The organism is Olivibacter sp. XZL3, from assembly GCF_004368405.1.
GTDB lineage: Bacteria > Bacteroidota > Bacteroidia > Sphingobacteriales > Sphingobacteriaceae > Olivibacter.
In genome coordinates, this window is the sequence record NZ_SBJH01000008.1 from 171,880 (window position 1) to 229,550 (window position 57,671).

The 57,671-nt window shown below is 43.3% G+C and carries 51 protein-coding genes and 1 tRNA gene (2 of these 52 only partly in view); 30 read left to right on the forward strand and 22 right to left on the reverse strand.

The features are described from left to right. On the forward strand, positions 1-473 hold the end of the coding sequence (locus tag EPX21_RS03180) for a putative sensor domain DACNV-containing protein (protein ID WP_134088237.1). The gene continues 652 nt to the left of window position 1, outside the view; only the last 473 of its 1,125 coding nucleotides appear in the window; its start codon lies off the left edge, out of view; it ends in the stop codon at positions 471-473. Between the two features lie 70 nt (positions 474-543). On the opposite strand, the gene EPX21_RS03185 is transcribed toward EPX21_RS03180, so the two are convergent. Further along, positions 544-1,299: a Ku protein gene (locus tag EPX21_RS03185; RefSeq protein ID WP_134088238.1), complete on the reverse strand. Its 756-nt coding sequence runs from the start codon at positions 1,297-1,299 to the stop codon at positions 544-546. A 223-nt stretch (positions 1,300-1,522) separates the two neighbouring features. Here EPX21_RS03185 and EPX21_RS03190 point away from each other — a divergent pair, with 223 nt between their 5' ends. After that, a complete protein-coding gene (locus EPX21_RS03190) occupies positions 1,523-1,744 on the forward strand; it encodes a DUF2795 domain-containing protein (protein WP_013666684.1) in 222 nt (73 codons plus the stop codon). 148 nt (positions 1,745-1,892) lie between these two features. On the opposite strand, the gene EPX21_RS03195 is transcribed toward EPX21_RS03190, so the two are convergent. Together EPX21_RS03195 and EPX21_RS03200 are read right to left on the reverse strand one after the other, a co-directional pair. Then, positions 1,893-3,269, reverse strand: a complete 1,377-nt coding sequence (locus EPX21_RS03195) for an exonuclease domain-containing protein (RefSeq protein WP_134088239.1) — start codon at positions 3,267-3,269, stop codon at positions 1,893-1,895. Positions 3,270-3,368: 99 nt separating this feature from the next. Beyond that, entirely contained in the window at positions 3,369-3,584 is a 216-nt protein-coding gene (locus EPX21_RS03200) for a helix-turn-helix transcriptional regulator (RefSeq protein WP_134088240.1), read from the reverse strand. Between the two features lie 278 nt (positions 3,585-3,862). Between EPX21_RS03200 and EPX21_RS03205 the strand changes: the two genes are divergently transcribed. Next, positions 3,863-4,222: a hypothetical protein gene (locus EPX21_RS03205; RefSeq protein ID WP_134088241.1), complete on the forward strand. Its 360-nt coding sequence runs from the start codon at positions 3,863-3,865 to the stop codon at positions 4,220-4,222. A gap of 28 nt (positions 4,223-4,250) precedes the next feature. Here the strand turns inward: EPX21_RS03205 and EPX21_RS03210 are convergent, their stop codons facing one another. After that, positions 4,251-5,513, reverse strand: coding sequence for an ectonucleotide pyrophosphatase/phosphodiesterase (locus EPX21_RS03210; RefSeq protein ID WP_206105988.1), 1,263 nt, complete (start codon positions 5,511-5,513; stop codon positions 4,251-4,253). A 178-nt stretch (positions 5,514-5,691) separates the two neighbouring features. On the opposite strand from EPX21_RS03210, the gene EPX21_RS03215 reads away from it, so the two are divergent. Then, on the forward strand, positions 5,692-6,309 hold the full coding sequence (locus EPX21_RS03215; RefSeq protein ID WP_134088242.1) for a hypothetical protein: 618 nt from the start codon (positions 5,692-5,694) through the stop codon (positions 6,307-6,309). Positions 6,310-6,404: 95 nt separating this feature from the next. On the opposite strand, the gene EPX21_RS03220 is transcribed toward EPX21_RS03215, so the two are convergent. Beyond that, complete coding sequence (locus EPX21_RS03220; protein WP_134088243.1) at positions 6,405-9,785, reverse strand: TonB-dependent receptor; 3,381 nt, start codon at positions 9,783-9,785, stop codon at positions 6,405-6,407. A gap of 857 nt (positions 9,786-10,642) precedes the next feature. Between EPX21_RS03220 and lpdA the strand changes: the two genes are divergently transcribed. The 4 genes from lpdA (at position 10,643) to coaA (ending at position 15,119) form a co-directional block, all read left to right on the forward strand. Continuing rightward, positions 10,643-12,031 (forward strand): dihydrolipoyl dehydrogenase, encoded by a 1,389-nt coding sequence (gene lpdA / locus EPX21_RS03225; RefSeq protein WP_134088244.1) that lies wholly within the window; start codon positions 10,643-10,645, stop codon positions 12,029-12,031. Between the two features lie 176 nt (positions 12,032-12,207). Further along, positions 12,208-13,440, forward strand: coding sequence for a nucleoside recognition domain-containing protein (locus tag EPX21_RS03230; RefSeq protein WP_134088245.1), 1,233 nt, complete (start codon positions 12,208-12,210; stop codon positions 13,438-13,440). A gap of 130 nt (positions 13,441-13,570) precedes the next feature. Beyond that, positions 13,571-13,978: an OsmC family protein gene (locus EPX21_RS03235; protein WP_134088246.1), complete on the forward strand. Its 408-nt coding sequence runs from the start codon at positions 13,571-13,573 to the stop codon at positions 13,976-13,978. Between the two features lie 184 nt (positions 13,979-14,162). Continuing rightward, positions 14,163-15,119, forward strand: a complete 957-nt coding sequence (gene coaA / locus EPX21_RS03240; RefSeq protein WP_134088247.1) for a type I pantothenate kinase — start codon at positions 14,163-14,165, stop codon at positions 15,117-15,119. A 145-nt stretch (positions 15,120-15,264) separates the two neighbouring features. Here coaA and EPX21_RS03245 read toward each other — a convergent pair whose 3' ends face one another. Beyond that, positions 15,265-16,146, reverse strand: a complete 882-nt coding sequence (locus tag EPX21_RS03245) for a mechanosensitive ion channel family protein (RefSeq protein ID WP_134088248.1) — start codon at positions 16,144-16,146, stop codon at positions 15,265-15,267. Between the two features lie 6 nt (positions 16,147-16,152). Next, complete coding sequence (locus EPX21_RS03250) at positions 16,153-17,016, reverse strand: helix-turn-helix domain-containing protein (protein ID WP_134088249.1); 864 nt, start codon at positions 17,014-17,016, stop codon at positions 16,153-16,155. A 246-nt stretch (positions 17,017-17,262) separates the two neighbouring features. On the opposite strand from EPX21_RS03250, the gene EPX21_RS03255 reads away from it, so the two are divergent. Further along, entirely contained in the window at positions 17,263-19,365 is a 2,103-nt protein-coding gene (locus EPX21_RS03255; RefSeq protein WP_134088250.1) for a cation-translocating P-type ATPase, read from the forward strand. 77 nt (positions 19,366-19,442) lie between these two features. Here the strand turns inward: EPX21_RS03255 and EPX21_RS03260 are convergent, their stop codons facing one another. Together EPX21_RS03260 and EPX21_RS03265 are read right to left on the reverse strand one after the other, a co-directional pair. After that, a complete protein-coding gene (locus EPX21_RS03260; RefSeq protein ID WP_134088251.1) occupies positions 19,443-19,673 on the reverse strand; it encodes a hypothetical protein in 231 nt (76 codons plus the stop codon). Between the two features lie 135 nt (positions 19,674-19,808). Further along, positions 19,809-20,693 (reverse strand): fructosamine kinase family protein, encoded by an 885-nt coding sequence (locus tag EPX21_RS03265; protein WP_134088252.1) that lies wholly within the window; start codon positions 20,691-20,693, stop codon positions 19,809-19,811. A gap of 110 nt (positions 20,694-20,803) precedes the next feature. Here EPX21_RS03265 and lepA point away from each other — a divergent pair, with 110 nt between their 5' ends. The 3 genes from lepA to EPX21_RS03280 all read left to right on the forward strand — a co-directional run bounded on the left by lepA (position 20,804) and on the right by EPX21_RS03280 (position 24,246). Continuing rightward, a complete protein-coding gene (gene lepA, locus EPX21_RS03270) occupies positions 20,804-22,591 on the forward strand; it encodes a translation elongation factor 4 (protein ID WP_134088253.1) in 1,788 nt (595 codons plus the stop codon). Positions 22,592-22,675: 84 nt separating this feature from the next. Then, positions 22,676-23,557 carry a bifunctional 5,10-methylenetetrahydrofolate dehydrogenase/5,10-methenyltetrahydrofolate cyclohydrolase gene (locus EPX21_RS03275; RefSeq protein ID WP_134088254.1) on the forward strand — a complete coding sequence of 294 codons (882 nt, stop codon included), beginning with the start codon at positions 22,676-22,678 and terminating at the stop codon, positions 23,555-23,557. Positions 23,558-23,850: 293 nt separating this feature from the next. After that, positions 23,851-24,246 (forward strand): hypothetical protein, encoded by a 396-nt coding sequence (locus tag EPX21_RS03280; RefSeq protein WP_134088255.1) that lies wholly within the window; start codon positions 23,851-23,853, stop codon positions 24,244-24,246. A gap of 77 nt (positions 24,247-24,323) precedes the next feature. On the opposite strand, the gene EPX21_RS03285 is transcribed toward EPX21_RS03280, so the two are convergent. The 4 genes from EPX21_RS03285 to EPX21_RS03300 all read right to left on the reverse strand — a co-directional run bounded on the left by EPX21_RS03285 (position 24,324) and on the right by EPX21_RS03300 (position 28,834). Further along, on the reverse strand, positions 24,324-25,247 hold the full coding sequence (locus EPX21_RS03285; protein WP_134088256.1) for a hydroxypyruvate isomerase family protein: 924 nt from the start codon (positions 25,245-25,247) through the stop codon (positions 24,324-24,326). 218 nt (positions 25,248-25,465) lie between these two features. After that, positions 25,466-26,503: an FAD:protein FMN transferase gene (locus tag EPX21_RS03290; RefSeq protein WP_134088257.1), complete on the reverse strand. Its 1,038-nt coding sequence runs from the start codon at positions 26,501-26,503 to the stop codon at positions 25,466-25,468. Positions 26,504-26,514: 11 nt separating this feature from the next. Beyond that, the gene (locus tag EPX21_RS03295; protein ID WP_134088258.1) at positions 26,515-27,837 is read right to left on the reverse strand and encodes a Gfo/Idh/MocA family protein; all 1,323 of its coding nucleotides are present in this window, start codon (positions 27,835-27,837) and stop codon (positions 26,515-26,517) included. Between the two features lie 37 nt (positions 27,838-27,874). Continuing rightward, positions 27,875-28,834 carry an SUMF1/EgtB/PvdO family nonheme iron enzyme gene (locus tag EPX21_RS03300; protein ID WP_134088259.1) on the reverse strand — a complete coding sequence of 320 codons (960 nt, stop codon included), beginning with the start codon at positions 28,832-28,834 and terminating at the stop codon, positions 27,875-27,877. Positions 28,835-29,354: 520 nt separating this feature from the next. Here EPX21_RS03300 and EPX21_RS03305 point away from each other — a divergent pair. From EPX21_RS03305 to EPX21_RS03315, 3 genes are all read left to right on the forward strand, one after another. Beyond that, a tRNA-Arg gene (locus EPX21_RS03305) sits at positions 29,355-29,428 on the forward strand. A 951-nt stretch (positions 29,429-30,379) separates the two neighbouring features. Then, positions 30,380-31,588 (forward strand): phosphoadenosine phosphosulfate reductase, encoded by a 1,209-nt coding sequence (locus tag EPX21_RS03310; RefSeq protein WP_134088260.1) that lies wholly within the window; start codon positions 30,380-30,382, stop codon positions 31,586-31,588. After that, positions 31,581-32,216 (forward strand): ParB/RepB/Spo0J family partition protein, encoded by a 636-nt coding sequence (locus tag EPX21_RS03315; RefSeq protein ID WP_134088261.1) that lies wholly within the window; start codon positions 31,581-31,583, stop codon positions 32,214-32,216. Before EPX21_RS03310 ends, EPX21_RS03315 begins: the two co-directional genes overlap by 8 nt. A gap of 247 nt (positions 32,217-32,463) precedes the next feature. Here EPX21_RS03315 and EPX21_RS03320 read toward each other — a convergent pair whose 3' ends face one another. From EPX21_RS03320 to EPX21_RS03335, 4 genes are all read right to left on the reverse strand, one after another. Further along, positions 32,464-32,955, reverse strand: a complete 492-nt coding sequence (locus EPX21_RS03320; RefSeq protein WP_134088262.1) for a hypothetical protein — start codon at positions 32,953-32,955, stop codon at positions 32,464-32,466. Positions 32,956-33,043: 88 nt separating this feature from the next. Then, a complete protein-coding gene (locus EPX21_RS03325) occupies positions 33,044-34,603 on the reverse strand; it encodes a RagB/SusD family nutrient uptake outer membrane protein (protein WP_166670669.1) in 1,560 nt (519 codons plus the stop codon). Between the two features lie 11 nt (positions 34,604-34,614). Next, positions 34,615-35,094 carry a hypothetical protein gene (locus tag EPX21_RS03330; RefSeq protein ID WP_134088264.1) on the reverse strand — a complete coding sequence of 160 codons (480 nt, stop codon included), beginning with the start codon at positions 35,092-35,094 and terminating at the stop codon, positions 34,615-34,617. A 104-nt stretch (positions 35,095-35,198) separates the two neighbouring features. Beyond that, positions 35,199-37,652: a SusC/RagA family TonB-linked outer membrane protein gene (locus tag EPX21_RS03335; RefSeq protein ID WP_134088265.1), complete on the reverse strand. Its 2,454-nt coding sequence runs from the start codon at positions 37,650-37,652 to the stop codon at positions 35,199-35,201. 460 nt (positions 37,653-38,112) lie between these two features. Between EPX21_RS03335 and EPX21_RS03340 the strand changes: the two genes are divergently transcribed. Further along, positions 38,113-38,565 carry a PH domain-containing protein gene (locus EPX21_RS03340; RefSeq protein WP_134088266.1) on the forward strand — a complete coding sequence of 151 codons (453 nt, stop codon included), beginning with the start codon at positions 38,113-38,115 and terminating at the stop codon, positions 38,563-38,565. Next, the gene (locus EPX21_RS03345) at positions 38,555-39,202 is read left to right on the forward strand and encodes a hypothetical protein (protein ID WP_134088267.1); all 648 of its coding nucleotides are present in this window, start codon (positions 38,555-38,557) and stop codon (positions 39,200-39,202) included. Before EPX21_RS03340 ends, EPX21_RS03345 begins: the two co-directional genes overlap by 11 nt. 100 nt (positions 39,203-39,302) lie before the next feature. Here the strand turns inward: EPX21_RS03345 and EPX21_RS03350 are convergent, their stop codons facing one another. Continuing rightward, entirely contained in the window at positions 39,303-39,521 is a 219-nt protein-coding gene (locus EPX21_RS03350) for a hypothetical protein (protein WP_134088268.1), read from the reverse strand. A gap of 233 nt (positions 39,522-39,754) precedes the next feature. On the opposite strand from EPX21_RS03350, the gene trpS reads away from it, so the two are divergent. From trpS to EPX21_RS03370, 4 genes are all read left to right on the forward strand, one after another. Then, the gene (gene trpS, locus EPX21_RS03355) at positions 39,755-40,750 is read left to right on the forward strand and encodes a tryptophan--tRNA ligase (RefSeq protein WP_134088269.1); all 996 of its coding nucleotides are present in this window, start codon (positions 39,755-39,757) and stop codon (positions 40,748-40,750) included. A gap of 134 nt (positions 40,751-40,884) precedes the next feature. Further along, entirely contained in the window at positions 40,885-41,499 is a 615-nt protein-coding gene (locus EPX21_RS03360; protein WP_134088270.1) for a deoxynucleoside kinase, read from the forward strand. Between the two features lie 130 nt (positions 41,500-41,629). Beyond that, positions 41,630-42,385 (forward strand): 3-deoxy-manno-octulosonate cytidylyltransferase, encoded by a 756-nt coding sequence (gene kdsB / locus EPX21_RS03365; RefSeq protein WP_134088271.1) that lies wholly within the window; start codon positions 41,630-41,632, stop codon positions 42,383-42,385. Further along, on the forward strand, positions 42,378-43,316 hold the full coding sequence (locus tag EPX21_RS03370; RefSeq protein ID WP_134088272.1) for a serine hydrolase: 939 nt from the start codon (positions 42,378-42,380) through the stop codon (positions 43,314-43,316). The genes kdsB and EPX21_RS03370 overlap by 8 nt, the downstream gene beginning before the upstream one ends. A 17-nt stretch (positions 43,317-43,333) precedes the next feature. Here EPX21_RS03370 and EPX21_RS03375 read toward each other — a convergent pair whose 3' ends face one another. The 4 genes from EPX21_RS03375 to EPX21_RS03390 all read right to left on the reverse strand — a co-directional run bounded on the left by EPX21_RS03375 (position 43,334) and on the right by EPX21_RS03390 (position 46,795). Further along, positions 43,334-43,879, reverse strand: coding sequence for a cob(I)yrinic acid a,c-diamide adenosyltransferase (locus EPX21_RS03375; RefSeq protein WP_134088273.1), 546 nt, complete (start codon positions 43,877-43,879; stop codon positions 43,334-43,336). A 95-nt stretch (positions 43,880-43,974) separates the two neighbouring features. Next, positions 43,975-44,730 carry an ABC transporter ATP-binding protein gene (locus tag EPX21_RS03380; protein WP_134088274.1) on the reverse strand — a complete coding sequence of 252 codons (756 nt, stop codon included), beginning with the start codon at positions 44,728-44,730 and terminating at the stop codon, positions 43,975-43,977. A gap of 35 nt (positions 44,731-44,765) precedes the next feature. After that, complete coding sequence (locus EPX21_RS03385; protein ID WP_134088275.1) at positions 44,766-45,515, reverse strand: 1-acyl-sn-glycerol-3-phosphate acyltransferase; 750 nt, start codon at positions 45,513-45,515, stop codon at positions 44,766-44,768. 20 nt (positions 45,516-45,535) lie between these two features. Further along, positions 45,536-46,795, reverse strand: coding sequence for a DEAD/DEAH box helicase (locus tag EPX21_RS03390; protein WP_134088276.1), 1,260 nt, complete (start codon positions 46,793-46,795; stop codon positions 45,536-45,538). Between the two features lie 228 nt (positions 46,796-47,023). Here EPX21_RS03390 and EPX21_RS03395 point away from each other — a divergent pair, with 228 nt between their 5' ends. The 9 genes from EPX21_RS03395 to ccoN form a co-directional block, all read left to right on the forward strand. Beyond that, positions 47,024-48,634 carry a CTP synthase gene (locus tag EPX21_RS03395; RefSeq protein ID WP_134088277.1) on the forward strand — a complete coding sequence of 537 codons (1,611 nt, stop codon included), beginning with the start codon at positions 47,024-47,026 and terminating at the stop codon, positions 48,632-48,634. Between the two features lie 68 nt (positions 48,635-48,702). Next, on the forward strand, positions 48,703-50,529 hold the full coding sequence (gene yidC, locus EPX21_RS03400) for a membrane protein insertase YidC (protein WP_134088278.1): 1,827 nt from the start codon (positions 48,703-48,705) through the stop codon (positions 50,527-50,529). Positions 50,530-50,661: 132 nt separating this feature from the next. Then, positions 50,662-51,849 (forward strand): PAS domain-containing sensor histidine kinase, encoded by a 1,188-nt coding sequence (locus tag EPX21_RS03405; RefSeq protein ID WP_134088279.1) that lies wholly within the window; start codon positions 50,662-50,664, stop codon positions 51,847-51,849. Between the two features lie 83 nt (positions 51,850-51,932). Further along, on the forward strand, positions 51,933-52,976 hold the full coding sequence (locus EPX21_RS03410; RefSeq protein ID WP_134088280.1) for a response regulator: 1,044 nt from the start codon (positions 51,933-51,935) through the stop codon (positions 52,974-52,976). A 179-nt stretch (positions 52,977-53,155) separates the two neighbouring features. Beyond that, positions 53,156-53,587: a lactate dehydrogenase gene (locus EPX21_RS03415; RefSeq protein ID WP_134088281.1), complete on the forward strand. Its 432-nt coding sequence runs from the start codon at positions 53,156-53,158 to the stop codon at positions 53,585-53,587. 9 nt (positions 53,588-53,596) lie between these two features. Then, on the forward strand, positions 53,597-54,949 hold the full coding sequence (gene hemN, locus EPX21_RS03420; protein WP_134088282.1) for an oxygen-independent coproporphyrinogen III oxidase: 1,353 nt from the start codon (positions 53,597-53,599) through the stop codon (positions 54,947-54,949). Between the two features lie 2 nt (positions 54,950-54,951). Next, the gene (locus tag EPX21_RS03425; protein WP_134088283.1) at positions 54,952-57,345 is read left to right on the forward strand and encodes a heavy metal translocating P-type ATPase metal-binding domain-containing protein; all 2,394 of its coding nucleotides are present in this window, start codon (positions 54,952-54,954) and stop codon (positions 57,343-57,345) included. Further along, on the forward strand, positions 57,345-57,542 hold the full coding sequence (gene ccoS / locus EPX21_RS03430; RefSeq protein WP_134088284.1) for a cbb3-type cytochrome oxidase assembly protein CcoS: 198 nt from the start codon (positions 57,345-57,347) through the stop codon (positions 57,540-57,542). The genes EPX21_RS03425 and ccoS overlap by 1 nt, the downstream gene beginning before the upstream one ends. An 83-nt stretch (positions 57,543-57,625) precedes the next feature. After that, positions 57,626-57,671, forward strand: partial view of a cytochrome-c oxidase, cbb3-type subunit I gene (gene ccoN / locus EPX21_RS03435; RefSeq protein ID WP_134088285.1) — the start only. Its footprint extends 2,066 nt past the window's final position; the window shows 46 of its 2,112 coding nt (coding positions 1-46); the start codon lies at positions 57,626-57,628; the stop codon falls past the right edge of the window.

Here is a 57,671-nt window from a genome sequence, read left to right on the forward strand (position 1 = left end):
TTCCATCCAATCAGGACGTATGGAAGGAGTCCATCGTACAACCTATTGGGTACTCTATTAATCCGGTATACCGTGTGCTGGCTGATTTAGTAGCAAAAAATCAGGAAGATACCTTACGGGAAGATATTTTGAAAAGCATCGATGTGATAGGCGGATTTACCGCAATAGACGGGGCTACTATCCTTAATACCAACTACGAATTATTGGCTTTTGGCGCTAAAGTGGCACGCAGGGCTAGCCATGCGCCCGTACCGAAGGTATTGATCACAGAGCCGGTAGTAGGACAGGAAGCGGAGCTAGTTGATCCGGTAAAAATCGGCGGGACACGCCATTTGGCTGCTGCGCAGTTTGTGCACGACCAAAAGGAAGCAACCGCTTTAGTAGCCTCGCAAGACGGATTGTTTACCGTTTTTAGCTGGTCCGAGTCCCTACAAATGGTTCAAGCGCATCGCATTGATGCCTTACTGTTGTAGGTGTTAAGTTATAGGTTGTACGTATTAAGTTTTATGTTTATTCCCCGCTCAATTAGTTAAGCGTTCTGCGTCACCCTAAACTTGCTTTCAGCTTTTCTAGCAAGTCGTTAGTTTGCGTAGCTTTAACCTTCATCTTACGTACTTTTGGCCGTTTACCTTTCGCTCGCTCTTTAATGATTTTTAGCAATTCATTTGTGTATTCGTCTTTATATGCAGACACATCAAAGGAACTACTATGTCGATTTACGAGCTCCAAAGCCATATCAATTTCCGCTTTGGTGAGTTTGATGTTGTCAGGTATGTTCAATTCTTCGGGCGATCGAATTTCCTGTTCGAAGCGAAGCTTGTTCAGAATAAGTAAGTTACCCTTCGCGCGGATCATGCAAAGGTTCTCTCCTGCACGCATGACGAAAGTAGCCAAGCCTACCATACCTGCTTTTTCTAATGCTTTTACTAATAAATGATACGCTTTTTGTCCACCCTTTTGTGGTTCTATGTAATAGGGTGCTTCAAAATACATGCTGTCCACCTCTTTTTCTTTTACGAATGACTGGATATTGATCATCTTGTTTTTTTCGGGACTGGCCTCTTCAAAGTCGGTATCTTCCAATATCACGTAATTGTCGTTCAACATATATCCCTTTACAATATTGTCCCAAGGAACCTCTTTGCCCGTATTTTCGTTAACCCGCTGGTAGCGGACTCGCGAATGGTCCTTACGATCCAACATGTCAAAGTCCAAGCGACTTTGTTCCGTTGCACTAAATAATTTAACCGGTATATTAACCAGTCCGAAACCGATAGCGCCCGTCCAAATAGCTCTCATATGCTCGTTTATTACAATCTTATTACACGGGAATAACAGCCGAAATTGTGTTAAGTTTGTTAGTAATAAAGCTTTTAAAATTGTATCCAAAATCTTATATTCGGGCCAATATTTTTGAGGTATGTCAGAAAAAACGCATTTAGGTCTCGTTTGGTTCAGTTTTTGTTTAGTGCGTTTTGATTTTATGACAAAATTTTTTGTATAAAAGAATTAAGGAAGAATTATGTATTGGACATTAGAATTGGCTTCGCATCTAGAAGATGCACCATGGCCAGCAACAAAGGATGAATTAATTGATTACGCTATTCGTTCCGGTGCACCAGAAGGCGTGTTGGAGAATCTGAATGAGATGGAAGACGATGGTGAGGCCTACGAAAGTATCGAGGAGGTATGGCCTGATTATCCTACTAAAGACGATTTCCTTTTCAATGAAGATGAATACTAAGGTTTTATAAGGCGCCGAATTCAACAATGATCTCGGCGCCTCTTATTTTTTCGGCCATTCTGTCAGTGTCAATCACATGAACCTTGTGCCAACCTAACATAGTAATTTCTGCAAACTGATTTATTGAATATATAGGAACGACGCCTTGTTAAGGCCTTGAACTAAACCAATGCACCCTTTGAGGGTAGTCGCTGGCATGGTGCATAATCAGTTGCATCATGTAATCGTTGGCCGGGTAGCGCGTTAAGGTGCCTTTGGCCTCCTTCAAGGTGATATTGCTTTCGTAGGCAATATATCCCATGCCATACAACTTTCCTTTCTCTACCCAAATACAACTTTGTTCATCATCCGATCTGCCTTTATCAACAAGAGCGAAGGAAGGGAGCTCCTGTTCCAGATTAGCCAGGGCCGCTCCCACCCGTTTGTTATAAGTATCCTTATCCTCTTCGCCTACACAGGCTCCCGAGCAATTGTCATTTGTATAGTATAAGCAAGCCCCTTTCACCCTTTGTATCGCACACAGCTTGGGGCACAGTCGATGTTCACGGATCAATTTGTTTAGATGGAGATGAGCTTCACTCAAATTTCCGAAGCTGCACACAGCCGCTTGGAACCGTTGATGCTTATTGATAGCCAAACGGATATAACCTTTTTGATCTTCGTAAGTATATAGTCCGTATTTAGGTTCAAAACGTTTGAGGGCGCGGTTATTTTCTGGCCACAACCTTTTGATTTCTATAGCTTCCAATAATAAAGCCATTAATTCCGTTCCGCAAGCAGTAAAATCAATACTATAAATGCTCCGCATAAAGTTTTGACGCTGTGGATTGGGATTCTGACCTGAAAAATGCGCCGCGACTCGCTTTTTAATGTGTTTCGCTTTGCCGACATAGATAACTTTTCCCTTTTGATCTTTAAAGTAATAAACTCCAGGTATAGCCGGTAGCTGCTCAAAGTTCTCTTTTGGTAAGTTTGGCGGTAAAGTCTGCTCCTTTGATGTCTTTCGAAGCATTGTTTGCACCACCTCACTTCCCTTTTCAAGCAACATAGAAAATAAAGTGGAAGTAGCATGCGCATCCCCGCCCGCGCGGTGCCTGTTCTCTATCACTATGTTTAGTTGCTGACAAAGTTTGCCCAAGCTGTAAGAAGGGAATCCAGGCAGAATTTTACGACTCAATCTGACAGTGCATAGCTTAGGCGCATTCCAAGTATAGCCGCAAATGGCTAAGTGATGTTTAATAAACGAATAATCAAAATTGACATTATGCGCAACAAATATACGGTCCTCCAGTAATTGGTAAATTGTAGGAGCGATCTCTTCAAAAGTGGGTGCGCTTTCTACCATTTCGTTGCTGATGCCCGTTAAAGCAGTGATGTGGACAGGAATATGCGCTTTGGGGTTCACCAAAGTCTCATAGACCGGGTGAATCTGCACGCCGTCATGCAGCCAAATTGCAATTTCAGTAATTGCGTTTCCGGCCGCATGGCCACCTGTAGTCTCGATATCAACAATTGCATACTCCATTATAACAAAGGTACTAAAAAAGTTAGCATGTAGTGAAGCAAAAATTGGCTAATAAGGAGCGGAAAAGGACTAAAAAGAAATTTTATAGGACGGTTAGTGCTAGTTTTTGAGCTTAATATGTTGACATAATTCTTCGAACATGTCTCCGGGCTTAACGCCGATAGCCAATGCGATCAAGTAGAGTTCTTCGACGCGCACATGTGATTTAGGGTTTATGGAAAGCTGACTAAGTCGGTATGTACTCAACCCCGTTTTTCTGGACACCTCTGCCTTATTAATCGACCGCTTCGCTAAATATAAACCCAGTTCTGTCAAGTTTGATGTTCTCCTTTGGCCATAAAATTAATTCAAGAACGGATAGCTAGTTTATTTATTTGCAAATGGTTGCTTTTTGTCTATTTTTGTAGAGAAAAAGCAAATGTTCACATGTCGATCTACCAGCTTAGCCGACGTACACCGGTAATTGTGAGCTGTGACGGATTGTGACGGAGATGAATGGAACCTTTGTTTCGTGAAAATTGATTGCTAAAGGGCCTGCGGCTGCCCTAGGTACTACCTTCATGCGAAGCCGACCGTTGACCAAAACTGAACATATGGAATTACATCAGAAACTAAGATTCTTGCGTTATGCCAACGACTACAGCAGCGCTTATGTGGCGTATAAACTAAACATCACAAAAAAAGAATACGAACAATTGGAGTCGGGAGAAAAGACGCTGTCTATTCGCCAAGCCAAACAGATCGGTGCGCTTTATGCCATGAATGCTGAAGATTTAGCGGGAATGCATTTGGAACTGGATCAGGACGTTGCTTGGCAAGGTCTTATGACCAAAGATACAGAGCTTTCCGACGAAGGAATCTCACCCGTTATCGAGCAGCTTAAGGACGAATTGAACAGCATTAAAGGACTGCTTCAAATTTTAGTCGATAAACTCGTGGAAGAAGATAAATGACCCGAAAGTTTGCAGCCTATGCATACCGCTACTTCAAAACTTCCTTAGCTATCTTGCTATCTCCGTCAATTGCATGTTTGTAAGGTAGCTTCAATATCTTGGCCAATAGCGCGTAGATATGTATGTTTTCAAAGGCGCCTATTTTGATTCCCTCTTTAAACGCCGGGCCCCAAGCGATAAAAGTGGCTTGCATCTCGGGCGTTTCATAAGGATCGAAGCCGTGTGCGCCGGGGTTTGGCTTTCTAGTTGAAAAATAGTAGGGAGCATTTGCAAACAACAGGATGTCTCCTATTCGATTATATTTGTCGTCTTTTTTTCCATAGTGGTACTTGGCAGGCACCTCATCGCATAGATAAGCTTTGAATTTGTCTGATTTCGGAATCGATTCGTAAATGGATCTCGTCTTCTTTTTGTCCTTTACGTGTATGTTGACAAGCGTTCCATTAGACACGACGGTCATCTCAGCGGTGTCGACGGGAAAAGGCAATGAAAGCGGCTCATTTCGATTAATGGTTTTCATGCCGTGATCGGAAACGAAAATGAAGTTTACCGGAAGTCCGGTCTGCTGTACGGCCAGGTTAAGCGCATTGATGGCAGAATCTACAAAATGTACCGCTTTTTCTGTTTCGGGTGCATCGGGTCCATAAAGATGGCCGGCGTGATCGACCTCTGGGAGATAGAAGTTAATCAGATGTGGCCGTTTGTCCGCAGGCAAGGACAGCCAATTTACGACAGTTTGTATGCGCCTTTCAATCGGAATCTTTTCGTTGTACGCGTAATAATACGAAGGAAGCATTCCTCCTATGGGCGCTTCCGAACCTGGCCAATAAAAGGAGGCACTTAACAAACGCTGCTGTTCAGCAAGCGTCCAGATTGGAATGCCTCCGTACCATACTGGATTTTTTACCGCTTTCGCGTTCGACATACTATATCGTTCGTTCAGCTTCGGGTCATATATGTTGTTTCCAACCAAACCATGATGTGCCGGATACATGCCCGTTACAAGGGTATAATGATTGGGGAACGTAATAGAAGGAAAAGAAGGGATTAAGGCATCGGCGCTTACTCCTTTTGACGCCAGCGTTTGCAGGTTTTCCGCTCGATATTTTTCGGCATAATCATACCGAAAGCCGTCTGCAGATATCAATATAACGTAGGGTTTATTCTGTTGTTTTGGCGCGTTCTGACGGTTCGGAACGACCTTTTGTGTGGTATCCTGAGCTTGTGCAGGTAAAGCCAAAAGTACAGCTAACGCGATAGAAAGCAAAGAAGAAAAAACTCGTGTTATCATGCTGCGATATTAGGGATTTTACTTGACTTTAATGTAAGGTATAGGTTATTTTAGTTTTCATTGTTGACTGTTAGTTATTCGTCGGTGACCTTGTTGTAGTTTGCTTTTTGTCGGCAATTTTCCATGTAGCTATTTTAGGTTTCGTCACGTTCTATAATAACTATATAAACGCTTTATTATGGAAAGAAAGATTTACCTTTTTGGCTTTTTGGTGTCCTTCCTTTGCTTCGCTTGTACAAAGAGCGATATGGAATATGAAAATGACTACGAGAAAAGTTACAAAGCTTGGAGGAGTTTTAAAAAATCGAGTAATAACTCCTATCGATATGTGGTAAGTGGAGCGACATGGGCAGGTGCTGCTTGGGAAACGGCTATCACCGTAAGCCGTGGAGAAGTGACTGGACGAAATTTTAGCTATACGGTATTTGGTGATATTCCAATGCCTGCAGTCGGTTGGAGTTTAGAAACTGCTCAATCAATACTTGATAGTTTATCGAAGAGATATCAAGGAGATATCGGGCATTTACCTAGTGCAGATAGCCTTTTGAAAGTATTAACATGGAGGGAGCAGAAGCCTTACTTGAACGACCCGAAACATCGTGGTGGTGCTCCGATTTGGACACTTGATCAAGTATATGAAGAAGCAAAGAATAACTGGTTAAAAAAACGCGATAACGCAGATACATTTTTTAAAGTAGATAATAAAGGGATGATCTCCTCCTGTGGTTACTGGGAACATGGCTGTATGGACGACTGTTTTAGAGGGATAAGTATTAAAAAAATTGAAGCCCTGTAAACAGAGGGTCGTGTCTTTCATGGCCTCTAATTAGGCATAAAAAAGGGACGGCCATTTAAACCGTCCCTTTTACATATCAGTTATTTGCTTATTCGTTAAAATATATAACGGAAGCCTAATTGCATCCTCCAAGTGGTGCTGTATGTACTAGCATTTTGGAATGGGCTGCTTACTAATTGGGTTTCTCCGTCTACACTGGTGGTATTCATAGTAAACGAAGGTACACCTTCCGGCGACACGCTAGCAACCCGTAGTAAATTGGTGGCAGGCGTTAACGTTTCGGCAATTCCCCAATTCTTATTTAACAAGTTACCTACATTAAAGATATCTACGCTGAATTGTAGGGTATGTCTACGTGGACCGATATCGGTAAAAATGTCTTGTAATACCCGTAAGTCAAAACGATTTAACCAAGGCATGGTGAAATCATTGCGCTTTAAATATTCTCCGCGATATTTTTCCAATCCGTTATTCGCAACATATTGGTCGAAAGCAGCGCGTTGTTCTTCTGGCGTCGCAGTCAATAGCACAGCTCCGCTATTGCTGGTCACGGTTAAAGGAACAAAGTTCAAATCGTTCGAATTACGCGGTAGATAAATCAGGTCTGCACCCGATAAACCATCATTGTTAATGTCTCCGTTATACGTATAGGAGAAGCGACCTTGACTGGAACCATCGTAGAATAAGGACACAGTAGTCGCTAGATGTTTAACATATTCCGCACGATACGAGATACTACCTACTACACGATGAGGAACAGCAAAGTCGGAGTTATAAAGCAGTTGTTCGTTCGGACTGTTGATGGAAGGACTTCCTCCCCATGCGGATGAAGCACTTGATCCTGGATTTCCGGAAACTTCTTTGGCTTCCGAATAGGTATAATAGATAGATCCGAAGAAGCCTTTACGCGCCGGTAAAGAAACACCCATTGTAGCGCTAAAAGCATGTCCTCTCACGGATGTGTTGGTAAGGATAGTACCGGCGTTGGCTCCGAATTGAGGGTTGTAAGCGCGGTCTGCGGATGTTGGGAAATAATAACGGGTATCTCCATAATCTCCGGCTTCTCCTGAAGAACCATAATTCAATCGTGTGGTTGGAATAGCTCGGTTAGCGCCATATTGGTATGCGGCGTTGATATCTTTAGTGTACAAGATGTCGGCAGTAGCCACTAAAGGAGTATTTGGAATACTGTAATCAGCGCCTAAACTGGTACGCCAAACTTTTGGCATCTTAAAATCTCGATCTACTAAAGCGAAAGAGCCCGGAGCGCCTTCATTAGGAGTTCCGATAAATACGTCTTCTCCGCCGGCAGGAGGGTTATTCACCCAGTAATATTTATCAGGGTTAAACCGCACGTTTCCGATCCAGCCTGCTACATCTTCATAGCTACCCGGTTCCACATTATTCTGGATAACACCTGAATTGGTCGGCATATTGGTTAACCATACGAAAGGTACACGACCGGTAAATAAGCCGGTTCCTCCACGGATCACTAAGGAGCGATCGCCATTTACGTCATAGTTAAAGCCAATACGCGGTGAGAGCATAATTCTCGATTTAGGCCAAGAGCCACTATCGTAGTTTTTAGGCAGACCGTACTGATCCAATAAAGTTAAAGCATTGATCGAAGGGTTTGGCGTCAATTTGTTCATGTAAATCGGTAGCTCTGCTCTCAACCCAAAAGTTACATCCAAGTTGTCAGCAACCGAGAAACGGTCTTGCGCATATAAAGAAGCCAAACCATAATTGATTCTAGAATAAGGATCCTGTCCCTCGTAAGGATAAGTGACGCCGAACATGATAGGAGCTACTTCATTCGGTGTACCAGTGGTTAAGAAATCGGCTACAGAGTTATAACGGTAATACGAAGTACCTAAACGAACATAACTGTTGCCGAATTTTTGGATTTCAAAAGCTGCGCCCGCTGTAATGGTGTGCTTACCAGCATTAATGGTCAAGTTGTCGACAAAAGAGTAGTTGTCGTTAACCACATCATTGTTATAGCTAAAAAGCTCATAGCCTAAACTCATATAGGTGTTAAATGAGCTGGGGTATCCAGTACCGTCTCCGATATCGACAAACGGAAATTCTGCACTTGGGGATTCCCGTTTAGATTGAATGCGGCTATAGGTAGCCAAAAACTGATTGGAAATGGTGGAATTAAAGGTACTGTTCAATTCTCCGGTGATTGATCTAACAATATCTTTCGTAGAATAGTTCGCATTTTCAAAAGAAATAGAGTTTTGCCCTACACGTTGATAAGCCGATCCAGCTCTAGGATAAGGGCCTGAATTACCATTGGTAAGCGAGTTGGCTTCGGCGATCATTTGGTTATAGCGAACGGCCATTTTATGCTTATCGCTTATATTCCAGTCTAAGCGCGCCAAGAATTTAGTGCTAGGTTGACTAGCTTCGTTCGCATATCCTTGGTAACGACCCGGATCGTAGCCCCAAGTATTAATTAAGTGATTTCTAACCGCCTCCAAATCCGCAATGGTAGTTCTAGCGATGTTGTTAGTCGGATCAGCGACCCCGTTTTCGGAAGGCCTCCATAAGTTGGCCCCCGATGCGTTAGCCCCTTTATCTACCTGGCGCTCGAAGTTTCCAAAGAAAAACAATTTGTTTTTGATGATCGGCCCACCCAATCTAACTCCGAAATTTTTGGTAGAAGCATCTTGTGGCTCGGCTAATTCTACATCGCCTATTTTACGTCCTTGGAAACTTTGGTTGTTAAAGAAATAATAAGCAGACCCGGTGAATTGGTTGGTTCCGCTACGGGTTACCGCATTAATACCGGCACCTGTGAAACCACTTTGACGTACATCGAAAGGCGCAATATTTACTTGAATTTCCTCGACAGCGTCTAATGAAATGGGTTGAGATCTTCCTCCTCCTGGTAAAGCATTGTCATTTAAACCAAAGCCATTATTAAAATTCGAACCGTCAATTTGCAAATTGTTATAACGACCGTCTCTCCCACCGAATGAGTTTCCGCTTGCCTGAGGTGTTAAGCGGGTAAAATCGGTAATGGAACGATCAATCGTAGGTAACTGAGTTAACTGTTGGGTATTGATATTTGTACCAGCGCCGGTCTTATCTGCATTTAAGGTAGAGGCCGTTGCCGAGATAACCACCTCCTCTAAGGCCAAACCGTCTGTGAGTTGCGCATTTAATACGTAAGGCTGACCCAGCTGCAATATAATGTTTTCGTACTTAGCAGGTTGGCTACCGATATAAGTGATTTCCACTGTATAAGGCCCCCCAATCCGCATGTTGGCTAAATTAAAGCGTCCATTTTCATTAGTTGAGCCGCCATAGACGGTACCGCTAGGTACGTGTGTCGCCTTTACTGACGCGCCTATAGAGGCCTGTCCGTCAGACTGAAGCACGGTACCCGTCATACTACTGGTTGTCACTTGCGCATGGACAAAGATTGCCCCAAGTAACAGAATAAAAGAAAGTAAAAACTTCTTCATGTGCATTGAATTGATTGAGTGATTTGTTTGTTTTTTCCGATGCAAAATTAAATAGCATAGAAGGAATAATTAGCAAGTATTGTGTTAATTTAATATTAAGTAAATGTTACGTGATACAAGGGTGTTAATAATTCGGGACGAGCTTTTAAATGTCGATATTGATTCGATAAGTTATCAGAAAAAATGTATCAACCATCAACTGCTTTTGTTTCTTTATGGTTAATTTTTGTTCTATATCTAAAGTCCGGCTGTGGATAACTTTTTTTTCCTACTGACCAAAATAAAGTCAAGGACATCGATTTTTGCAATTCATTGTAACAAAATTGGATATAGTTGATGTCTTTGGTGTCGTATTCGGGCAATATGGGAGAAACGGACGTTTGTTTCTTGATCTTTTGAACTATTTATACATCTTTCTGTGTGAATACTTTGTGTCCAGATACGTAATTAAGTGTTTTTTTGGGCTGGCCCCACTTATAATCGTTCGCGTTTTGACTTTTGTCTTCATTTTTAGGCTGTTTTAGTTTTTTTTTAATGCTATTGGCAGCTATTAGTTCAAGTTTTTACGGTGAGTTCCGGTCTGCTAAGGCCTTTTTGAAAAGGTGCACTGATTTATCCTCGCTATTGCACTTCTTGTTTTGTCTTCCACTCACATGGTCGCCACTTTTGCATTAACAGCGTTCCGTTCTGCTCGTTTTCACGCCTAAGTAAAAAATAGCCTCTAGCCTTTGGAAATCTTCCAATTCTAAGAATTTTTATTAGGTTTGCGGAAGTAATACTTGTTTAACAAACAGGTTCTTGGCTTGTTAATGGGTATGCGCTAATTGTACTATCGAAACGAATTAATTTTTATAAGAATGAATTACGACATCATTGTAATTGGAAGTGGCCCAGGAGGCTATGTTGCAGCTATTAGAGCGTCACAATTGGGTTTCAAGACTGCTATTGTTGAGCGAGAATCTCTTGGCGGTATTTGCCTTAACTGGGGATGTATCCCGACAAAAGCTTTACTGAAGAGTGCGCAAGTTTTCGAATATTTGAATCATGCGGCCGACTACGGTATAAAGGTAGAGGGTGGTGAGGCTGATTTCGGCGCCATTATTAAAAGAAGTCGCGGCGTTGCCGACGGTATGAGCAAAGGGATCCAGTTCTTGATGAAAAAGAATAAAATCGATGTTATCATGGGAACCGCCAAAATTAAAAAAGGCGGTAAGATAGAGGTAAAAGGGGGCGACGGTTCTACAAAAGAATATACGGCCAAACATACTATCTTAGCAACAGGTGCCCGCTCCCGCGAGTTGCCAAATCTGAAGCAAGATGGTAAAAAGATCATCGGTTACCGTCAGGCGATGAACCTGGAGAAACAACCTAAGTCATTAGTGGTTGTGGGTTCCGGAGCGATAGGTGTTGAGTTTGCTTATTTTTATAACGCGATCGGCACGAAGGTGACCGTTGTGGAGTATTTGGATCGTATTGTCCCTGTTGAAGACGAGGAAATTTCAAAACAACTGGAGCGCAGCCTTAAAAAGAGCGGTATCAACATTCTAACCGGTGCAGAGGTTACAGCCGTAGACACAAGTGCTTCGCCAAGCAAGGTAAAAATAAAAACAGCTAAAGGCGAAGAGGTTATTGAAGCAGAGGTCGTGTTATCTGCTGTTGGTATTACGCCAAACATTGAGAACCTAGGCTTAGAAGAAGTAGGCGTGAAGACCGAAAAAGGACGCGTCGTGGTCGACGATTTTTATAAAACGAATGTAGAAGGCGTATACGCAATTGGTGATATTGTAAAAGGACAGGCCTTAGCGCACGTTGCTTCTGCCGAGGGTATCACCTGTGTGGAAAAAATCAAAGGCCTGCATGTTGAGCCAATCGACTATAATAATATTCCCGGTTGTACCTACTGCTCGCCTGAAATCGCATCCGTAGGCTATACGGAAAAAGCAGCGAAAGAGGCAGGCTACGAAATCAAAGTAGGCAAGTTTCCTTTCTCAGCTTCGGGCAAGGCAAGTGCAGCAGGCGCTAAAGATGGCTTTGTAAAGGTGATTTTTGACGCCAAATATGGCGAATTTTTGGGCGCCCATATGATTGGTGCCAACGTTACAGAAATCATCGCAGAAGTAGTTGCTGCCCGGAAACTGGAAACAACGGGTCATGAAATCATTAAGACCATACATCCGCACCCAACAATGAGTGAGGCTGTTATGGAAGCTACAGCGGACGCTTACGGAGAAGTGATACATCTGTAAGACTTTCGCTCCTAAGTTAACTCGTTGGGTAGGTCGTAATGTTCTTCCCACCTACTCAACGAATTATTTCAATAAACAGACCAGCCTCACCTCATCAACACGCATTTGCTTACTTAACCGATATATCATCACCGTATTGACAAACGCGGGCTTATCAACGAAAAACAAAAAAATTAATGGCTTTAAATTACGTCTGGATTGCGTTTTTTTTAATCGCCTTTGGGGTTGCACTTTTTAAGTTGGTGTTTCTTGGCGATCAGGAAGTTTTTCAGACAATTGTCAATGGTACCTTCGATACTGCAAAAACCGGTGCAGAGATTTCCCTCGGCCTAGTGGGCTTGATGTCTTTTTGGCTAGGGATTATGAAAATCGGCGAAAAGGGAGGCATGATCCATATTTTTGCCCGGTTGGTAGGACCTTTCTTTAATAAACTTTTTCCGGAGATTCCGAAAAATCATCCGGCACTCGGTTCAATTTTAATGAATTTCTCGGCCAATATGCTGGGACTCGATAATGCCGCCACCCCTGTCGGTCTAAAGGCGATGAAGGAATTGCAGGAGCTAAATCCAAACAAGGATACGGCAAGCAATGCCCAAATTATGTTTCTGGTGCTAAACGCATCTAGTCTAACCCTGCTTCCTATTACGATCATGGCTTATCGCAAGGAAGCGGGCGCAGCGGACCCTTCGGATGTGTTCATCCCCATCTTGTTGGCTACCTTTTTTTCGACCTTGGTCGGTTTAATAATTACAGCCATTTATCAGCGCATTAATCTGTTCAATCGGATAATTATAAGCTATATAGGAGGCCTGACGCTGTTGATTGGCGGACTACTGTATTACTTTTCGACACTTGATCAGGAGCAGATCAATGTGGTATCGCAAGTGGCAAGCAACGTGATCCTTTTTACAATCATTGTCTCGTTTATTGCCTTGGCCTTTTACAGGAAGGTCAACGTTTTTGAGTCTTTTATTGAAGGTGCAAAGGAGGGCTTTGACGTAGCCGTCAAAATCATTCCTTATTTGGTTGGTATCTTAGTTGCGGTGGGCGTTTTTCGCGCTTCGGGCGCTATGGATTACCTAGTGCAAGGCGTAAGCGCTGTGATAAGCTGGATGGGTTTCGATACACGCTTTGTGGAAGCCTTGCCTGTTGCTTTTATGAAGCCTATGAGCGGAAGCGGTGCACGTGGCTTGATGGTCGATTTAATGCATATTAAAGGGGCTGATGATTTTGCCTCACGCGTCGCCTGCGTTATTCAGGGAAGCACAGAGACCACTTTTTATGTGCTGGCTGTATATTTTGGATCCGTAGCAATTAAGAAAACCCGTCATGCGCTGCCCGCTGCCTTATTAGCCGAGCTTGCCGGCGTGATAGCCGCTATTCTTATTGCTTATGTCTTTTTTGGATAGGTGATAAATTCAAAAGTAAAAAGTGAAAATTCAAAAGTAAAAAGCTTGCCTCCCGCAGGGACGGTAGAAACTCCGAAGGGCTCATCATAATAAGACAGGAACAATTAATAACTAACAACGAATAACGAAGATGGCTGAATTAAATGTAACGGTTACTATTGGCAAAGAACGATATAAAACAGAGATAAGCAATGGACGGAATGTCCTGTTAGCTGACGAACCGGAATCTTTAGGCGGCACTGATCAGGGCTTGGGGCCGAAGGAGTTGTTGCTTTCCAGTTTAGGTTCGTGTACTGCTATTACCCTGCGCATGTATGCAGACCGGAAACAGTGGGATCTACAAGAAGTTATTATTTCGGTGAAAATGGAGGTCGTGCCCAGCAGTCATCAACAGACCACCTATATAAAGAACCATATCAAGTTAATCGGAGACCTAGATGACAGCCAACGGCAGCGCCTGCTTCAGATTGCCGAACTTTGTCCAGTGCACAAGGTTTTGTCTAATCCTATTGTGGTTGATAGTAATTTAGTTCCGTAGGTAATAGTTGACATCATGGAGGGATACGGGCAGTTAGCAAACGGTCACTGATCAATAACAAGTTGTTCATTGTGGAAAGAAGAAAGCTTACCGCCTAGTGCCTATTGCTTAGAGCTGCTTAAAAGTAATTGCAAACATAAATGATTTATAGTAGGTTTGCGCGTGCAACCTTAAACAGGAATATATGACTGATACGGCAATGAAAGAACAGTATTCTCCATATGTAAGCATTACGCGTGAGGAATGGAAATTACTGAACGGTGCATTGAGTTTTTCTCTCTCCAATGAAGATATCGGTACGCTGCATGCCTTAAACGAACCTTTGAATTTGGAAGAAATCCAAGAAGTTTACTTTCCCTTATGCCATCTTTTGAATATCCATATCGATTATGCCAATAAGCTCTATGAAGCGGAAAATGCTTATTTGAATAGCGACCGGAAGCGCTCCCCTTTTATCATCGGCATTGCCGGTAGCGTGGCTGCAGGAAAAAGCACCACCGCGAGGGTACTGCAAAAAGTATTATCCTTATGGCCCAATAAGCCGACCGTTGCCTTAGTAACTACGGATGGTTTCTTGTACCCTAATAAAATATTGGAGCAGCGTGGTATTATGAACAGAAAGGGATTTCCGGAAAGCTACGATACCAAGCGATTAATCAATTTTTTAGCGGATGTAAAAGCCGGTAAAGAAAGTCTTGAAGTGCCGATTTATTCCCATTTGGCATATGATGTGATTCCAGACCAAGTACAGGAGATATCCAATCCGGACATCGTTATTGTAGAGGGGATCAATGTATTGCAAGTTAACCTGAACGAACGGCACAAAGGGCCTCAGGTATTCGTGTCTGATTTCTTCGATTACTCCATCTATGTACACGCCAACGAAAGAAACCTGCTACAGTGGTATGTATCCCGCTTCAGGCAGTTGCAAAGGACGGCCTTTCAGAATCCAGGCTCCTATTTCCATCGTTATGCCAGTCTTTCCGAAGAAGAAGCGACAGCGCTGGCGAACAGCATCTGGGACCTGATCAATAAACCGAATCTTATCAAAAATATATTACCTACCCGTTTCCGAGCCAACCTCATTTTGGAAAAAGGAAGTCACCATTTCGTGAAGGGTGTGAAATTAAGGAAAGTGTAGTCGATAGCTTTAGGCTTTAAGCAATACGCTGTAGCCTTTATGTCGCCCGGTTTCAGAAAATAGTGCTTTTATAAAAAGTATCGCTAATAGCTTAGCGTTTTAATAAACTATTAACTAATAACCACTGCCTACTCACTAACAACAACTAATAACCTATCTTCAGCACCTCATTAAGCACAATGTTTTTGATGAATTGTGACTGCGTTTTTCCGAGGTTTGTTAATGTAAACTGAACTTTATATTTGACAACGTCTTTTTGCACCGCTAAAACTTTTAACTTCATACTATTTTCGAGCACTTCGTTGCTATGCTTGTTAAGCAGATCATTAAGTCGTTTTTTAAGATCTTCGCGGTCCATTGTGTGGTTGATGGCTAGTTCAAATTCGACACTGACTTTTCTGGAATTCTGAAACGATTGATTTACGATATTGCTCGTAAAAACGAAATTATTAGGCACCATGACGATGTCATCATCATCGTTATTGATTACGATGTTGACCAGGGTTATGTCGATAATTTGTCCCTGATATTCCCCTATCTTCACGTAGTCGCCCAAAGTCAGCTGATCTGAGAACATAATGATTAAACCGCTGATCATATTAGTGATGTAGTCTTTAAAGATCAGCGCGATGGCCGCCGCGACAATGGTAATGCTTGTTAAAAATTCCTTGGGATCGATGTCAAATGCGAGCATAATACTAAATATGACAACAATGGAATTAAGCACCGAAGCAATGCGGTTAATACCTAAAACAAAGCTCCCTCTCGAACTGGTATGAAAGTATAGCGAACGTCGTTTATATAAAGACAGGAATAAAATGCGGGCGCCGGATATGATGATGTTGCTTGAAAGAAAGACATTCAATGCATAGACTAATCGACGCAAAATCTCCTTATCACTATAATAAGACTTGTATTCTACCAATGTATAAGTTATTGGGATGAATATCAGAAGTTTGATTACCAATATCAGTAAATCGTTCTTTAAACGGATGCTACGTTGTATATATTCTTGCTGGCTGTTCATATTTCATCAATGATGTAACTTTTTTTGTAAGTCGCGTTGGAAACTTGCCGGTAATTTGCCGGTATGCTTTTTAAAGAAACGAGTAAAATAAGCCGGATCCTCAAAACCGATCTTCCATCCCACTTCTCTAATAGGAAGCTGTGTCCAGAACAGAAGACGTTTGGCCTCCAATATTCTCCGGTCGTCGATCACGGTCTTTGCATTTGTCCCTGTCATTTCTTTAACGACATCATTGAGATGACCCGGAGAAATAAACAACTTAGACGCATAGTCGGCCACCTTGGTATCCGTTAAAAAATGTTTCTCTACCAAAGCCATAAATTGATGCATGAGGTTGCTGTAGCGTTTTCTTCCCGTTATGTGTATATGGGAACTGACGTAGCTTTCGATCTTTTCCAATAAAGCCAAGAGAAGTTGCGCTACGACTGCCTTATTCTGCTTAAAAGCAGTATATTCTTCTTGGATTAACGATAAAAACGGTAAAATTCGCGCTAATTCGCTGGCTTTTAAGGATAACAAATTGCTGCTAAATTGTTGCTCCCAATGGTTGTCTGCCGAGTAAGAAAACAGAAAATCTGCTTTGAAAGTAATGAGGTACATCCGCGCGTTACCCGGGTCTACCTCATAATGAACCTGCCCCGGACGCATAAATATAATCGCGGCATCTCTTGCTTCGTATTCTTTGAAGTCTATAAACTGACGCGTTGTGCCCTCGCATAAAATGATAAGCGTGTAATGGTCATGTCGATGCGGATGCTTGGTGTTCTCATAACGATCGTGGCCGTAACTTAACTTTAGGATATTAAATTCATCCATGTAGCCTTCAGTAACGCTCGAAACATTATATGTTGGAATATTCTGCTTTAACATGTATCAGCTATTTTATCGTACGAAGTTATAAAAATCCATGATAAGTACCATTATTACCTTGTTTTGTTATGGATGCCTTTACTTCCTACTCTTACTTTTGTAGGAGAAAGAATGTGTTATTTAAAAGCAGCGCCCGGTTGGCCTTCTCTCTCTGATAGGGAGGTTGCTAAGATAGGCGCTCCAAGGCGTTGCTTAAGAAAAGAGCTTTTTAGATAAGCTCGTTTTGGTTATCAATAAGACAAAAAGATGCAAGAAGAAAATCAACTAGTCGAATTACATGTAACGGGTATGCATTGCAACAATTGCGCGCTTTCTGTACATAAAATGCTAGAGAAAAAAGGATACCAGAATGTCTTCGTAAGCTTTGCCAATGAGGAGGTTAAGTTTACGTCCGACAAAGGAATGGACCTATCAAATGTAGTACACGATATCGAAGGCTTGGGTTTCAAAGTGCAGCAGGAGGAGTCAGCGCCAAGTAAAGAAGGCTTTTTAGGCAAAGTCGAACATAAATTCATTTTCAGCTTGGTGTTTACGTTGCCTCTCTTCCTGCACATGTTTCTGCCGTTTCACTGGCTGCACAATCCCTACGTTCAACTAGGTCTATGTCTTCCCGTGTTTGTCTTGGGTTGTGCTTACTTTGGGAAAAGTGCTATTAATTCTATCCGGGGAGGAGTGCCTAACATGGATGTTCTCATCTTTGTGGGCTCCACGTCTGCCTTTATTTATAGTCTGATAGGTACCTTATTGGCACTGGGCCCAAATTATCTGTTCTACGAAACGACAGCAACCATTATTACCTTGGTTTTGCTTGGAAATGTATTTGAAAAAAGATCCGTTACGCAAACAACTTCGGCGGTGAAGGATTTAATGAAGATTCAGGTCAGTAAGGCTGTTCGGGTGTTGGACGGAAGTACGGAGGTGGTCGATGTAAAAGACCTTGCCGTGGGCGATACGCTGTTGGTAAACGAGGGCGACAAAATTCCTACCGATGGCGATATAGTTTGGGGCGAAGCTTCTGTTAATGAGTCCATGCTAACAGGCGAAAGTGTGCCGGTAGAAAAAGGAAAGTACGATGCTGTTATTGGTGGCACCCTTGTCGAACGGGGTAGCGTCCGTATGCTGGTAACCAAAGTCGGTAATAAAACGGTATTAGCGCAGATAATTGATTTAATGAAAAGGGCGCAGGCTGCGAAGCCTCCGATACAACGTTTAGGGGATAAGGTTGCAGCCATTTTCGTTCCGGTAGTAATTGGTATCGCCGTACTGACCTTTATTTTGGCCTATTTTGCCTTTGACATAGGCTTTCGGCAGTCCTTGCTAAACGCCATTGCGGTTATGGTCATTTCCTGTCCCTGTGCCATGGGCTTGGCGACGCCAACAGCGGTGATGGTCGGTTTAGGGAGAAGTGCCAAACATGGCGTGCTTATAAAAGGTGGTGACACCGTAGAAGAAATGACCAATTTAAAATATATGGTTTTCGACAAGACCGGTACTTTAACCACCGGAAGCTTTAAGATACAGGCAATAGAGAGCCAATTAAGTGATGTAGAGACGGCCACATTGATTCATGGATTGGAGAGTTATTCGAATCATCCGATCGCCAAGTCGCTTGTAAGTGCTTTTGAAGAAAGAGAAAGGCGGAAGATCGTCTTTACACAGGTTAAAGAAGAAAAAGGACTGGGAATAAAGGCTGTAGATAGCGAAGGCCATACGTACCAAATAGGCTCCAAACAGCTTATAGAGAAAGAAGAGGAATGGGCTACTTTCGATGTATTCTTATTAAAGGACGATAAGGTGGTCGTTAAACTAGCAATCACAGACGATGTTAAGCCAGGGGCCGAGCAGCTTATTAAAACATTGAAGGAACAGCAAATTACGCCAGTTTTATTGAGTGGTGACCGAAAAGAGAAATGTGAGGCCCTTGCAGCCGCTGTTGGAATAACCGACGTATATGCGGAAAAACTGCCTCAAGAGAAATTAGCAATTATCGAATCCTTAAGGAAAACGGGTAAAGTTGCAATGGTGGGAGATGGAATCAATGATGGCCCTGCGCTTACGACGGCAGACGTCGGGATTTCCTTAGGAAATGCGAGCCAAGTTGCCATCCAGTCGGCTAAAGTCGTCTTGTTGAACAACGATCTACAGTCGATTACTACCCTCCTTAAGATCGGTAATCATACCTTATTAACGATTAAACAAAATTTATTTTGGGCGTTTTTCTATAATGTTTTCGCAATCCCGCTGGCAGCTCTTGGCTTTTTAAGTCCGATGTTGGCCGCCTTGGCCATGGCCTGTTCGGACGTGGTAGTCATCGGTAATTCGATACGATTAAAGTATAAGAGGCTGTAAAACGCTATATGCCTTAGGCGGTAAGTCGTACGCTATACAGGGAGGCACCACGGTTAACATGCATCAGGTGGCTCCCTTTAGTTAAATATTCCTTTAACTTTATTGATCATATTGTCTTCTCCTTCCCCACCGCTATTCCCTAGCAGCGATTTTACGTCCAGATTTCCGTTCAGCAGGCTTTCGGCCTTACCCTTCAATGCGTCCGGCAAATTGTTGTTTACGTAGTTCAATACCACCGAGGTCGCTTTCTGCGCCGACTCCGGAGAAAGTCCGGCTTTCTGAATCAGCTCGTTTACTAATTTTTCCATGATCTTTACCTTAATACTGTCAATAGTGGTATTAAAACAGCTGAATTTCTTAATTGTTTGACAGATTGCCACTTATAAGTATTTGTATCAAGTGGGTTATATGGGTATTCTGTGCTGCGGAATCTACTGCGTTTGTTAAATAAATTTATTAACTATCTGGATTACCTGCTTCAAATAACTGCCACCAAATACGTTAGCATGGAATAATAGTATATAAAGGTTCCATAGGTCAGTCCTTTTCTTCCAATTTTTTTCTAAGGGAAAAACCTCCTGATATGCATCATAAAAAGCCTCATCAAAACCGCCAAAGAGTTGGGTTAAGGCAAGGTCCATCTCGCGATGCCCATAGTATACCGCAGGATCAATCAGAAAAGGAATGCCTTCACGACTGATCATGTAATTGCCTTTCCAAAGATCTCCATGTAATAGAGCGGGCGGCTCTATCGGGAAAAGCGAGGGTATTAGATCAAAAAGCCGCTCGAATTTTCGGCGTAGGGATGTGTCAATCACTCCCACTGATTCACCATGCGTAAGCTGCTTTTTTAGTCGCTCTTCGATGAAAAAATCCGACCATGAGGCTCGCGGCTGATTGTACTGAGGAAGGGTGCCGATATAATTATCATATTCGAGACCATAGAAATCGTTTGTGTTTTTGTGAACAGAAGCCAGCATGCGGCCTAAATTTGCCTGAGCGGCTACGGAGTTTTCTCCCTCTTCAATCCATGACATCAATAAGAAAGCATCGCTGTTAAACTGGCCGGCTACCAGCAGGTCGGGTACAACGGCATGACCGACTTTCTTTAACAGCTTTAATCCTTCGCGTTCGAACACAAAAATATTTGGCAAGGCATCGGCATCATTCATCTTGATGAAAAAAGATTCTACGCTTCCATGTATCCGGTAGCTTTTGTGCATGTCGCCTCCAGAAACCGGTAACATATTAATGATTTTAAATCGCGAGCCAATCAGTTTGCTCAGAACCTCCTCTATATTCTTTATAAAATCTGCAGATAAAAACATCTTTCAGGCGTATCCGATAAATGTATGCAAAAAGTGAGAAAAAGTAAAAGAGATGGTAAATATTCTCGCTAATAATTTATCTTTGCCGTTTAATACGCATTACTGCCTACATGAAGCACATTCGCAATTTTTGTATCATTGCACACATCGACCACGGTAAGAGTACCTTGGCGGATCGTCTATTAGAATATACAAATACCATCACCCAAAGAGAGGCGCAGGCACAACTCTTGGACGACATGGATTTGGAACGGGAACGTGGGATCACGATCAAAAGCCACGCTATTCAAATGAACTACAATTACGACGGACAGGATTATGTGCTCAATCTGATTGACACACCGGGCCACGTCGATTTTTCGTATGAAGTATCACGTTCGATCGCTGCATGTGAAGGAGCCTTATTGATTGTCGATGCCTCTCAGGGAATCCAGGCACAAACCATCTCCAACTTGTATCTTGCATTGGAGCACGATCTGGAAATCATTCCTGTATTGAATAAAATGGACTTGCCGGGGGCGATGCCCGAAGAGGTAAAAGACCAGATTATTGAACTGATAGGCGGAAAACGGGAAGATATCATTCCGGCATCTGGAAAGACAGGGATGGGTGTTCCCGATATCCTTAAAGCAATTGTTGAGCGGGTTCCTGCACCGGTAGGTGATCCGGAAGCCCCCCTGCAGGCTTTAATTTTTGACTCTGTTTACAATTCGTTCCGCGGAATTATGGCTTATTTCAAGGTCGAGAATGGAGAGATCAGGAAGAACGATAAAGTTAAGTTTATCGCTACAGGAAAAGAGTATATAGCCGATGAAATCGGGACGCTGAAATTAACACAAACACCCAAAGATGTTATTCGTACTGGCGATGTGGGCTATATTATATCCGGTATAAAAGAGGCGCGAGAGGTGAAAGTTGGAGACACCATTACGCATGTGGCTCGACCTAGCAAAACGGCCATTAAAGGTTTTGAAGAGGTTAAACCGATGGTATTCGCCGGGATTTATCCGGTGGATACAGAAGACTTTGAGGAACTGCGGGAAAGTATGCACCGCTTGCAATTAAACGACGCTTCTTTAGTCTTTGAGCCAGAATCGTCTGCCGCCCTGGGTTTCGGTTTCAGATGCGGCTTTTTGGGAATGCTCCATATGGAGATTATCCAGGAGCGCTTGGAACGGGAATTCGATATGACCGTTATTACAACGGTTCCTAACGTTTCTTACATCGCTCATACCACCAAGGACGGAGAGATCAAAGTCAACAATCCTTCCGATTTGCCGGACCCCAGTAAATTAGAGTTTGTAGAGGAACCCTTTATCAAAGCAAATATTATTACAAAGGCTGAATTTGTAGGCCCGGTGATGTCTTTATGTATCCAGAAAAGAGGTGTTATCATCAACCAAAGTTATTTAACCGCCGATCGTGTAGAGTTGGTGTTTGAAATGCCAATGGGTGAGATTGTGTTTGACTTTTATGATAAGTTGAAAACCATTTCGAAAGGATACGCTTCTTTTGATTATCACCAAATAGGTTATAAGCAGTCTGACTTGGTCAGGTTGGATATTCGTTTAAACGGCGAACCTGTAGACGCGCTTTCTTCGCTCATTCATCGTAGCAATGCCTATGAGTTCGGAAAGAAAATATGTGAAAAGTTAAAAGAGCTCTTGCCGAGGCAACAGTTCGAAATAGCAATTCAAGCATCTATCGGTGCAAAAGTGATCGCCCGCGAGAATGTGCGTGCCCTTCGTAAGGATGTAACCGCAAAATGTTATGGAGGAGATATCTCGCGTAAGCGTAAGCTTTTGGAAAAACAGAAAAAAGGTAAAAAGAGAATGCGCCAAGTTGGAAATGTGGAGATCCCACAATCGGCCTTTATGGCGGTGTTGAAATTAGATTAATTAAGTTGCTTTACGCTGTAAGCTATAAGCGATAGGCTCCCGTCTACGTATATAGCCTAAAGCTTAAAGCCTAAAGCTATCAATATGCAATTACTCGACGGTAAGCTCGTATCGGAAAAGATCAAACAAGATATTGCCCAGGAAGCGGCGGCGTTTTTGACTGCGACAGGAAGAAAGCCTCATTTGGTTGCCATTTTGGTTGGCCACGATGGGGGAAGTGAGACTTATGTTGCCAGTAAGATGAGGAACTGCCAGCAAGTGGGTTTCGATTCTACAAATGTTCGATATGAAGACGATGTTACACAAGCGGAGCTTATCGAGAAGATAAAGGAATTGAACAGCGATGATACAGTCGACGGAATTATCGTACAACTTCCTTTGCCGCTGCATATTGATCCGGAAGTGATAACAGAAGCCATTGATTATCGTAAAGATGTTGATGGTTTTCATCCAGTTAATTTGGGAAGAATGCAACGGAATCTAGCCTGTTTCATTCCTGCAACCCCTTACGGTATTATGTTAATGTTAGACCATTATGGTGTGCAGACCGCCGGTATGCACGCGGTTATAGTTGGCAGAAGTAATATCGTTGGTAGTCCGATGAGTATTCTTTTGGCACGGAATGCGCAGCCTGGAAATTGCACGGTTACGCTTACCCATAGTAGAACGAAAAATTTAAAGGAAGAGGTGCTACGTGCCGACCTGATTGTAGCTGCCATTGGCAAGAAAAATTTCATTACAGCCGATATGGTGAAAGAAGGCGCAGTTGTTATAGACGTGGGCATTAATAGAGAAGCAAGCACTTTAACTAAATCAGGATATAAATTGTTCGGCGATGTAGATTTCGATAACGTAGCGCCAAAAGCTTCGTATATTACCCCTGTACCGGGGGGAGTTGGTTTGATGACCATTATCGGTTTGTTAAAAAACACCTTGGCTGCTGCTAAAAAAGAAGTTTATAATTAATTATTCGTTGTCGGTTGATAGTTGCCCGCTAAAACGCCAAGCTGTTAGTGACAGCTTTATAAAGCAGCACGTTATGAGAGACGTGCGGCGAATCCGTTATTATTCCTGTTAGCATTTTCTTTGTAAGTGCGTATCGCTTCGTTACAAACAAATTAGCATTTTCATTGTTCCTTTCTGAAACTGTTTAACAAATAAAATATTCAGACGAAGGCCTGCATGAGCTACCGATAAAAAAGATATACCGTAATCCGCTCAGGCAAGCTTTATTGCATTTATAAAAAATAGTTATTCCCATGAAAAAATTGAGTTTATTAGCAATCGTTGCAGCGGCATTTTCGTTTTCGGCCTGCAATAATTCTTCCAACACAACGGAAGGAAGCTCTGATACGATTATTGCGGATACGACTACGTTAGGGGAGCATATTGACAATGGCATCGACACGATGAGGGCGACTGGGGAAGCTGCCGAGAGTGACGTAAATGCTGCGGCAAAGGAGGTAAAGGCAGACGCTAAAACCACAGGCGAAAACATTAAAGGTGATCTGAACGCTGCTAAAGAAGACGTTGGCGATGCGGCAAAAGCGGCGGGAAGAGATATTAAAAATGCAGCGGATAAAGTCGCCGATAAAACGAAAGAAGGCTACAACGATGTGAAAAAGAGCCTGAAAAAGGATTCCACCCGAAACTAAGAGTCCTGTTTATAACCAATCATAGAGGTGTTTCCTACATTTGCTAGCAACAAACATAGGAGACAACCTCTTTTTTATTACATGAAAGCATCGACTTCCCTATACGCGGCTATCAGTCGCTGCTCCCCCTCCTTCCCACTGCCAGAAATGCCATGCTCCATGCCAACTACGCCCTTATATCCTTTTTGGTGCAGGTATTTGAATATATTTTTATAGTTTATTTCCCCCGTTGTAGGCTCCTTCCTTCCTGGATTATCTCCGGTTTGAATGTAGGCTATTTCGCTCCAAGTCCGCTCCATATTGGCGATTAAATCGCCTTCGTTCCTTTGCATGTGATAGATATCGTATAATATTTTGCAGGAAGGGCTATTAACGCCTCTACAAATTAGATAGGTTTGGTTGGATGTCCGTAAGAACAAGTCTGGCGTATCGCTTAAGGGCTCTAATACCATAACAATACCATGGGGCTCCAGAATCTCTGCTCCCCTCCTTAAAGCGTCAATAACATTTGCCGTTTGAATATCCAAAGATAAATTTCGGGCGAAATCACCCGGTACCACAGTGGTAAATTTCCCTCCGCAGCGCTTCGATATCTCTACGGCTTCGTGGCAGCCTTTTAAAAAGATGTCAAGGTGCTCTTTTTTGCCGGCGGCTAGGGTATTCGCTCCGTTTCCGCCTTTGTTTAATACAAAAACGCCCATAGCCATGCCCAACTTTGCCAATAAATCACCTATCTTTTCTTGTTCCTGGGCCGATCTACCCGACATGCCATTGTCTTCAATTCCACGGAATCCCTGGTCGTACATAAACTGAATCTGATCTAAGAAGTTGCTTCCGGCCATGTTTTTAAACATGCCGTCGTGCGGCCCATAATTCAAATTAAAGGTTTGAGCTGCCTTTGTCGTCTGTTTTTCTGAAGACGCATTGGCGATAAGTGGACTGCCCGCAACCAAGGCTCCTGTGGCCATTAAACCTTTTTGTAAAAATTCGCTTCTTTTCATATTTCTTTTTTGGTGTTAAGTATCAAGTAATAAGTATCAAGTAACAGGTACGATGCATCTTTTTTATCTCACTTTGCTATGTCTTATATCTTTTGTTTTATCAATCAATAACCGCTTAAATTTGCATCAATTATTGGGTGTCAGGTATCAAGACTTCCTATCCTATGTCTTATATCAGTGTCCTGTATCTTATGTCCTGCATCCGCATTTCAAACCTGTTATCTACCATCGACCAATAATTGCTTAAATCCGTTTGTCATTGTATCCAGCACATTTCCTTGCTTATCCTGGTAAATGATATATGCCTCCAGTGCAGGGCGAGCCGATACGAAATGCAGTGCATCTTCCAAGTTCATTGCCATGATGGCATTGTCATAGCCATCCGCCGTCGTAGCATCTGGCGCATACAGGGTAACGCTTATAAGCTCGTTATCTAAGGGAAAGCCGGTACGTGGATCAATGAGGTGTGAAATCTTCTGTGATCCATTCTTTTTAAATTTACGATAATTCCCGGAAGTGGTAATAGCCCCCTGATTGAGCGCCACAATATGCCTGATGGCAGGTTCTTCCTCGTTTCCGGAAGGCCCTTCGATGCCGATTTTCATGGCACTGCCATCTTCTTTCTCGCCTTGAATACGCAACTCTCCCCCTATTTCTACGATGAAAGATTCTACGCCCCTGTTTTCTAAATAGGCCGCCACCTTGTCTACACTATATCCTTGCGCAATTCCGTTGACATCTACTTGTATACAAGGTTTCGCTTTGTGAAGAAAATTATCCCTTAATTCCAATTGCTTAAAGCCCACACACTGCTTTATCGAAGCAATCTCCGAGCTATCGGGATAATGGGCAATAGCCGTATGACCGAAGCCCCAAGCTTCTACGAGCGGGGCGACAGTCACATCAAAGAGTCCGCCCGTTTCTTCCGATATTTGTAGTGCCTTTTTCATAACAGCACAAAAATCGGCATCAAGTGCCAGTCCCTCTTCGCTCTTGTTGAACTGACTGATAAGGGAATAAGGCTTGTAGATAGACATAGAACTATCGATAACCGCCAACAGACTATCGACGCTACTTTTTTGGATAAGCGCAGAAGGACTAAAGTAGGTGATTTGGTAAGTGGTTCCTTGGGCGTATCCTGTTATCTGATGTTTATTTTCTCTGGCCGACCGTTGGGAAAACGAAGAAAACAAGCATCCTACGGCTACGATGAATAAAAGCATTTGCCGATTGCTGATGATGCTTGTTTTGTGCATACTATTTAATGTTAGGCTTTATCCCAATGAAACAATCCCGGCTGTGCTACCGGATAAAGACCGTTTTCGTTCGGTAAAATTTTCGGTTTGGCATCCCAGGCCAAGGTTTCCGGCATAAGCGAATTGTCGGCATTTAGCGCATCATCCCACTTTATTACTTGACCCGAATAAGTGGCATAGCGTCCGATTATGCCGGTTAGTGTGCTTTTTGCGCCATATTCCGCGTCCCAATGTTTATACTCACCTTTACTGATGGTTTCGAATAGTTCATCATGTTCCGTTTGGTAAGGGTTAGCTTGGCCTTTTGTGGGATGGTTAAAAAGCAAGTTTCCTTGGTGATCCCAAAGTTTACCCGTATTGTTAGCAGATAAATAAGCCTTGCCTTTTGTGCCAAAGAAAGTCTCGTCTACCCTATTCTGTGTTCCTTCAAAATGGCGGCATTGACTATAGATAACCGATCCATCGGCATAAGTAAGCTCAATTGAATGGTTGTCGTAAATTTCACCATAGTCTTTTCCTGTGCGCCAAGCTCGACTTCCCGTGCCCTGTACCGAGACCGGGTATCCACCTTTAACCCAATTGGCAATATCGATATTATGAACGTGCTGCTCCACAATATGATCGCCACAGAGCCAATTAAAGTAAAACCAGTTACGCATCTGATATTCCATCTCTGTTTGCTCCGGCTTACGTGGCCGTACCCATACGCCGCCGCTATTCCAGTAAACCTGACCGCCTACAATATCCCCTATTTCACCGTCCTGTATGCGTTTAATCGTTTCTCTATAATTTTTCTGATACCTGCGCTGTAAGCCCACAACGACGTTGAGCTTCTTCTTTTTAGCTTCTTCGGCTGCTGCCAATACCTTCCGTATGCCCGGTGCGTCTACGGCCACTGGTTTTTCCATAAATACATGCTTACCTTGTTTAACGGCTTCTTCGAAATGCGTTGGCCTGAAACCCGGTGAAGTAGCAAGAATAACGACGTCGGCCAAAGCGATTGCTTTTGCATAGGCATCGAAACCAACAAACTTTTGATCTTCCGGTACGTTCACTTTTTCTTTGAATTTCTCCGAGAGGTCTTTAAAGCTATTATCCAGCTGATCTTTGAAGGCGTCCGCCATAGCTACGAGCTGAATATTGAACTTCGTAGAAAGTGCTTGTGATGCAGCGCCGGTACCGCGTCCGCCACAGCCTACCAGGGCAATTTTAATAGTATCATTTACGGAAGAATGGCCCATGAAGGGAATGCTGCTTAGCATGCTACTCCCAGCGATCACGGCGGAAGTTTTTAGGAAATCCCGTCGTTGTTGTTGAAGATTCGACTTGTTCATTTCGGTTTTTATTGTTTGTTTACGATATCTGTTAACACTACTTGTCGGGTATAGGCGCCTGGTTATAATAAGCGTCAATTTCCGCTTTGTCGGGTTGAATGGCCGGTCTAACTAAGCGGAAACCAACGAAAGGGGCCTCTGGAAACCACCAATTACTTTTTGGTATTTGTGGGTCCAGTTGTTTCCAAGCGGGATCAGAGGCTAAGCGTACCGACGAACGCAAAGCCGATGCTTCATCGTCGTAAGCTCCTCCCCTCACGCTATGAGGATATAATTTGGTGGGCTTATTAATGGGGTTGTCGGCGGGCGATGAAGCGTAATATTGCGGGTCGTATTGATCATAAGTCCATTCGGAAACATTGCCGTGCATGTCATAAAGGCCCCACGCGTTGGGCTTTTTTTCTCCGACTTTATGTGTTGTGCCATCACTATTATCCAAAAACCAGGCATATTCAGTTAATTGGCTTTCGTCGTCTCCGAAGCTATATTTCCCGGTGGCGCCTGCTCTGCAGGCATATTCCCATTCTGCTTCAGTGGGCAGGCGATAAAATACACCGGTTCTTTCATAAAGCCATTTACAGAACTGTATCGCATTGTAATGCGTCATGGCGATAGCCGGATGTCCTTCCTTTCCCATGCCGAATGTCATGTCCAGATAAGGCTTTGTAGGCCGTGTCACGGCGTCTACGTTAGCCGGTACTTTACCCTCGATGCTCTGTGTCACCTCGTAGTCTTTATACAAAAAAGGCTCGAAGAGATCCCATGTGACCTCATAGCAACCCATCCAGAATGCGTCCAAATTTACCGTATGCACAGGCTTTTCGTCGGGATTCCCGGTTTCACTTCCCATGTTGAAACTACCTTTAGGAATGGCCTTCATCGGAAAGCTAAGCTTTGTTCCATTGATCGTTTGTGTGTAGTCTGCTGTCGCTTCTTGGGCCGAAAGAATGAAATTGGAAAATATTAAAATAGCAAAAATGGAAAGTCGTCGATTCATTTGTTGTTTTAAATTGGCTCTACTAATTCGTTCTCGTATCGATTAGTGTACTAAATAAACTATATTTTGGAAGATATACAAGGGATATATAAAATAATTGTGTGTTGTGAACACTTTCAAGAGCACGCAATCGATTGTTTCGACCTTTAATGGCATGAGCTTTCCTATCGTCTGTACGCCGAGCATTGCGGTCATCAAAGGTTGAAAGGAAACGCCCAACTTCATGGCCGGACAAGGGCCTGGCTTGTTCGGTCGAACCGAAGAGTATTATCATCAAGATAGAGAAATGAGGTCAGTTAAGCGGGAAGTTTTTGGAGGCAATCAATGGTAAGTTTGACAAGGTCATTAATGCGCTGAAACAGCGGGGATGATTGCATTGTTTTATGCTGCTCATAATAAAGCATATAAGACGGGAAAGCGTTAAGGGAGTGCCTGAAGGCCATTTTTGAAAAAAAATATTTACATAAAATGCGCAGGTAATAAAAGATTTTATTAGCTTTGCAACGCTTTTAAGAAGAAGGCCTCGGTAGCTCAGTTGGATAGAGCAACGGTTTTCTAAACCGTGGGTCAGGGGTTCGAATCCCTTCCGGGGTACACAGGGTCTCAGTGCAAACTGAGACTTTTTTCATTTATAGGGATGTGAACAGAAGGGTCGGCCGGGTTCGAACATTTTCTCGGCGGTCTTGGTGCGGGGTAAGCGGGACGCCGACAATCCCTTCCGTGGTGGCAGGACAAGACACGATTATCTTGTTCTTTCCTCCGATATTTCGCTTTCCTGCCATTCCCGGTATTCCTTAAAATTGTTCCGAGTCCATCTTGTTAGGTGATAACCTTGGCAATGTCGACAGTAGTATGCTCGTTTTTGCTGAGGCCTCCCCTGCCGGTGTTTAATCCGTTTGCCGTAAATATCCCGAAACCTTTTGTGCCCCCACTTCAAGCTGTACATCACAATCCTAGCTTCCACCATATTCGGGAAACTAATTTTTCCTGTTGCCAAACATTTTCTCTTACGCTCCATAACAGCCGGGACTTAAAAGTCATGGAAATGATCGTGGACGTAGCAGATTACGACTACGCGGTTGAATAATCTTTATAAAAATAAAAAAAAATACTGAAATATAAGAATAAAATGCTGGAAAAACACGAAAAATCAAAGGAAATTAACAGAAAAAAAACAAGATCAATCTTCTTTTAGATGTAAAGATCTATATATAAAGAATAATTTTAAGCTTTTTACTGCTGTATGAATATATAAAAACATATATAGCTAGATGTTGACATGCAAAATATGGCAATAACACCATAATACATATTAAAATTGAGTAAGAATTGGGATATTTTTTTACGAATTTAAGATAGGTAGATGTAGATTGTGTTGTAGCGTAGTCTAAATGAATTGAACAAGACCTTGTTGTGTTGAAATACATACAAAACAATCTGCTTTTTTTGTTTTTTCAAAACACTTTATCCTTTAGGTGGCTTTTTTTGTTTTAGTTCATATTTTTGTTACATTTGAAGATATCACCTACCGTAATTTATATCAAGATGTTCAAAAGATATAGGAATACCTCTGTATATGACGCCACCCTTAATCGACTCGAATTTATATTCGGAAACTTCAGTAAGGTATACGTTTCTTTTAGTGGAGGTAAGGACAGCGGTCTTATGCTTAACCTTGCCATTGAAACCGCCCGTCGACACAACAGGCTGCCATTGGATGTACTAATTGTCGATTTGGAAGCCCAGTACCGCCACACCATTGATTATATCATGCGGATGGTTTCTCGGGATGAAGTAAGGGCTTACTGGGTATGTCTTCCCATCCGCCTGCGCAATGCGGTGAGCCAATATCAGTCGCACTGGATTTGCTGGGATGAAGACAAGCGGAATGCCTGGGTACGCGATTATCCCAATCATCCGTCGGTCATCACCGATCCAAATTATTTCCCTTTTTTTCGTAAGGGTATGGAATTCGAAGATTTTGTCCTAGCGTTCGGTAATTGGTTTTCACAGGGTGAAGAGGTGGCTTGCCTTGTGGGGATAAGAACTGACGAAAGCATTAACCGATACCGGACACTCGCCAATTTTACGAAGGGCCGTTACCTCCGCAGGCAATGGAGCACAGAGGTGGCCCCGAGACTTTATAACTTTTATCCTATATACGATTGGACAACAAAAGACATCTGGACAGCCAATGGGAAATTCCGGTTCGACTATAACCGAATTTATGACCTGATGTATCTTGCCGGCGTCCCGCTTTCCCAGATGCGGCTGTGTCAACCCTACGGAGATGATCAGCGGAAAGGGCTGTATCTGTACAAAATATTAGAGCCCGAAACCTGGGCAGCTATCGTCAATCGTGTGGAGGGCGCTAATTTCGGCAACCGTTATTCAGAGAACAATCGGAGCGCCTTTGCAAACTTTCGGATGAGCCTGCCTGAAGGGCATACATACAAGAGCTATGCTTTCTTCCTGCTGGAGACCATGCCTCCGCACTTAAAGAATCATTATAACACCAAAATACACAAGTTTTTGGAATACTGGCGCAAGCACGGTTACGAGGACGATATCCCGCAGGCTGCTGATCTGAATCTCGAAGCCAAGCGCAAAGCTCCCTCGTGGAGAAGGATCTGTAAAGTGCTGCTGAAAAACGACTATTGGTGCAGAGGACTTTCTTTCTCCCAAACCAAAGGTGAAATGGAGCGGCAACTGAACCTGTTTTTAAGAACAACAAATTTCGGACAATATGATTAAACAACTACTACGACAACACCAAAACGCTTCCTTTGAAGAAAAAGTACGGATTTTTAATAGTATAAGCGAGCAACTCTACGAATTTATCGGACTAGAGCATCCGGTACTCAATGTCCAGCTCGTACCGATAGACCGTGTGCAGGGCAATGACTACAATCCTAACAGGGTGGCCCCTCCGGAGATGAAGCTACTGGAACTCTCCATACGGAAAGACGGGCTTACGGCTCCCATTGTGGTTTCTTCAGAACAAGAGAACAAGTGGGTTGTAGTGGATGGCTTTCACCGAACGAGGGTCTGCAAGAATGTTCCTGATGTACGCAGTAGCCTCAGGGGATATATACCTGTATCGCGTCTAGACAAGATACTTGAAAGCCGAATAGCGTCGACCGTGCGCCATAATATCGCTAGGGGAACACATCAAGTGGAGCTGTTTGCTAAACTAGTGGCTTTCCTAAAAAGGAACGATTGGTCCAACCAGCGTATCGGCGAAGAACTGGGTATGGATGCCGATGAAGTGCTGCGTCTTCGTCAGATCACCGGACTGGCAGAAGCCTTTCAGGACATGGAGTTTTCTAAGTCGTGGGAAATCGTGCGAAGGAAAACGACAGGAGGGCACGCAGCTAAATAAGTTAATTTGAGGTAGAAGAGCGATGACACGTCTCAGTGTGACGCCGGCTGCAGCAGATCTATGCAGTCATAAAAGGTGATTCCGATACTTTCTCTTTTAGTTGGTATCAAAAAAGAGGGTACCTCGTGTTACTTCGAGGCACCCTTGGCATTGAATTGTTTTGGTTTTTATACACATGAAACATATACAGACGGAACAATTCCTGGAAACCGCCTGTAGACTGTTATAGTTCTGTTGGCATTAAGCTTTACTCGGCGTTCATCTGAGCAATCGAAAGTCCTATCCTTTTTTTGTTCTGCATAATTTGGACATCTCCTGCGCCTTGCAATTCTAACAAGAGGAAAGTAGCTCCGCTACCGTTTTCGTCATTAAGCAAGGTGATTTCAGCTTCACCAAAACTAGAGTTCGCCGGAATGGTTACTCTTCCGGTTGTTGTATAGTGCACACCCTCTACCGCTGCAACATGACCGGCAGGTAGGTCCTCCCCGGTAACAGCAGAGAACGAAAATTCTGTATCTGTTGAGCGATGCGCAGCAACCAGGTTAACTCGTAGCGTAATAGTTCCTGAGGCACTGGTAATCAACGGATCTTGATTATTCACTTGTTGTCCACCGAGCGGTAGGCGAGTAATTATCGGATATGTTCTTCCACCTGCATTTGCATTGTGAACAGCCGCATCCCATTCAACGTATGCGCCTTCAACAGTCACTACATCTTCCTTGATACACGATGTACACACAGAGACCATTAGCAAAAGCAGGAATGCTTTCAGTTTATTCAATATTTGTGTCATTTTAGAATTTCTTTGTTGTTTTCAAAATAAAGCACTAATAACCGTCATTCTGAGGAATCAGTCCATTGCTGCCATCAACATCCCCGACCGGGATTTCGGGTAATAACAGGACGTTGTCGAAATTAAATGTAGTTCCCGTAGCCGGCTTGTTGATGTTCATCCCTCTCCGTTTTAAATCGAGGAATCTATGTCCGCCTTCAAATGCAAACTCGAGCCTTCGTTGAAGCAAAATCTCTTCAATCAGGGCTTGTCCAGACAAGCCCGACACATCACTAAGCCCACGATTTGTTCGTATCGTATTAACATCCGCTATGGCCAGCGTCGTGTTTTGCTGTGGCCCTGCTTCGGCATAGGCCTCTGCACGGTTCAGGTAAGCTTCGGCAATACGCAGTACCGAAACATTGTCCCAGTTAACATCGCCATTCTTGCCGATAAATTTAGTACACTCGATATACGGGTTTCCACGATGTGAAGCCCCTACTTCAAACAACAGGTTACGTACATCACTGCTCCTGCTGGTAATTACCGCATCGGTAGAGCCATTATTTTCAAAGGTAATACCTAAGCTGTTCAGTAGGTCGCCGGTGGGCACTAAATCGCCAAAGCCACCTCGCTCATCTTTTAAGCCTTCGGCTGTCCTGCCAGCGTATACATCTGTACTGTCCCGGCGCTCATCAGGCATCCTCGCAGTTAACGTAGTGAACAATGTTTGCAACGCTACATTGACCCCCAGTCCCTCATTTGCCAAGTTATAGGTAACTTCAAAAAGTGATTCGGGATTTGTGGCGGACGTGAACCCATCCATATAGTTGCTTTCATTAAGTAACGTCTGTCCACGTGAGCCAATTACGGCGTCGGCCATTTCGATAACCTTTGGGAAATCCTTATTATACAAAGCAACTCGTGAAAATAACAGCTGCGCCGCTTGCCTGTTAGCAAATGCAACGGAACTAATATTAGGCAGCAAAGTAATGGCGTCCTCCAGATCATGGTAAATGGCTGTATAAACCTCTGTCTGGTGTACGCGAGGTGTTTCGGCGTTCAATGCGCTTTCAGCGGTATTGATTGGCTCCAATAAAATCGGGACCCCACCTTTGTTAGCAGCCTCTATAATTGCTCCCGGAATATATGCATACGCTTTCACTAGGTCGAAATGGTACAAGGCCCTAAGGAACTTCAACTCGCCTTCCCATGTGGTTCTGTCCTCTTCCGTGATACTAGGGTCAGTAATGCCCGGGATGGCTGCCAACACAATGTTAATCCTGTTCAGTGCAACATAAGCTGTTGTCCAATGGTTGTAGTGCGCACCGCGTATGTTGCGGTATTCGTTATTATACCGACCAGATTTGTTTGTTGCCTGCCCATCATCTGCAAGCGCAGTCCCAAGGCCAATAAACCTGTTCCCGTAAAAGGCCTCCCCCTTCAGTGTTGAATAGATGTTGGTGATAGAAGCGGTTATACCCGCACGGGTAGTCAGCGCTACGCCTGAATCAATCTGATCCTGGGGATTAATTTCCAGCGTCTTGGTGCATGATGAGAGTATCACCAAAATCATCAGTATCCGTGATTTTAATAATATTTTATGTGTATTCATCTTCATTTTTTTTATAGTCCTAACTGCAAACCAAACGTAAAATTTTTAGACTGCGGTATGATGCCCGTCGCCGTCTCGCGGTATTCTGGATCGTATCCCCTGAATTCCGTATAAGTAAATGGATTATTGGCCTGTGCGTATATCCGCAGCCGGTTCAGTTTCGCTCTCTTTAATAATTCAGGCGAGAAGCTATATCCCAGTTGAATGGTTCTTACCCGGATCATATCGGTATTGAGATACAGGGCTGATCCGACCAATCGGCCCACTCCATTGGGTTCGGTACCGCCGTTATAAGCGCGGGCTACATGAGTAACCTGGCCGGGGGTTGTCCATCTTTCTTCATAAAGTTCCCTCAGGGTGTTGAACTGTCTATTGCCTATCTCACTTAGAAACTGTGCCTGGCCATCCGAAGCGATGCCGCCGTATTGATATGCTATCAGGATATTCAAATCAAACCCTTTGTAAGAAAAGTCATTGGTAAATCCACCCATGTACGGCGGTATGGTTTCACCGATAAAGCGCCGGTCGGCCGCAACAGGGACATACGACAGGTTATCGTTCTCATCCCAGATCAGGGGCCGTCCGGTAGCCGGACTTACGCGCCGGCATATTGATAAGTAAAAATAGCGTTTCGTGAATGACCGACCCTTAAACTAACATTGGTCGGCAACTGTTCATGTCCGCCATACAGCTCGGTGATCTTGTTCCGTATATACGTGAAGTTAAAGTTCGACGTCCATTTAAACCCACCGTCTGTATCCACATTGACGGTGTTGATCTCAAACTCAATACCGCGGTTGTCGATTCCACCGATATTCGTCGTGATCTCGGTGAAACCCGATGTGCTCAAGAGCGGCTGGGCAAGCAACAGATCTCGACTTTGTCTCAAGAACACGACGAGCGTACCGTGTATCCGATTTCGGAAAAATCCGTAGTCCACTGCAATATCGGTCGTTGCATTCTTCTCCCACCGGAGGGCTGGGTTCGCCAAACCTGCGGGTGCGATACCAGGTTGGCCCATATAAACGCCTGACTGTGAATACAGCGAACGGGCATCGAAATTACCAATACGGTCATTACCCGTCTGGCCGTAGCCCACACGTAATTTTAGATCTTCGATCCATGTTGCATTATGTAGAAAGCTTTCGTCGGCAATGTTCCACGCGACCCCCACGCCGGGAAACCATCCCCACAGGTTGTCAGTCCCAAAACGGGATGATCCGTTGTAGCTTAAACTGGCGTTCAGCATATACCGGCCTTTATAACCATAGGAGGCGCGGGCGAAGTACCGAGCGATTTTGTTTCCACCCCAACTTTCGCTAACACTGTAAGGCTCGGCGGCAGCTCCTATATTACGAAACAAATAAGATGGGAAACCTCTTCCACTAAGGGAATACACACGAGCTTGGTCGTAGCGGTAATCAAATCCGGCAACGGCATCAATTTTATGATTTTCGTCAATGATTGTTCCATAGGTCAACGTCTGCGTGGTCTGGAAGTTCGAACGGTTAAGGCTCAGCGCTTGTGCCAAACCGTTATGAGTCAAACCATCAGGAGTGCGCGGGTCGAGGTATGACTTGCCGACTATACTGTAATATTCCAATGAAAATTGGGAACGAAAAGCAAGGTTCTTGGTTATTTTATAGTTCGCTCCCAAAGCCCCTAGCAGTTGGTTTGTCCGCTGGTCGCCGGAATTGTATTCGTTAACGCCTATAATATTTTGGTTCAGAATGCCGGGAACGGTCTGACCGGAACCCGGCATACCGAAAAAGCTTCCGTCTTCATTGTAAATAGGAACGGCCGGTATCATTAAAGGACCGGAAAATGCCGGATTTCCCAGATACGAGCCGTCGATGGCAAAGGGTGTCAATTGCCCCAGTGAAGAAAGGTTCAGACTGGTGTTAAAGGAAAGCTTTTCATTATAGTCATGGTCTAGATTAACCTTGAAACCCATTCGCGTAAAATCGGCTTTGGTAACAATGGCCTCTTGCTTATTATACGAGCCGGAAAGGTAAAACCGTGTTTTATCTCCACCACCGCTTGCCGATAGTTCATAGTTTCTAACCAGCCCTGTCCTGAAGGCCTCATTCTGCCAGTCGTACGTCGGCAGTGCTGCTATCTCAGCGTCGGTTAGGTCATTCGGTTGACGTATTTCATTTAGAACTGCGTTCCTTATTGCAGACTCTGATGCTCTTGGATTGGCATTGGCCAGCGCCTCATGACGTAGCTGATAGTATTCCTGTGTGTTCAGCACGTCGTATTTTTTTATCGCCTCCGACGCGCCTACATAAGTATTAAAGTCTATGTTCGTTTTCCCCGCTTTACCCCTTTTCGTTGTGATCAGCACCACCCCGTTTGCTGCCTGTGCACCGTAAATGGAAGCGGTGGCCGCATCTTTAATAATTTCGATCGACTCAATGTCGTTGGGATTGAGGCCAGCAAGCGTATTGGATTGGGTGTACCCTGAATAAGTGCTTGCATTCATCTGTACTCCATCCACAATGTATAAAGGTTCAGAACCGGCAGTAAATGAGCCGCTTCCCCGTATCAGCATGCTGATTGCTCCTCCGGGGATGCCGTTGTTCGCGGTTACGTTAACACCCGAAACCCTTCCTTGGACCGCCTGTTGAAAGTTCACAATACCTTGGTTTTCGAATTGGTCTCCCCGTATCTGTGAAATCGATCCAGTGACTTCCTTTTTGGACTGCGCCATGTAACCGGTGTTCACAACCACCTCATCCAATTCGGATAAGGTCGGGTCTAGTACCGCATCCAATACACTGGATGACCCTAGCGTCAGCTCACGCGTCTGGAAGCCGACAATGCGGAATTGGATAAGCTTGGAGCCGGAAGGTACCGTTAGCGAATAGTGTCCGTTCTGATTGGTCTGGGTACCGACGTTGGTCCCGGAAATCACTACTGATACGCCAGACAGTGGGCTTCCATCCTCCGCAGAAGTCACTGTGCCGCTGATCTTTCTGTCCTGTGCATGCACTGCTCCTATGAACAGGATACTTGACATCAAGAAACATAGTAATCTTTGTTTCATACATTTTTGAGTTTGGTTAAACAATTAATTAAAATCCGGAAACCGGAAGTCTTAACGAGGCCTGGGCCAGTATATACTGACAACTATATGTCGTGCGTACTATGTCTATGTTGATCGTTTGCTTTGTGTACAGCTTTTTCAAAGTATAAGTAGCTGTAACAAACATGGTACAAATGTGAATTATTGGGAGCTTTAGTCTATTTTATATTGTTGTAATTCAAACGCTTGTTTTCGATCAGTAAATGCGCTCATTTATACAGGCGTTAACAGCGGAAATCTTCGGGAAATTGGCTTAACAGCCTAGCGGTTGATTTAGGCTAAAAATCGATTAGGTCGTCTTTCGGTAAGCAGGCTTAGCCTGATAAAATAAAAAAGATTTCGTTTCATTGGTTTTGTCGTGCATTAAGGAATGCCATATTGAAGCGACAATAGAGCAACGCGAACCTTCGTTTTTCTACATATGCAAAAGTACAATGCTAAAATAGATCGTATACTTTTTATCCCGGTGATGGTTATCATGGGCGGCAGTACGCTATTCGTCATTTTCAAAGCGGCAACGGACACCGACCGTATAGCGGCATTTGTTCAATGGGGCATCGCCCTGTTATTGCTTGCGGTGACGGCTTTCAGTATTCATCTTTTCTTAACGACGTACTATGTCATCGACGGGAACGTACTCATCATCCGTTCGGGCCTGTTATACCGAACAAAAGTGGAGATCGACTCCATCAGAAAGGTTCAGGAAACCAATAATCCGATCAGCGCTCCGGCTACCTCACTCGATAGACTGGAAATCTTCTATAACCGGTTAGATAGTATCATCGTTTCGCCGAAAGACAAACAAGGATTTATAGAGGAGCTCCTAAAACAAAATCCATCTGTCGAAATGCTTTATAAAAAGAGTGGAAGATAGAAAATGGGATGAGGAAAGATCGCTATTTTTACACTTGACTTCGACTGATTTCGCGACAAAGTCGGTTGTCTTTACTGTAAATCCGTATGGATTTATATCAAACCCAATTGACTTCGTAACAAATCCGGTTACCTTTACACTAAATCCATATGGACTTATGCCAAATCCGATTGAATTTGTAATTGCCCCATATGGACTCACGGCAAATCCGATTGAATTAGAGATGAGCTTGATTGACTTTGTAATGAACCCGTATGGGCTTATGCCAAACCCAAGTGACTTTATAACAAACCCGGCTAACTTTACAGTAAATCCGCATGAGTTCATGTTAAATCCAATCGACTTTACTGTAAATCCGTATAGGTTTATGTCAAACCCAAGTGACTTTTTAACAAATCCGGCTAACTTTACAGTAAATCCGCATGAGTTCATGTTAAAACCAATCGACTTTACTTTAAATCCGTATGGGTTTATGTCAAACCCAAGTCACTTCGTAACAAACCCGATTAACATGGTGACAACTTCGTTCGACTTCGTCACAAAGGCAAGGGTATCTGTTTTGAATCCGGTGGTATTTACTGCCGTTTTTGCATCATTTTTTGATCCGGAATCCACGTCAGCTCATGGACAGCAATGAAACGGATGTTTTGGATCATGTCATTTCGCTTGCATTCATAACGCGTCATCGAAGTTTAACATAAAGCGGACCGTTACTCATATCGGCTATTAACCAGATATCAAACGTTATCGGATTTAGACCCGATAATATCCCGATAGAATTCCAGCAAATGCCAGTAGTCGGGGCAATTTTGATAATTTCCTTTGTAAACACTGATTGCCGTATAGCAAGCCTCTAAAAATTTCTTTGTATTGATAATCTTGGCCCAAGGCTTCCATTCTATTTCAAACGGCGGTGGATTGCTATCAAAATACGCTTTAAGTTCCTGCGGAGTCATAAGGGATGAGCAAATAAAGTAGGCCAAAATTAATAAAAAAAACGACCTTCTTCTCTTCGAATTAGCAGAAAGGATGTAAATAGATTGTCTTTACAAACAAATTGCGTTTGGCATCTCCCCTAGCCGTAGGCCAATTTTATAAGGGGAAGGCTGTGAAGGCCGGCCTACATGGCGGTGCTGACTTTGCTTTTATTAGATGAAATATAGGAAGAATTCTTTATTTTCGCCCCTATATGGAAACAGTTGTCAGTGGAATCCGGAGCACCGGAAAATTACACTTAGGAAATTACTATGGAGCAATTAAGAACTTTGTCAAGATGCAGAATGAGTATAACTGCTACTTCTTTATTGCCGACTTACATTCATTAACAACCCATCCTACCCCGGAGAATCTGCATGAAAATGTAAAACATGTTGTGGTTGAATATTTAGCGGCGGGTATCGATCCAGAGAAGGCGACCATTTACGTTCAATCGGATGTGACGGAAGTTATCGAACTATATCTCTATCTAAATATGAATGCCTATTTGGGCGAATTGGAACGAGCCACCTCTTTTAAAGATAAGGTGCGGGCCAATCCAGATAATGTGAATGCCGGACTGCTGACTTACCCCGTATTGATGGCTGCGGATATCCTCTTGCACAAGGCTACCAAGGTGCCGGTTGGGAAAGATCAAGAGCAGCATCTTGAAATGACACGCACTTTTGGAAATCGCTTTAACCGGATGTATAAACATGATTATTTTCCGGAGGCTCACGCGTTCACCTATGGTGATAATTTAGTTAAAATACCCGGTTTGGACGGCAAAGGAAAAATGGGTAAGTCGGAAGGTGATGCCAATTGTATTTACCTTTCTGATAAGCCAGAGGCTATTCGTAAAAAGGTAATGCGTGCGGTGACGGATAGCGGCCCTACGCAAGAGAACCAGTTGAAGCCGGTAGAGATACAGAATTTGTTTGATTTAATGAAGGTGGTATCTTCTGCAGATACACTTGCCCATTTCGACGAACTTTATAATAAATGCCAAATCCGTTACGGCGACTTCAAAAAGCAATTAGCTGAAGATATGGTAATAGCAACCGAACCGGTGCGCTCGCGGATTGAAGAGATCGCAGCGGATAAACAGTACATCCAGAAGGTGGTAAAGATGGGCGCTGAAAAAGCGAGAGAAAGTGCAAGGAAGACGATCACCGATGTGAGGGAAATAATAGGATTTAAAAAGTTTTAAGGGTATACACAAGTAGTAAGACGCCATCGGGACGCATTACGGATCACGGATCACGGATTACTGATCACTCGTTACCGATCACTAACCACTCGTTACTCTAATAGTCTTAACACTTATAACTTAATACTAAATACATGCATATAGCTATTGTAGGAAATATAGGCGCAGGCAAGACAACCCTAACTGGCTTATTAGCCAAACATTTGGGTTGGGAGCCACAATTTGAAGAAGTTGAGGATAACCCTTATCTCGAAGATTTTTACGGCGATATGAAGCGCTGGTCTTTCAACCTCCAAATATTTTTTCTTAATAGTCGTTTTCGCCATATAGTTGAATTGCAAAAAAGAAACGTCAATATTATACAAGACCGTACAATCTACGAAGACGCCTATATTTTTGCCGAAAACCTACATGATATGGGTTTAATGACGACACGCGATTTCCAGAACTACAGTAATATATTTGAGAGCATCGTTTCCTTTATAAAAGCGCCGGATTTATTGATCTATTTAAAGGCTTCGGTACCTACTTTAGTGGATAATATACAGCTGAGGGGTCGTGATTACGAGGCCGGCATCCGCCTTGATTATCTTTCGAAACTGAATGATAAATACCAGAAATGGATAAGCGGCTACCAAGAGGGCAAGTTGCTCATTCTAGACAAAGATAAACTGGATTTTGCAAACAATCCGGAAGACCTGGGTTTCGTTATACAAGAGATTGAAAAGAATTTGAACGGATTGTTCTAAAAGAGCTTTAATGAGGGCATGAGGCTATAGGTCTAAGCATTAGGTTACAGAGGCTAATGACCCGCAAACTGATATAAAACAGCCGTATGCCGACAAACAACCAACAACGAACAACAAATAACAATCAAGCATGAACATTATTGGTATTATTCCAGCCCGTTATGCTTCCACACGTTTTCCCGGCAAACCGTTGGTCGACATCAACGGCAAAAGTATGATTCAAAGGGTGTACGAGCAAGCGCTGAAGGCTGCCTTACTCAATTATGTCGTTGTGGCTACAGATGATGACCGGATTGCCAATCATGTGAAGGAATTCGGCGGCAATGTGGTATTAACTGCAAGCAACCATCAAAGTGGTACCGACCGTTGCGCTGAGGTCGTATCAAAAGAAAGCGCTTTCGATATTGCGATCAATATACAAGGCGATGAGCCCTATATAGATCCTTCTCAAATCGATTTGTTGGCAAGCTGTTTTCAGGAAGCGGATACGCAGATCGCAACACTGATAAAGGAAATCAAGGACAACGAAGAGCTTTTCAATAATAATACCCCCAAGGTGTTATTAAACACCTATCGGGAAGCCATTTATTTTAGCAGGGCAACATTGCCTTTTTTAAGAGGCATTCCTTCGGAAAAGTGGCTGGAACACCATAAATTCTATAAGCACATAGGTATTTATGGTTATCGCAGTGAAATATTGAAGGCGTTAACCGGACTTCCCGTTTCGCCTTTAGAAAAAGCCGAATCGCTGGAGCAACTTCGTTGGATCGAAAATGGTTATCGCATAAAAACGGCCGAAACGGTTGTTGAGACTTTGGCTATTGATGAACCGAAAGATTTACAAAAAGTAAATCACCTGAAGCAAAATTTTAAATCGAATGGATAAGCACTATTTGATCTGGCCTTTACTATTATTGCTTTTTATAAGCCCTACGTTAAAAGCGCAAAAGATTCGTGTTGATGGTAAACTTCAGAAAGAGCTGGCGCTGCTGACGAAAGACTTTGAGGGGACAGTGGGCATCTATGTATATCATCTCGGAAAACGGAAAGAGGCCTCCATAAATGCCGACACACTTTTTCCTACGGCGAGCATCGTGAAGGTACCAATATTGGTTGGGCTATTTGACAAGATTGAAAAGAAAGAGCTATTTTATCATCAGCCTTTGACATATCGCGATTCTTTGAAGTATGGCGGTTCCGGACTGATGCAGTTCTTCAAAGATAGTACACAAACTGACCTGAGTGTTTTGGCAGCCCTCATGATCAGTTATAGCGATAACACGACCTCATTGTGGAATCAAGCCCTGGCAGGCGGCGGATCAGCTATCAACAAGGTAATGGAGCGTTATGGTTTGCAATTCACCCGAGTGAATTCGCGTACTGCCGGTAGAGAAAACGATTGGAAAAAATATGGATGGGGCCAAACTACGCCGAGAGAAATGGCACAGCTGCTTGTAAAAATCAGGCAGGGAGAAGCGGTGAATCGGGCTGCGTCTGAACGTATGTACCGACTCATGACCAATATTTATTATGACGAATACGCTTTATCTCAAATTCCGCCTTATGTACAATGCGCCTCCAAGCAGGGCATGGTTAATGATTCACGATCAGAATTGGTAATGGTAAATGCGCCGCACGGTGATTACGTCTTTTACGTAGCTACAAAAAACCTAAAAGACCAAGGATGGGAGGAAGATAACAGTGCCTGGCAATTAGCGCGAAAAATATCCGCGCATCTGTGGCGCTACTTTGAACCTAAATCTCATTGGGAGCCAGCGCCTGGAGATGAGCAACTGCTAAAGGGCCTGAAATACTAGTTTACCGTACGAGTGCGCTATCGCGGATTCCAAATTACCTCTTGTATACCGGTGTCTTTTGCAAGTTTTCTGGCCAATATAAAAAGATAATCACTAAGACGGTTGAGATAGATAACAATGTTTCCGGCTACTTCTGAAGAAGCAGCTAGCTGCACCACCGCCCGTTCTGCCCTTCGACAGACACAGCGCGCTATGTGCGCATGAGAGACAATGGTGTTCCCTCCGGGTAAGATGAAATTTTTCAAGGGCTTCAGCGCGTGGTCCATTCGGTCAATAGCGCGCTCGAGCATCTTAACGTCATCGGTGGCAATCGTATAGAGCTTCATTTTTGACTTTTCCGGATCTGCCGCCAATAAGGCCCCGATCGCAAAAAGCATGTTTTGGATTTCTAAGAGTTCACCCTTCAGCTCTTTACTTATTTCATAGCTTCCAATTAAACCAATGTATGAATTTAATTCATCTATGGTACCATAACATTCTACCCTTAAGTGATATTTTGGTACTCTGCTACCGCCAATTAAGGAGGTAAGGCCAGTATCTCCAGTTTTCGTATAAATTTTCACCGTTACGTTGGTTAAGTTAGTATTTAACGACGATATATTAGTCGCTGAACCTTGCTATTCAGAGATGTAACAAATACTATTAAGTAAACAATGGGTTAGATCCCTTCGAAGTCGGAGCCCTTTTCCCTTAATGCTGCTAAACGCGGAGAAACGCTTTTAATTTCGGGATTTGGATAATCGTCTTCAATCAGGCCGTCTCTCATACGAACGATTCGATGTGCATGTTGTGCGATATCTTCTTCGTGCGTTACTAAAACGATGGTGTTGCCTTTAGAATGGATTTCTTCCAGCAGACCCATAATTTCAACGGAAGTTTTAGTATCAAGGTTCCCTGTGGGCTCATCTGCCAAAATAATGGAAGGGTCATTTATCAATGCACGGGCGATCGCCACACGTTGCCGTTGTCCGCCCGATAACTCATTTGGCTTGTGATCCACACGATTGCCGAGATTTACGCTTTCCAGCGCCTTCTGTGCTTTTTCGTTTCTTTCGGCTTTACTCAAGCCTGCGTAAATCAAAGGCAGTGCGACATTATCTAAAGAGGTAGAACGAGGCAACAGGTTGAATGTTTGGAAAACAAATCCTATTTCCTTGTTGCGGACTTCTGCGAGTTCATCGTCTGTCATGTCGCTTACTTTTGTGCCGTTTAGAATATACTCCCCTCTAGTGGGCGTGTCTAAACAGCCTAAGATGTTCATCAAGGTAGACTTTCCAGAGCCCGACGGACCCATAAGTGCGACGAATTCGCCTTTATTAATCTGCAGCGTGACCGATTTTAAAGCGTGGATGGTCTCGGCTCCGATGACGTATTTTCTTCCTATCTCTTTGATATCTATAAGCGCTAGTGACATAAAGTTAGTGATATAGCAATGAGACTTCAGAAAGGCTAATTTGTTACACCTACGTCGGAATTTAAATGCTTGTCAAATAGTGAACGGACATGATCCCGTAGGAGATCTGCCTCTCCGAGTCCGAGCGTCCGCGTTTCTATCGGTTCCAGTACTTCTATAAAGCAACGGCCAGGCTGGCTGCCGTTCATACCACCGTCCCATAAAAGCCTCCATAGCTCATGAATAACTACCGGAAGTATCGGCGCCTGATTCGCTATCGCCAATTTAAAGGCACCGTTTTTGAAGGCTTGCAAAACCGGAGGAAAAGTGTCTTCTATTTTTCCTTCCGGGAAAATTACAATGCTTCGCCCCTCTCCCAGCTTTTGCTGTGCCGCCTTAAAGGCTTTATACGAAGATATTTTACTATTCCGATCGACAGCAATGTCAATCGTTTTAAAAAACATGCGGGTGATAGGGTTCGCCAAAAGTTCGATTTTTCCCATAAAGATAATCTCCTGTTTACACAGAATGGCCAGTGCAGATATATCTAAGATGGACGTATGATTTGCGCAAATGATGTACGGGCGGCTCCAGTCGATACTACCCGGTGTTTTTATACTGAAATAGAACCCGCTGCAAAACGTGCTCAATTTGGCAATGCCTCTGCGAATGCGTGCCATGAGGGAAAAGTTCTTTTGCGGGTCTTTAGCAGCTAGCCATAAAACAGGATAAAATAAAGTGAAAAAAAAGATCACCCAAAAAACATAGATTCCAAAGTGTATTTTTTTAACTAATCTTTTTGACATACAAAATTTAAGATGTCATGCTAAGACGCTTTCGAATCTTTATTGTCGCCCGTCGCTGCTGTGCGCTTGTTTCGAAATTTATCGTTTCCCTTTTTAAAGTTCGAACGTTTCTTTCTTTTTTTATTTTGCAAGGGAATGATCTGCGGGCCTTCGCCAAGAAACTCCGGGAGCTGGACCTCTTCCACTGTGCGATCCATCATTTTTTCTATTGCCTCGAGCTTTCTAAAATCGCGGTTATTAACAAAAGTGATCGCTGTACCGGTGCGTTCCGCTCGTGCTGTTCGGCCGATACGGTGGATATAATCTTCGGGATCAGAAGGTACGTCGTAATTGACAACTAAATCGATCCCCTCTATATCGATCCCTCTCGAAAGCACATCCGTACCAACTAATATATTCAACTTACGGTTTTTGAAGTCGAGTAGAATTTGTTCACGCTCGTCCTGTTGAAGGTCTGAATGGAAAGCTTTTACTTTCAGCGCGCTTTTAAACAACTCCTTTTCCAACAATTTAACATGGTCTTTGGTGCCACAGAAAATGATGATGCTGTTAAAGCTGTCAGCCTCCAGAATGTGTTTGAGCAAGCTTACTTTTTGTTCATCGAAGGCTCTATAATACTGTTGTTTAATCTTTTCGGCAGGTTGGGAAATGGCAATATTTACTTGCTGCGGATTCTTCAATAGCGCTTTGGCAAACACGCGTATCTTTTGAGGCATGGTTGCGGAGAAAAGCAAGGTTTGTTTCTGCTCCGGCAGCTGTCGCACAATCCGTAATATGTCATCCTTAAAACCCATGTCGAGCATACGGTCCGCTTCGTCCAGGATCAGGCAATTGATTTTTTCCAACCTTACTGTACCCGAAGACATGTGGGCGATGAGTCGCCCCGGCGTAGCGATGACGATGTCCACGCCTTCCCTCAATGAACGCCTTTGCTGCTCATACCCTATGCCGTCTCCTCCCCCATACACTGCAATCGAAGTGATTCCGGTAAAATAGGCTAAACCCTGAATCTGTTGATCAATTTGTAAGGCCAGTTCTCTTGTTGGAGCGAGTATTAAGGCGCTTATTGAAGGTCTGTCGTCGTTTTTACAAATCGCATCCATTAATGGTAAGAGGTAGGATGCTGTTTTACCTGTGCCGGTTTGTGCACAAGCGATGAGGTCATGTTTCTTTGCGATGATCGGTATGGATTGCTCTTGTATGGGCGTTGGTGTTTTAAAGCCCATACTCATGAGTCCTTCTAAAAGCCTATCATCAAAATTAAATTCTTTAAAATCCAAAATGTATTGTTTTGATTATGACCGTAAAAATAGTAATATTATTTGGTATTATAGGCATGAGCTATAAGGTGTAAGGCAGGATGCATTCAAGCACTTACCTGCATTTGCCAATAATTAATTAATAGATGACAAAAAAGACCAAAAAAAATTCTACTTTTGTACCCCGTACAAGAACATGCTGTCATAACATTACATAATAAACAGCAATAATTTTCCATTTTTTATATCATGACCAAATACATCTTTGTCACGGGCGGTGTTACTTCATCTTTAGGTAAAGGAATTATTTCAGCTTCACTTGCCAAACTACTTCAGGCGAGAGGATACCGGGTTACTATCCAGAAGTTTGATCCGTATATCAACATAGATCCCGGCACACTGAACCCCTATGAACACGGCGAATGCTATGTAACGGAAGACGGTGCTGAAACCGACCTCGATTTGGGGCACTATGAGCGATTTTTGAATACGCCGACCTCACAAGCCAACAACGTGACAACCGGTCGAATTTACCAACATGTGATTGAGCGCGAACGGGCTGGCGACTATCTAGGAAAAACCGTTCAGGTGGTACCCCATATCACCGACGAAATTAAACGAAGGATGCGTTTGTTGGGTGAAAGTGGCGAATACGATATCGTTATTACGGAATTGGGTGGTACCGTAGGCGACATCGAATCGTTGCCATTTATTGAAGCGGTAAGACAACTACGTTGGGAGCTGGGCAGCAATGATTCATTGGTTATTCACCTTACCCTTGTGCCCTACCTTGCTGCTGCAGGCGAGTTGAAAACAAAGCCCACACAACACTCGGTTAAAATGTTGCTGGAGTACGGTATACAGCCAGATATTTTGGTTTGTCGTACCGAACACCGCATTGGCCATGATATTCGCAAAAAGATAGCACTGTTTTGCAATGTGAATATCAATGCTGTCATTGAATCAGCTGATGCTTCATCGATCTACGACGTGCCCCTTTTAATGTTAAAGGAGCAACTCGATAAAACCGTATTGGCTAAGCTTAAACTTTCCAACAAAAACGAGCCGGATTTAGAGAATTGGAAGGCCTTCCTGGGCAGGGTGAAAAACCCGACAGCCGAAGTTAAAATAGGTCTGGTAGGGAAATATGTAGAGCTTCCAGATGCTTATAAATCAATTAATGAATCCTTTATTCATGCCGGCGCCCAAAACGAATGTAAGGTTTCAGTACGTAGTATTGCTGCTGAAAGCATCAACGACGAGAACGTTGAAGAAAAATTAAAAGGGCTGGACGGTGTGCTCGTCGCCCCTGGTTTCGGAGAGCGCGGCTTAGAAGGCAAGATCGCAGCTATTAAGTATGTGCGTGAGCATAATATTCCATTTTTCGGTATCTGCTTGGGTATGCAGGTAGCAGTGATCGAATTTGCGAGAAACGTATTGGGTTTAAAAGACGCGAACAGCTATGAAATGGATAAGAAAACAAAGCATCCGGTGATTAACCTGATGGAAGATCAGAAGAACATCACCAATATGGGCGGTACGATGCGCCTAGGAGCTTATCCTTGTGAACTTAAGAAGGGAACGCGAGCTGCTTCGATTTATGGAAAACAGCGTATCAGCGAGCGTCATAGACATCGTTACGAATTTAATAACGACTATTTAAAGCAATATGAAGAAGCGGGAATGGTGGCTTCCGGGATCAATCCGGATAATAATTTAGTGGAAATTATCGAGCTAAAAGATCACCCGTTTTTTGTGGGTGGACAATTTCACCCGGAATTAAAATCGACGGTGGCAAATCCTCATCCACTTTTTGTTAACTTTGTGGCCGCTTCTTTAATAAAAGCCGGAAAAAGGTAACAATTGGAAGTAAAAAATAGTCAAAGTTCAAATAAATATATTTTAGACTGATTCAGTAATATTAAAAGATGGATAGAAATACCTTTACTGGCCTGTTCCTGATTATGATCATCTTGGCAGGTTCGGTATTTTTTATGAAACCCTCGGAAGAGGAGATTAAAAGAGAACAGCAGCTACAGGATTCCATAGCGCGCGGAAAATCGCCGGAAGCGAAAAGCACGGACAGCTTATTTGCCGCTCAACAAGGCGTGGAAGCTTCCACTGTCGACTCGACCCAAATGGCCGGACCGTTTGGTGGAGCGAAAGTCGGAACTGAAGATATTATTACGCTTGAAAACGAATTTATCAAAGCCAATATCAGTACGAAAGGTGGGCGCGTTAAATCCGTTGAGGTAAAAGGTGAGAAAGACTATTTAGGTAAACCGTTGGTATTATTCAGCGGTGAAAAAAATCGTTTTGGCTTGCAGTTTTCTACTGGGGGTGTCAATATCAACACGAACGATTTTTACTTTACGCCGCAGACAAAACAGTCGCTTATTGTAAAGAACACGGATTCTGCTTCTTTAGTGATGCGTTTGGTATATGCTGAAGGCAAATATATTGACTACATCTATAGCTTGCAGGGAAATAGTTATCGACTCGGGTTTACAGTCGTAACAAAAGGAATGCAAGACGTTGTAGCGCCTGCTGAATCGAAGCTGGTTTTAAATTGGCAAGCCGACCTTCCGCAAAAAGAGAAGGATATGAAGGATGAGCGGAATCGTTCTACGGCTTATTTCAAGGAGTTTGAAGGTGATGTCGAAGAATTAAGTACCACAAAAGATGAAACCAAAGAGCTAGGAAAGACCGATTGGATATCCTTTAAGCAGCATTATTTTTCGAATGTATTGATTGCAGAAAAAGGCTTCGGTAGCGGTTCTCTAAAGGTTACGACCGTTAACAGCGATGAAATTGTAAAGTCTTTCGCTGCAAACATGGATCTCGATTTTAACAGGCAGGATATGAATACTTATCCGATGTCTTTCTATTTCGGGCCGAATAAATTCAGTATTCTGAAGGATCAAGGGCACGATTTAGAAAAGCAGATCAATATGGGATGGGGACCGATGAAATGGATCAACCGCTTTATAACCTTACCCGTATTTAACTTGTTGGAAGGTTTTAATTGGAATTACGGGCTTATTATATTGGTATTGACGGTTTTGTTAAAACTTGTGTTATCTCCGCTCACTTACAAGTCTTACGTTTCAATGGCTAAAATGCGGGTGCTCAAGCCGGAGATGGACGAAATCAAAGCCAAGGTAGGAGAAGATAATCAAACCCTATTGCAACAGGAATACCTCAAGCTGTACAAACAAGCCGGTGTGAATCCCATGGGTGGTTGTATCCCGATGCTCTTACAGATGCCTTTCATGATTGCTTTCTTCTTTTTCTTCCCCAACTTGTTTGAGTTGAGAGGTGAAAGCTTTTTATGGATGAAGGACCTTTCCACCTACGATTCGATCATCAGCTTCCCGACGATACCGCTTATTAACATCAATCACATTAGTTTGATGTGTATATTGATGACCTGCGCCACGCTGGTGTCTACTTGGTACAACAACATGGTATCAGGTGCTACCGGACAAATGAAGTATATTGGTTATTTTATGCCTTTGATCTTTTTCTTTGTCTTAAATAGCTATCCCGCTGGTCTGAACTACTATTATTTCTTGTCAACGTGTTTCACTTTTGTCATCCAGTTCTTCATCAGACAATCGATTAACGATGAAAAGATCCACGCCATGATTCAGGCTAATAAAAAGAAGCCGGAAACGAGTAAAAAGTCTACCTTCCAAAAACGGATGGAGGATTATATGCGTCAGCAACAACAGGCGAACAAGAACAAAAAATAAGCTTACTCACTGAAATTCATAGGAGGCTGCCTAAAAAGCGTTGACGCCATTTCGATCGGCTCAGAAACGACTTTTTAGACAGCCTTTTTTGTTTAAGCAAAAGTACTTATATTGGAAACCTAAGGTCTTTATATGGAAACGGCAAAGCTACTTCAAGCGATTATTCATAACGCTATCGACGGTATTATTACGATCGACAATAAAGGAGTTGTCGAATCCATTAATCCGGCGGCGCTGTCTTTGTTTGGATATGAGCATGAAAGAGAAATCATCGGAAATAACGTTTCTGTATTGATGCCTGAACCCGACCGCACCCGGCATGATTCCTACATTCACAACTACCTGACAACGGGCGTTAGGCATATCATTGGCATAGGTCGGGAGGTCCGAGGTAAGCGGAAAGACGGGTCGACATTCCCTTTTCGGTTAGCGGTGAGCGAGGTCAGCTATAGGGATAGGAAGATTTTTACGGGGTTCATTCATGATCTTTCCAGACAGAAAGAGGCCGAGGAAAAACTGAAAGAGTATACCGCGCAGTTGGAGAAGAAGGTTACCGAGCGGACAAAAGACTTAATTAAACTCATTAGCGAGCTGGAGGAGGCCAAGGCGGATGTCAGCCTGTCTTTGGAAAAAGAAAAAGATCTGAATCAGATGAAGTCCCGATTCGTTTCAATGGCATCGCACGAATTTAGAACGCCCTTGAGCTCCGTACAGCTTTCTGCCTCTTTAATTGAAAAGTACCTTGATAAACGCGATTTTGATAATATTACGAAACATACCAACAAAATTAAAGGATCCGTTCAGCTGCTTACGACTATTTTGAACGACTTCCTCTCGTTAGAGCGTTTAGAAGCCGGGAAAGTGACTGCTGTTCCGGAGGAGGTCAACATTGTCAAACTGGCAGAGGAAATTATTGAGGAGATGCAGCTTTTGGCAAAGCAAAATCAGCATATTGTTTATCAACATACCGGGGAAATCGGTACCTGCCGAATTGATCCAAATCTCTTAAAAAACAGTATTATTAATCTGATTTCTAACGCTATTAAGTACTCGGGAGAAAATACTTTCATCGAATTTAATAGCGAAATACAAAAGGATCGCTGTATCATCACCGTTAAAGATAATGGGATTGGCATCCCCGACGATGAACAGAAAAGTTTATTTGAGCCCTTTTTCCGGGCTAATAATACGGGAAATATACCGGGAACCGGCTTAGGTTTGAATATTGTGAAGCGCTATGCCCATTTGATGGGGGGCGAAGTAACTTGTGTCAGTGAGATCAATAAAGGAACAACCTTTACGCTCACCTTTAATAGCTGATTTGACTGAGTGCGGCTAATGCACAAGGGGATAAAAATGCAGGTTTGGTTTCATAAGGTATTAAAAAAACAAATTACTCTAGAATGAAAACAGTATTAATTGTTGAAGACAACGATGATATTAGAGAAAGTACCGCCGAGATATTAACGCTCGCGGGATACAATGTCTTCACTGCACCTGAAGGAAGATCGGGTGTTGATTTAGCGCTTAAATCGAAACCTGACATTATTCTCTGCGATATTATGATGCCTAATTTAGACGGTTATGGCGTTCTGTTTTTGCTGGGAAAGCACAAAGAAACGGCCGACATCCCCTTTATTTTCCTGACGGCAAAGGCCGAGCGTGCCGATATGCGCAAGGCGATGGAGATGGGCGCCGATGATTACCTTACAAAGCCTTTTGATGACGTAGAATTGCTCAATGCCATTGAAACCCGACTAAGAAAAAGAGACCTTACCGGCCATAAGCGAAGCTCCTACGCAATGAGCGAGGAAGATCAAAACAAGCTGCTTAATGATTTACACCTTAAAGGCAGGGCAAAGAGCTATAAAAAGAAACAAAGCGTTTACGAAGAGGGCGACAATCCCTTGTACATCTATCAGGTTAAATCAGGGAAAGTTAGAAGTTACCTCTTTTACCACGACGGCCGGGAATTGTCTACCAATATCTTTACTGCCGGTGATTATTTCGGATACGAAGCCCTTCTGAGCCATGAAAAACATTCCGATAATACTGAAACGATCGAAGACAGTGAGATATCCTTAATTAATAAAGAGGTATTTTTTGAACTGTTGTATCAAAATCCTACGATCGCTCAAAAGTTTATCGGTCTCCTTTCTGAAAACATCAGAGGGAAAGACGAGCAATTATTACGCTTGGCCTATCATTCCGTGCGAAAGCGTGTTGCTGATGCGCTGGTAGTTGTTGCAAGAAAATTTTTGGAAGACCGCGATGCCGATGAATGCTTGATTCGCATTTCAAGAGACGACCTGGCTGCCATGGCCGGTACGGCTAACGAAACGATCAGTAGAACCTTGGCGGATTTTAAAGACGAGCAATTACTGTCGAAAGAAGGGAACGCTATCCGGGTTCACTCTATTCAAAAGCTAAGTAATATCAAACAATAAGCCTAAACTATTTCTTTTCATTGCTAGGCTGACACAGGCTTATGCTGTAAACAGAAACGCATCATATAAAAAAGTAATGAGTATTACTTTTTTATATGATGCGTTTCATCTCTTTACAAGTTGGTTCCTTTTAGTTTTGTACGAAGCTAAAAGGAATACTATTAACACAAACCAACACTATGAAGGCCATCGCTTACAGCATAAATGTAAATGAAAAAGAGCACCTTGTCAGATCCAACGCGAAAACGCACGACTTGACGCTTATCTCAAACGAGCTTAATGCTTCTACCCTGTCATATTGTGGTGGGAAAACCGTTATTATCGTATCCGGAAGGGATATTGTAGACCAAGCGTTGCTTCGTTCTCTTAAACAAATGGGCGTTAGATATATCGTTACGCGATCGAAGACTACCACCCATATAGATCTGCAAAGCGCTGCACAACTGGGTATTAAAGTAGCCAACAACGCCAGTGACGACCAATCGATAGAAAATACCGCTAAACAAACTATCCGCAATTTAGACCTATGGGAAGCTGGGCGTTGCGTGGGCCATTCCTGCTGTTGTTACGATTGTAATAACGTAAAAAACAATAGTTCAAGCAAAGTTTAACCTGATGGCATGGAAAAGCAGTTAATCGATTATATTAAAAAATACAATATTGCCGCGCCACGTTACACCAGCTATCCGACCGTTCCGCATTGGGATACGGCGAGCTGGACAACGGGAGCCTGGATTTCGGCGGTTCAAAGCGCTGCACTGGAGTCGGCCGGCGAAGTAAGTCTGTATATACACCTACCCTATTGCGAACGGTTATGCACCTATTGTGGCTGCAACACGCGGATTACCAAGAATCATCGTGTGGAACTTCCTTATATTGAATCTGTAATTAGCGAGTGGCGCCTATATTTGGAAAAATTGAATATAAAACCAAAAATAGTGGACCTCCATCTGGGCGGAGGTACGCCCACTTTTTTTAGTCCGGAAAACCTCGATTATCTAATTAAATCAATTTTACAAGAAGCGTCTGTTGGCGAGGATACAACTTTTTCTTTTGAGGCGCATCCTGCAAACACCACGCGTGAGCATCTGGAAGTATTGTTCGCTTTAGGATTTCGGCGTTTAAGCTTAGGTATACAGGATTTTGATTCAGAGGTACAACGTATTATTAACCGTAAACAAAGTCCGGATGACGTGATCCGTGTTATGCAGGAGGCGCGGCATATCGGTTATACTTCCATCAATTTCGACTTGATCTATGGCCTGCCTAAACAGACGTTGGGGGGCATACGGGATACCATCCAACAGGCGATTGCCATGCACCCCGACCGAATTGCCTTTTACAGCTATGCGCATGTTCCATGGATCAAACCCGGACAGCGTTTGTATACCGAAAACGATCTGCCTTCGGACGAAGCTAAGTTAGCATTTTACTATGCCGGAAAGGAGATGATCATCAACGCGGGTTACCTTGACATTGGCATGGATCACTTCGCTTTTCCGACAGACAGTTTAGCACTGGCGGCAACGGAGGGAAAGCTCCACCGGAATTTTATGGGTTATACGGATATCAAACCCTCCTTGCTTTTAGGGCTGGGCGTTTCGTCCATCAGCGATGCTGGAGCGGCGTATGCACAGAACGTTAAAAGCGTGGAGGAATATCGTGCACTGCTAAGTAAAGGCGAGTTTCCACTTTTCAAAGGGCATATACAAACCGCCAGCGATATAGACGTGAAGAAACAGATTCTCCACATTATGTGCGATGGAAAGCTTCCTCTCTCGGAATTTCAGCTTCCAACTGAAGTGTTGAAAAGATTGGAGCCTTTGATAGCCGACGGCTTCGTTTTACTTGAGCCTCATCGGCTCAGGGTAACAGCACTTGGGAGGTCTTTTTTACGCATCATCTGTATGGCATTTGATGAACGGTACCACGCCAACGAAGTAGATAGACCCTTATTTAGTAAAGCAGTATAGCCATGGATAAGTTGGAAACGGTACAAAAAGAGCAAACTTGTTTTCACTGCGGTGACGAGGTTAAACACCAAACTTATGAAGTGGATAACCATCGCTTTTGTTGTCTTGGATGCAAAAGTGTTTACTTGCTATTAAATGAGCACCAATTGTCGCGTTATTATCAATACAATGCGCACCCCGGTAGCTCCGTAAAGGAAGAAGCCAACCGCTACTTCTATTTAGAAGAAGAAAACATTTCCAAAAGCCTGCTGGATTTTCAGGATGAGCGAATGAGTATTGTAACACTTTATATACCAGGTATCCATTGCAGTTCTTGCATCTGGTTGTTGGAGAGTCTCCACAAGCTTCATGCAGGAGTTGCCAGTTCCCGAACTGATTTTTTACGCAAGGAAGTCCGTGTTACTTTTTATCACCAGCAGTTAAGTTTGAAACAATTAGTGGAATTATTGGCTTCAATTGGCTATCCGCCTGTGATCAGCTTGCAAGACACAACACAGGACAAAGTAGAGGAGCAAAAAAACCATCTTGTACGGAAGATTGCCGTCGCTGGCTTTTGTTTCGGCAACTCGATGATGATTAGTTTTCCCGAATATTTTGGAATTGGCGCTTTTGAGAAAGACTATGCTCAATTGTTCGGTTGGATCAATTTAACATTTGCCTTACCTGTTATGTTCTATAGCGGAAGCGATTATTTCGTTTCTAGCTTAAAAAGTTTAAAACAGCGTCGCCTAAACTTAGACGTTCCTTTGGCGCTGGGAATTTTGATCCTTTTTGTGCGTTCCGCCTGGGAAATTCTAAATGGAACTGGCGCTGGCTTTTCGGACACGCTCTGCGGATTAATCTTCTTTTTATTGGTTGGCAGATGGGTACAGCAAAAGACCTATCATCATCTTTCCTTTGAGCGGGATTACCGCTCTTATTTTCCGGTAGCGGTTACAAAAATTCATGAAGGGCAGGAAAAAACGGTCGCGCTTGCCAACATACAGGTCGGTGATCGCATTTTGATCCGGAACAATGAGATCGTTCCGGCCGATGCCATCTTACTAAAGGGTCAGGCTTGCATTGATTTTAGTTTTGTTACGGGCGAGTCGGTTCCGGTTGAGAAAGTACTCGGTGAAATCATTTATGCCGGCGGTCGGCAAACCGAACAGATTATTGAGTTAGAGGTAGTAAAACCAGTATCACAAAGTTATTTAACCAGTCTATGGAACGCTCCCGAACAAGCGGAAAGGAAAGTCTTTTTTCAATCTTTTAGCAATAAAATTAGCCGTTATTTTACACCAATTCTTCTGAGTATTGCCTTAGCAAGCGCATTCTTTTGGGGAAGCGCCGGTGATGCACAACGGGCCTGGTCGGCTTTTACAGCCGTTTTAATTATCGGTTGCCCCTGTGCATTGGCGCTGAGCTCTCCATTCACGCTTTCGGCTGTACTTAGCGTTTTTGACAGAAATGGTCTGTTTATGAAGGACACCTTGGCTATAGAAAAGATGGCTGAGATTAATACTCTCGTGTTCGATAAGACTGGAACAATCAGCACACTCAGCGACGACCGCTTTCACTTTGAGGGAAAATTGACGGCAATGGAAGCGTCTATGGTGTTTTCTGTATGCCGTAATTCCAATCATCCGCAGAGTCGGAAGATCGCAAAGGCGTTCGGCGAAACTTGCCGGATCCTACCGATGAGCTCTTACGTTGAGACGCCGGGAAGCGGAATTCAGGCTACCATAGCAGGCAAAGACATTTTAATTGGCAGCCGTTCGTTTGCTGCTACGGATAAGGATCTATTTAAAGTCGCCGGTACCTATGTACGTATTGACGGAGAAACCAAAGGTGTTTTTTGTGTAGAACAGAAGTGGCGGAGTGGCTTAGCATCGGTGATTTCCAACTTGAGCCATGGGTATCGCCTGCATTTATTATCGGGAGATGGTGAAAAGGATGCAAAGGCTTTATCCTTACTTTTTCCTCACAAAGAATATTTAAATTTTAATCAGTTGCCCGCCGATAAACTGTCTTATGTAGAAAAGTTACAGCACAACTGTCAAAAAGTGGCCATGATTGGTGATGGTTTGAATGACGCAGGCGCTCTAAAAAGCGCGGATTTAGGTATTGCGGTAAGTGACGATGTTAATAATTTTTCGCCCGCATGTGATGCGATTATGAGCGGCGCATCCTTCGAAAAATTACCTCGGTTTTTTGGCTTTGCCAAGCGGGCGATGCGTATTATATACAGCAGTTTTGTGATTTCCCTTTTATATAACTTATTGGGTATGTACTTTGCGACACAGGGCAGTTTATCTCCCTTGATTGCCGCTATCTTAATGCCGCTAAGTACAATTACGATTATAAGTTTCACGAGTCTGGCCACCCGGCTTTACGCTTATAAATATCATCTATAATGAGCGCCATATTTTTTCTGATCGGTTGCAGCGTGCTGATTGCTTTACTGTTTTTAGGCGCCTTTATTTGGGCCAATAAAAGCGGACAGCACGATGATACCTATACACCTGCTATTCGTGTTCTTTTCGAAGACGATTTCCCGTCTGAGGAGAAAGAACTTGATCGTCAGGTTAACCTGGGCGAAGAAAATAAGTGACAACAATCATCTTTTTGCCCAATCGGCGTCACTCGTAAGGAAGTGGAGCCGATGTACCTTTACCGCTGTAAAAATACTAAACTATGCACCTTGAAACATTTAATTACGATAACAAAATTGTAAGGAATT

What these genes read in the sequence shown, in the direction of transcription:
- ccoS (WP_134088284.1), top strand. Translation starts at nt 57,345, where the DNA reads ATGAGCGCCATATTTTTTCTGATCGGTTGCAGCGTGCTGATTGCTTTA.
- EPX21_RS03215 (WP_134088242.1), top strand. Translation starts at nt 5,692, where the DNA reads ATGGAAAGAAAGATTTACCTTTTTGGCTTTTTGGTGTCCTTCCTTTGC.
- trpS (WP_134088269.1), top strand. Translation starts at nt 39,755, where the DNA reads ATGGAAACAGTTGTCAGTGGAATCCGGAGCACCGGAAAATTACACTTA.
- EPX21_RS03235 (WP_134088246.1), top strand. Translation starts at nt 13,571, where the DNA reads ATGGCTGAATTAAATGTAACGGTTACTATTGGCAAAGAACGATATAAA.
- EPX21_RS03295 (WP_134088258.1), bottom strand. Translation starts at nt 27,837, where the DNA reads ATGAACAAGTCGAATCTTCAACAACAACGACGGGATTTCCTAAAAACT.
- EPX21_RS03185 (WP_134088238.1), bottom strand. Translation starts at nt 1,299, where the DNA reads ATGAGAGCTATTTGGACGGGCGCTATCGGTTTCGGACTGGTTAATATA.
- EPX21_RS03255 (WP_134088250.1), top strand. Translation starts at nt 17,263, where the DNA reads ATGCAAGAAGAAAATCAACTAGTCGAATTACATGTAACGGGTATGCAT.
- yidC (WP_134088278.1), top strand. Translation starts at nt 48,703, where the DNA reads ATGGATAGAAATACCTTTACTGGCCTGTTCCTGATTATGATCATCTTG.
- EPX21_RS03280 (WP_134088255.1), top strand. Translation starts at nt 23,851, where the DNA reads ATGAAAAAATTGAGTTTATTAGCAATCGTTGCAGCGGCATTTTCGTTT.
- EPX21_RS03260 (WP_134088251.1), bottom strand. Translation starts at nt 19,673, where the DNA reads ATGGAAAAATTAGTAAACGAGCTGATTCAGAAAGCCGGACTTTCTCCG.
- EPX21_RS03425 (WP_134088283.1), top strand. Translation starts at nt 54,952, where the DNA reads ATGGATAAGTTGGAAACGGTACAAAAAGAGCAAACTTGTTTTCACTGC.
- EPX21_RS03340 (WP_134088266.1), top strand. Translation starts at nt 38,113, where the DNA reads ATGCAAAAGTACAATGCTAAAATAGATCGTATACTTTTTATCCCGGTG.
- EPX21_RS03265 (WP_134088252.1), bottom strand. Translation starts at nt 20,693, where the DNA reads ATGTTTTTATCTGCAGATTTTATAAAGAATATAGAGGAGGTTCTGAGC.
- EPX21_RS03285 (WP_134088256.1), bottom strand. Translation starts at nt 25,247, where the DNA reads ATGAAAAGAAGCGAATTTTTACAAAAAGGTTTAATGGCCACAGGAGCC.
- EPX21_RS03380 (WP_134088274.1), bottom strand. Translation starts at nt 44,730, where the DNA reads ATGTCACTAGCGCTTATAGATATCAAAGAGATAGGAAGAAAATACGTC.
- EPX21_RS03310 (WP_134088260.1), top strand. Translation starts at nt 30,380, where the DNA reads ATGTTCAAAAGATATAGGAATACCTCTGTATATGACGCCACCCTTAAT.
- EPX21_RS03410 (WP_134088280.1), top strand. Translation starts at nt 51,933, where the DNA reads ATGAAAACAGTATTAATTGTTGAAGACAACGATGATATTAGAGAAAGT.
- EPX21_RS03330 (WP_134088264.1), bottom strand. Translation starts at nt 35,094, where the DNA reads ATGGGTGGATTTACCAATGACTTTTCTTACAAAGGGTTTGATTTGAAT.
- lpdA (WP_134088244.1), top strand. Translation starts at nt 10,643, where the DNA reads ATGAATTACGACATCATTGTAATTGGAAGTGGCCCAGGAGGCTATGTT.
- EPX21_RS03220 (WP_134088243.1), bottom strand. Translation starts at nt 9,785, where the DNA reads ATGAAGAAGTTTTTACTTTCTTTTATTCTGTTACTTGGGGCAATCTTT.
- EPX21_RS03230 (WP_134088245.1), top strand. Translation starts at nt 12,208, where the DNA reads ATGGCTTTAAATTACGTCTGGATTGCGTTTTTTTTAATCGCCTTTGGG.
- EPX21_RS03210 (WP_206105988.1), bottom strand. Translation starts at nt 5,513, where the DNA reads ATGATAACACGAGTTTTTTCTTCTTTGCTTTCTATCGCGTTAGCTGTA.
- EPX21_RS03290 (WP_134088257.1), bottom strand. Translation starts at nt 26,503, where the DNA reads ATGCACAAAACAAGCATCATCAGCAATCGGCAAATGCTTTTATTCATC.
- EPX21_RS03405 (WP_134088279.1), top strand. Translation starts at nt 50,662, where the DNA reads ATGGAAACGGCAAAGCTACTTCAAGCGATTATTCATAACGCTATCGAC.
- EPX21_RS03360 (WP_134088270.1), top strand. Translation starts at nt 40,885, where the DNA reads ATGCATATAGCTATTGTAGGAAATATAGGCGCAGGCAAGACAACCCTA.
- coaA (WP_134088247.1), top strand. Translation starts at nt 14,163, where the DNA reads ATGACTGATACGGCAATGAAAGAACAGTATTCTCCATATGTAAGCATT.
- EPX21_RS03190 (WP_013666684.1), top strand. Translation starts at nt 1,523, where the DNA reads ATGTATTGGACATTAGAATTGGCTTCGCATCTAGAAGATGCACCATGG.
- lepA (WP_134088253.1), top strand. Translation starts at nt 20,804, where the DNA reads ATGAAGCACATTCGCAATTTTTGTATCATTGCACACATCGACCACGGT.
- kdsB (WP_134088271.1), top strand. Translation starts at nt 41,630, where the DNA reads ATGAACATTATTGGTATTATTCCAGCCCGTTATGCTTCCACACGTTTT.
- EPX21_RS03275 (WP_134088254.1), top strand. Translation starts at nt 22,676, where the DNA reads ATGCAATTACTCGACGGTAAGCTCGTATCGGAAAAGATCAAACAAGAT.
- EPX21_RS03205 (WP_134088241.1), top strand. Translation starts at nt 3,863, where the DNA reads ATGGAATTACATCAGAAACTAAGATTCTTGCGTTATGCCAACGACTAC.
- hemN (WP_134088282.1), top strand. Translation starts at nt 53,597, where the DNA reads ATGGAAAAGCAGTTAATCGATTATATTAAAAAATACAATATTGCCGCG.
- EPX21_RS03300 (WP_134088259.1), bottom strand. Translation starts at nt 28,834, where the DNA reads ATGAATCGACGACTTTCCATTTTTGCTATTTTAATATTTTCCAATTTC.
- EPX21_RS03395 (WP_134088277.1), top strand. Translation starts at nt 47,024, where the DNA reads ATGACCAAATACATCTTTGTCACGGGCGGTGTTACTTCATCTTTAGGT.
- EPX21_RS03245 (WP_134088248.1), bottom strand. Translation starts at nt 16,146, where the DNA reads ATGAACAGCCAGCAAGAATATATACAACGTAGCATCCGTTTAAAGAAC.
- EPX21_RS03250 (WP_134088249.1), bottom strand. Translation starts at nt 17,016, where the DNA reads ATGTTAAAGCAGAATATTCCAACATATAATGTTTCGAGCGTTACTGAA.
- EPX21_RS03325 (WP_166670669.1), bottom strand. Translation starts at nt 34,603, where the DNA reads ATGAATACACATAAAATATTATTAAAATCACGGATACTGATGATTTTG.
- EPX21_RS03350 (WP_134088268.1), bottom strand. Translation starts at nt 39,521, where the DNA reads ATGACTCCGCAGGAACTTAAAGCGTATTTTGATAGCAATCCACCGCCG.
- EPX21_RS03415 (WP_134088281.1), top strand. Translation starts at nt 53,156, where the DNA reads ATGAAGGCCATCGCTTACAGCATAAATGTAAATGAAAAAGAGCACCTT.
- EPX21_RS03195 (WP_134088239.1), bottom strand. Translation starts at nt 3,269, where the DNA reads ATGGAGTATGCAATTGTTGATATCGAGACTACAGGTGGCCATGCGGCC.
- EPX21_RS03315 (WP_134088261.1), top strand. Translation starts at nt 31,581, where the DNA reads ATGATTAAACAACTACTACGACAACACCAAAACGCTTCCTTTGAAGAA.
- EPX21_RS03370 (WP_134088272.1), top strand. Translation starts at nt 42,378, where the DNA reads ATGGATAAGCACTATTTGATCTGGCCTTTACTATTATTGCTTTTTATA.
- EPX21_RS03335 (WP_134088265.1), bottom strand. Translation starts at nt 37,652, where the DNA reads ATGAAACAAAGATTACTATGTTTCTTGATGTCAAGTATCCTGTTCATA.
- EPX21_RS03385 (WP_134088275.1), bottom strand. Translation starts at nt 45,515, where the DNA reads ATGTCAAAAAGATTAGTTAAAAAAATACACTTTGGAATCTATGTTTTT.